Source organism: Paenibacillus sp. HGH0039 (assembly GCF_000411255.1).
Taxonomy (GTDB): domain Bacteria; phylum Bacillota; class Bacilli; order Paenibacillales; family NBRC-103111; genus Paenibacillus_F.
In genome coordinates this window covers 589966-646040 of sequence record NZ_KE150412.1, presented here as the reverse complement: position 1 = coordinate 646040, position 56075 = coordinate 589966, and the positions used below count along the sequence as shown (strand labels likewise).

General features: G+C 54.3%; 60 protein-coding genes (2 of these 60 only partly in view). 43 read left to right on the top strand and 17 right to left on the bottom strand.

What is annotated here, in order from left to right:
* The 3 genes from HMPREF1207_RS02570 to HMPREF1207_RS02560 form a co-directional block, all read left to right on the top strand.
* Window positions 1–372, top strand: the final stretch of a protein-coding gene (locus HMPREF1207_RS02570; RefSeq protein ID WP_009672679.1) for a multidrug effflux MFS transporter. Its footprint begins 885 nt before the window's first position; 372 of the gene's 1257 nt are visible here — the last part of the coding sequence; its start codon lies beyond the left edge, outside the window; the stop codon is at window positions 370–372.
* Between the two features lie 175 nt (window positions 373–547).
* Window positions 548–1144 carry a nitroreductase family protein gene (locus HMPREF1207_RS02565; protein ID WP_009672786.1) on the top strand — a complete coding sequence of 199 codons (597 nt, stop codon included), beginning with the start codon at window positions 548–550 and terminating at the stop codon, window positions 1142–1144.
* 209 nt (window positions 1145–1353) lie between these two features.
* Window positions 1354–2637 carry an N-acetylmuramoyl-L-alanine amidase gene (locus HMPREF1207_RS02560; RefSeq protein WP_009672913.1) on the top strand — a complete coding sequence of 428 codons (1284 nt, stop codon included), beginning with the start codon at window positions 1354–1356 and terminating at the stop codon, window positions 2635–2637.
* Between the two features lie 110 nt (window positions 2638–2747).
* On the opposite strand, the gene HMPREF1207_RS02555 is transcribed toward HMPREF1207_RS02560, so the two are convergent.
* The 5 genes from HMPREF1207_RS02555 to HMPREF1207_RS02535 all read right to left on the bottom strand — a co-directional run bounded on the left by HMPREF1207_RS02555 (window position 2748) and on the right by HMPREF1207_RS02535 (window position 7379).
* A complete protein-coding gene (locus HMPREF1207_RS02555) occupies window positions 2748–3857 on the bottom strand; it encodes a GerAB/ArcD/ProY family transporter (protein WP_009672743.1) in 1110 nt (369 codons plus the stop codon).
* A gap of 20 nt (window positions 3858–3877) precedes the next feature.
* Entirely contained in the window at window positions 3878–4090 is a 213-nt protein-coding gene (locus HMPREF1207_RS02550) for a hypothetical protein (RefSeq protein ID WP_009672901.1), read from the bottom strand.
* Window positions 4087–5274, bottom strand: coding sequence for a Ger(x)C family spore germination protein (locus HMPREF1207_RS02545; RefSeq protein ID WP_016423430.1), 1188 nt, complete (start codon window positions 5272–5274; stop codon window positions 4087–4089). The genes HMPREF1207_RS02550 and HMPREF1207_RS02545 overlap by 4 nt, the downstream gene beginning before the upstream one ends.
* A gap of 5 nt (window positions 5275–5279) precedes the next feature.
* Window positions 5280–6902: a spore germination protein gene (locus HMPREF1207_RS02540; protein ID WP_009672897.1), complete on the bottom strand. Its 1623-nt coding sequence runs from the start codon at window positions 6900–6902 to the stop codon at window positions 5280–5282.
* Between the two features lie 138 nt (window positions 6903–7040).
* A complete protein-coding gene (locus tag HMPREF1207_RS02535) occupies window positions 7041–7379 on the bottom strand; it encodes a YrdB family protein (RefSeq protein WP_009672777.1) in 339 nt (112 codons plus the stop codon).
* Window positions 7380–7575: 196 nt separating this feature from the next.
* On the opposite strand from HMPREF1207_RS02535, the gene HMPREF1207_RS02530 reads away from it, so the two are divergent.
* Window positions 7576–8097 (top strand): DNA topology modulation protein, encoded by a 522-nt coding sequence (locus HMPREF1207_RS02530; protein WP_009672885.1) that lies wholly within the window; start codon window positions 7576–7578, stop codon window positions 8095–8097.
* Between the two features lie 116 nt (window positions 8098–8213).
* On the top strand, window positions 8214–8453 hold the full coding sequence (locus HMPREF1207_RS02525; RefSeq protein ID WP_009672755.1) for a hypothetical protein: 240 nt from the start codon (window positions 8214–8216) through the stop codon (window positions 8451–8453).
* A 348-nt stretch (window positions 8454–8801) separates the two neighbouring features.
* Here the strand turns inward: HMPREF1207_RS02525 and HMPREF1207_RS02520 are convergent, their stop codons facing one another.
* Window positions 8802–9641, bottom strand: coding sequence for a helix-turn-helix transcriptional regulator (locus HMPREF1207_RS02520; RefSeq protein WP_009672908.1), 840 nt, complete (start codon window positions 9639–9641; stop codon window positions 8802–8804).
* 122 nt (window positions 9642–9763) lie between these two features.
* On the opposite strand from HMPREF1207_RS02520, the gene fabF reads away from it, so the two are divergent.
* On the top strand, window positions 9764–11002 hold the full coding sequence (fabF, locus tag HMPREF1207_RS02515; protein WP_009672900.1) for a beta-ketoacyl-ACP synthase II: 1239 nt from the start codon (window positions 9764–9766) through the stop codon (window positions 11000–11002).
* A gap of 41 nt (window positions 11003–11043) precedes the next feature.
* On the opposite strand, the gene HMPREF1207_RS02510 is transcribed toward fabF, so the two are convergent.
* Complete coding sequence (locus HMPREF1207_RS02510; RefSeq protein ID WP_009672678.1) at window positions 11044–11937, bottom strand: DUF2268 domain-containing protein; 894 nt, start codon at window positions 11935–11937, stop codon at window positions 11044–11046.
* 421 nt (window positions 11938–12358) lie between these two features.
* Here HMPREF1207_RS02510 and HMPREF1207_RS02505 point away from each other — a divergent pair, with 421 nt between their 5' ends.
* From HMPREF1207_RS02505 to HMPREF1207_RS02485, 5 genes are all read left to right on the top strand, one after another.
* On the top strand, window positions 12359–12721 hold the full coding sequence (locus HMPREF1207_RS02505; RefSeq protein ID WP_009672703.1) for a hypothetical protein: 363 nt from the start codon (window positions 12359–12361) through the stop codon (window positions 12719–12721).
* 13 nt (window positions 12722–12734) lie between these two features.
* On the top strand, window positions 12735–13121 hold the full coding sequence (locus tag HMPREF1207_RS02500; protein ID WP_009672765.1) for a VOC family protein: 387 nt from the start codon (window positions 12735–12737) through the stop codon (window positions 13119–13121).
* A gap of 86 nt (window positions 13122–13207) precedes the next feature.
* Complete coding sequence (locus HMPREF1207_RS02495) at window positions 13208–13465, top strand: DUF4083 family protein (RefSeq protein ID WP_009672822.1); 258 nt, start codon at window positions 13208–13210, stop codon at window positions 13463–13465.
* A gap of 160 nt (window positions 13466–13625) precedes the next feature.
* Window positions 13626–14009, top strand: coding sequence for a (2Fe-2S) ferredoxin domain-containing protein (locus tag HMPREF1207_RS02490; RefSeq protein WP_009672718.1), 384 nt, complete (start codon window positions 13626–13628; stop codon window positions 14007–14009).
* 339 nt (window positions 14010–14348) lie between these two features.
* Window positions 14349–15068, top strand: coding sequence for an AAA family ATPase (locus tag HMPREF1207_RS02485; protein ID WP_016423428.1), 720 nt, complete (start codon window positions 14349–14351; stop codon window positions 15066–15068).
* 92 nt (window positions 15069–15160) lie between these two features.
* Here HMPREF1207_RS02485 and HMPREF1207_RS02480 read toward each other — a convergent pair whose 3' ends face one another.
* A complete protein-coding gene (locus HMPREF1207_RS02480) occupies window positions 15161–16420 on the bottom strand; it encodes a WD40/YVTN/BNR-like repeat-containing protein (RefSeq protein ID WP_009672830.1) in 1260 nt (419 codons plus the stop codon).
* 255 nt (window positions 16421–16675) lie between these two features.
* Here HMPREF1207_RS02480 and HMPREF1207_RS02475 point away from each other — a divergent pair, with 255 nt between their 5' ends.
* From HMPREF1207_RS02475 to HMPREF1207_RS02465, 3 genes are all read left to right on the top strand, one after another.
* Window positions 16676–19120, top strand: a complete 2445-nt coding sequence (locus tag HMPREF1207_RS02475; RefSeq protein ID WP_009672695.1) for a heavy metal translocating P-type ATPase — start codon at window positions 16676–16678, stop codon at window positions 19118–19120.
* Window positions 19121–19434: 314 nt separating this feature from the next.
* The gene (locus HMPREF1207_RS02470) at window positions 19435–22785 is read left to right on the top strand and encodes a DEAD/DEAH box helicase (protein ID WP_016423427.1); all 3351 of its coding nucleotides are present in this window, start codon (window positions 19435–19437) and stop codon (window positions 22783–22785) included.
* A gap of 45 nt (window positions 22786–22830) precedes the next feature.
* Window positions 22831–23619 (top strand): MerR family transcriptional regulator, encoded by a 789-nt coding sequence (locus HMPREF1207_RS02465; RefSeq protein ID WP_009672871.1) that lies wholly within the window; start codon window positions 22831–22833, stop codon window positions 23617–23619.
* Window positions 23620–23764: 145 nt separating this feature from the next.
* On the opposite strand, the gene HMPREF1207_RS02460 is transcribed toward HMPREF1207_RS02465, so the two are convergent.
* Window positions 23765–24973 carry a DUF2812 domain-containing protein gene (locus tag HMPREF1207_RS02460; protein ID WP_016423426.1) on the bottom strand — a complete coding sequence of 403 codons (1209 nt, stop codon included), beginning with the start codon at window positions 24971–24973 and terminating at the stop codon, window positions 23765–23767.
* A complete protein-coding gene (locus HMPREF1207_RS02455) occupies window positions 24954–25307 on the bottom strand; it encodes a PadR family transcriptional regulator (protein ID WP_009672766.1) in 354 nt (117 codons plus the stop codon). Before HMPREF1207_RS02455 ends, HMPREF1207_RS02460 begins: the two co-directional genes overlap by 20 nt.
* 209 nt (window positions 25308–25516) lie before the next feature.
* Here HMPREF1207_RS02455 and HMPREF1207_RS28585 point away from each other — a divergent pair, with 209 nt between their 5' ends.
* Both HMPREF1207_RS28585 and HMPREF1207_RS30515 read left to right on the top strand, forming a co-directional pair.
* A complete protein-coding gene (locus tag HMPREF1207_RS28585; protein ID WP_231392001.1) occupies window positions 25517–25660 on the top strand; it encodes a zinc-binding dehydrogenase in 144 nt (47 codons plus the stop codon).
* A 52-nt stretch (window positions 25661–25712) separates the two neighbouring features.
* Window positions 25713–25844: a hypothetical protein gene (locus HMPREF1207_RS30515; protein WP_009672895.1), complete on the top strand. Its 132-nt coding sequence runs from the start codon at window positions 25713–25715 to the stop codon at window positions 25842–25844.
* A gap of 62 nt (window positions 25845–25906) precedes the next feature.
* On the opposite strand, the gene HMPREF1207_RS02450 is transcribed toward HMPREF1207_RS30515, so the two are convergent.
* Window positions 25907–26509 (bottom strand): nitroreductase family protein, encoded by a 603-nt coding sequence (locus HMPREF1207_RS02450; protein WP_009672797.1) that lies wholly within the window; start codon window positions 26507–26509, stop codon window positions 25907–25909.
* Between the two features lie 330 nt (window positions 26510–26839).
* Between HMPREF1207_RS02450 and HMPREF1207_RS29615 the strand changes: the two genes are divergently transcribed.
* The 6 genes from HMPREF1207_RS29615 to HMPREF1207_RS02420 all read left to right on the top strand — a co-directional run bounded on the left by HMPREF1207_RS29615 (window position 26840) and on the right by HMPREF1207_RS02420 (window position 32598).
* A complete protein-coding gene (locus HMPREF1207_RS29615) occupies window positions 26840–27013 on the top strand; it encodes a hypothetical protein (RefSeq protein WP_016423425.1) in 174 nt (57 codons plus the stop codon).
* A 260-nt stretch (window positions 27014–27273) separates the two neighbouring features.
* A complete protein-coding gene (locus HMPREF1207_RS02440) occupies window positions 27274–27969 on the top strand; it encodes a response regulator transcription factor (protein WP_009672739.1) in 696 nt (231 codons plus the stop codon).
* Entirely contained in the window at window positions 27960–29372 is a 1413-nt protein-coding gene (locus tag HMPREF1207_RS02435; protein ID WP_009672778.1) for a sensor histidine kinase, read from the top strand. Before HMPREF1207_RS02440 ends, HMPREF1207_RS02435 begins: the two co-directional genes overlap by 10 nt.
* Before the next feature lie 132 nt (window positions 29373–29504).
* On the top strand, window positions 29505–30503 hold the full coding sequence (locus HMPREF1207_RS02430; protein ID WP_231392000.1) for a hypothetical protein: 999 nt from the start codon (window positions 29505–29507) through the stop codon (window positions 30501–30503).
* Window positions 30504–30533: 30 nt separating this feature from the next.
* Window positions 30534–31556: a hypothetical protein gene (locus HMPREF1207_RS02425; protein WP_009672686.1), complete on the top strand. Its 1023-nt coding sequence runs from the start codon at window positions 30534–30536 to the stop codon at window positions 31554–31556.
* Between the two features lie 22 nt (window positions 31557–31578).
* Window positions 31579–32598 (top strand): S-layer homology domain-containing protein, encoded by a 1020-nt coding sequence (locus tag HMPREF1207_RS02420; protein ID WP_009672768.1) that lies wholly within the window; start codon window positions 31579–31581, stop codon window positions 32596–32598.
* A gap of 160 nt (window positions 32599–32758) precedes the next feature.
* On the opposite strand, the gene HMPREF1207_RS02415 is transcribed toward HMPREF1207_RS02420, so the two are convergent.
* Window positions 32759–33124: a hypothetical protein gene (locus tag HMPREF1207_RS02415; RefSeq protein WP_009672721.1), complete on the bottom strand. Its 366-nt coding sequence runs from the start codon at window positions 33122–33124 to the stop codon at window positions 32759–32761.
* A gap of 286 nt (window positions 33125–33410) precedes the next feature.
* Between HMPREF1207_RS02415 and HMPREF1207_RS02410 the strand changes: the two genes are divergently transcribed.
* From HMPREF1207_RS02410 to HMPREF1207_RS02400, 3 genes are all read left to right on the top strand, one after another.
* Window positions 33411–34103 carry a response regulator transcription factor gene (locus HMPREF1207_RS02410; RefSeq protein ID WP_036739415.1) on the top strand — a complete coding sequence of 231 codons (693 nt, stop codon included), beginning with the start codon at window positions 33411–33413 and terminating at the stop codon, window positions 34101–34103.
* Window positions 34100–35230 (top strand): HAMP domain-containing sensor histidine kinase, encoded by a 1131-nt coding sequence (locus HMPREF1207_RS02405; RefSeq protein WP_009672914.1) that lies wholly within the window; start codon window positions 34100–34102, stop codon window positions 35228–35230. The genes HMPREF1207_RS02410 and HMPREF1207_RS02405 overlap by 4 nt, the downstream gene beginning before the upstream one ends.
* Window positions 35231–35344: 114 nt before the next feature.
* Window positions 35345–36709 (top strand): cell wall-binding repeat-containing protein, encoded by a 1365-nt coding sequence (locus HMPREF1207_RS02400; protein ID WP_009672776.1) that lies wholly within the window; start codon window positions 35345–35347, stop codon window positions 36707–36709.
* A 109-nt stretch (window positions 36710–36818) separates the two neighbouring features.
* On the opposite strand, the gene HMPREF1207_RS02395 is transcribed toward HMPREF1207_RS02400, so the two are convergent.
* From HMPREF1207_RS02395 to HMPREF1207_RS02385, 3 genes are read right to left on the bottom strand one after another with little or no spacing between them, the layout of a single operon-like run.
* Window positions 36819–37952 carry a Ger(x)C family spore germination protein gene (locus HMPREF1207_RS02395; protein WP_009672800.1) on the bottom strand — a complete coding sequence of 378 codons (1134 nt, stop codon included), beginning with the start codon at window positions 37950–37952 and terminating at the stop codon, window positions 36819–36821.
* A complete protein-coding gene (locus HMPREF1207_RS02390) occupies window positions 37949–39064 on the bottom strand; it encodes a GerAB/ArcD/ProY family transporter (RefSeq protein ID WP_009672821.1) in 1116 nt (371 codons plus the stop codon). The genes HMPREF1207_RS02395 and HMPREF1207_RS02390 overlap by 4 nt, the downstream gene beginning before the upstream one ends.
* Window positions 39065–39073: 9 nt before the next feature.
* Complete coding sequence (locus HMPREF1207_RS02385; RefSeq protein WP_009672811.1) at window positions 39074–40576, bottom strand: spore germination protein; 1503 nt, start codon at window positions 40574–40576, stop codon at window positions 39074–39076.
* A gap of 191 nt (window positions 40577–40767) precedes the next feature.
* Here HMPREF1207_RS02385 and HMPREF1207_RS02380 point away from each other — a divergent pair, with 191 nt between their 5' ends.
* From HMPREF1207_RS02380 to HMPREF1207_RS02320, 13 genes are all read left to right on the top strand, one after another.
* A complete protein-coding gene (locus HMPREF1207_RS02380) occupies window positions 40768–41748 on the top strand; it encodes a formylglycine-generating enzyme family protein (protein ID WP_009672680.1) in 981 nt (326 codons plus the stop codon).
* Between the two features lie 91 nt (window positions 41749–41839).
* A complete protein-coding gene (locus HMPREF1207_RS02375; RefSeq protein ID WP_009672917.1) occupies window positions 41840–42100 on the top strand; it encodes a YqkE family protein in 261 nt (86 codons plus the stop codon).
* Between the two features lie 148 nt (window positions 42101–42248).
* On the top strand, window positions 42249–42578 hold the full coding sequence (locus tag HMPREF1207_RS02370) for an ArsR/SmtB family transcription factor (RefSeq protein ID WP_009672668.1): 330 nt from the start codon (window positions 42249–42251) through the stop codon (window positions 42576–42578).
* Window positions 42579–42755: 177 nt separating this feature from the next.
* Window positions 42756–43127, top strand: a complete 372-nt coding sequence (locus HMPREF1207_RS02365; protein WP_009672672.1) for a MerR family transcriptional regulator — start codon at window positions 42756–42758, stop codon at window positions 43125–43127.
* Entirely contained in the window at window positions 43124–43444 is a 321-nt protein-coding gene (locus HMPREF1207_RS02360) for a thioredoxin family protein (RefSeq protein ID WP_009672849.1), read from the top strand. Before HMPREF1207_RS02365 ends, HMPREF1207_RS02360 begins: the two co-directional genes overlap by 4 nt.
* 109 nt (window positions 43445–43553) lie before the next feature.
* Window positions 43554–43892, top strand: a complete 339-nt coding sequence (locus HMPREF1207_RS02355) for a hypothetical protein (RefSeq protein WP_009672859.1) — start codon at window positions 43554–43556, stop codon at window positions 43890–43892.
* A gap of 268 nt (window positions 43893–44160) precedes the next feature.
* Window positions 44161–45456: an ABC transporter substrate-binding protein gene (locus tag HMPREF1207_RS02350; RefSeq protein ID WP_016423424.1), complete on the top strand. Its 1296-nt coding sequence runs from the start codon at window positions 44161–44163 to the stop codon at window positions 45454–45456.
* Between the two features lie 113 nt (window positions 45457–45569).
* Window positions 45570–46418 (top strand): carbohydrate ABC transporter permease, encoded by an 849-nt coding sequence (locus HMPREF1207_RS02345; RefSeq protein ID WP_009672867.1) that lies wholly within the window; start codon window positions 45570–45572, stop codon window positions 46416–46418.
* Between the two features lie 8 nt (window positions 46419–46426).
* Window positions 46427–47308 carry a carbohydrate ABC transporter permease gene (locus HMPREF1207_RS02340; protein ID WP_009672851.1) on the top strand — a complete coding sequence of 294 codons (882 nt, stop codon included), beginning with the start codon at window positions 46427–46429 and terminating at the stop codon, window positions 47306–47308.
* Window positions 47309–47529: 221 nt separating this feature from the next.
* Window positions 47530–48210, top strand: coding sequence for a Na-translocating system protein MpsC family protein (locus tag HMPREF1207_RS02335; RefSeq protein ID WP_009672878.1), 681 nt, complete (start codon window positions 47530–47532; stop codon window positions 48208–48210).
* A gap of 126 nt (window positions 48211–48336) precedes the next feature.
* The gene (locus HMPREF1207_RS02330) at window positions 48337–49023 is read left to right on the top strand and encodes a response regulator (protein ID WP_016423422.1); all 687 of its coding nucleotides are present in this window, start codon (window positions 48337–48339) and stop codon (window positions 49021–49023) included.
* Window positions 49024–49289: 266 nt separating this feature from the next.
* Window positions 49290–49802: an acyl-CoA thioesterase gene (locus tag HMPREF1207_RS02325; RefSeq protein ID WP_009672792.1), complete on the top strand. Its 513-nt coding sequence runs from the start codon at window positions 49290–49292 to the stop codon at window positions 49800–49802.
* 175 nt (window positions 49803–49977) lie between these two features.
* Window positions 49978–50451: a hypothetical protein gene (locus HMPREF1207_RS02320; RefSeq protein WP_231391999.1), complete on the top strand. Its 474-nt coding sequence runs from the start codon at window positions 49978–49980 to the stop codon at window positions 50449–50451.
* Window positions 50452–50637: 186 nt separating this feature from the next.
* Here HMPREF1207_RS02320 and HMPREF1207_RS02315 read toward each other — a convergent pair whose 3' ends face one another.
* Window positions 50638–51378 carry a YwaF family protein gene (locus HMPREF1207_RS02315; protein ID WP_009672759.1) on the bottom strand — a complete coding sequence of 247 codons (741 nt, stop codon included), beginning with the start codon at window positions 51376–51378 and terminating at the stop codon, window positions 50638–50640.
* 136 nt (window positions 51379–51514) lie between these two features.
* On the opposite strand from HMPREF1207_RS02315, the gene HMPREF1207_RS02310 reads away from it, so the two are divergent.
* On the top strand, window positions 51515–51736 hold the full coding sequence (locus HMPREF1207_RS02310; protein ID WP_009672700.1) for a hypothetical protein: 222 nt from the start codon (window positions 51515–51517) through the stop codon (window positions 51734–51736).
* 264 nt (window positions 51737–52000) lie between these two features.
* Window positions 52001–52468 (top strand): hypothetical protein, encoded by a 468-nt coding sequence (locus HMPREF1207_RS02305; RefSeq protein ID WP_231391998.1) that lies wholly within the window; start codon window positions 52001–52003, stop codon window positions 52466–52468.
* Between the two features lie 46 nt (window positions 52469–52514).
* Here HMPREF1207_RS02305 and HMPREF1207_RS02300 read toward each other — a convergent pair whose 3' ends face one another.
* Window positions 52515–52730 (bottom strand): hypothetical protein, encoded by a 216-nt coding sequence (locus HMPREF1207_RS02300; RefSeq protein WP_009672844.1) that lies wholly within the window; start codon window positions 52728–52730, stop codon window positions 52515–52517.
* A 201-nt stretch (window positions 52731–52931) separates the two neighbouring features.
* On the opposite strand from HMPREF1207_RS02300, the gene HMPREF1207_RS02295 reads away from it, so the two are divergent.
* The 3 genes from HMPREF1207_RS02295 to HMPREF1207_RS30510 all read left to right on the top strand — a co-directional run.
* The gene (locus HMPREF1207_RS02295; protein ID WP_009672757.1) at window positions 52932–53834 is read left to right on the top strand and encodes a hypothetical protein; all 903 of its coding nucleotides are present in this window, start codon (window positions 52932–52934) and stop codon (window positions 53832–53834) included.
* A 124-nt stretch (window positions 53835–53958) separates the two neighbouring features.
* Complete coding sequence (locus tag HMPREF1207_RS02290) at window positions 53959–55578, top strand: glycosyl hydrolase family 18 protein (RefSeq protein ID WP_009672841.1); 1620 nt, start codon at window positions 53959–53961, stop codon at window positions 55576–55578.
* Between the two features lie 38 nt (window positions 55579–55616).
* Window positions 55617–56075 carry the 5' portion of a M15 family metallopeptidase gene (locus tag HMPREF1207_RS30510; protein WP_050803007.1) on the top strand. 120 nt of this gene lie beyond the right edge of the window, so only the first 459 of its 579 coding nucleotides appear in the window; its start codon is at window positions 55617–55619; its stop codon lies off the right edge, out of view.

Sequence of the window (56075 nt, the reverse complement as noted above, 5' to 3'; positions counted from 1 at the left end):
ATCATTGCCGGTCTCGGAGGCGTCACGCTCCTTGCGATGATTCTTGCCGGAGCCGGACTTACGGCCATCCTGATCCCGCTGTTCTTTGTGGTGTCGAGCGTCGGGATCGTGAACACGGCGGGATTTTCCCTGGCGATGCAAAACTACGGGCATTCCGCAGGCAGCGCTTCGGCTTTGCTCGGCCTGCTGTCGTTTATTTTCGGCGGGCTTGTCGCCCCGCTGGTGGGGATCGCGGGGAGCGGCACGGCCGTTCCGATGGGAATCGTTATCGCGGCGGCGGACGTTGGCGCTATCCTCTGTTATTATTTCATGGTCAAGCGTCATGCCGCACGCGGCGGACAGCGGGCCGAATCGGCGGCGGACATACACTGACGATATACAAAAGGTTGAATACTCCTTGCTTCAAACAGTTGAAGCGGGAGATTCAGCCTTTTTTTGTGCCTAAATCAAATCTTTTTGCACCCGCTAAAAAAAAGATGCTTTTTTATTCGAAATAGGTTACACTATAAAAGTAGGCAACTTACAAAAAAGAGGTGGCTAAGAAATCATGGATTTCAATACTGCTGTAAAAAACAGACGCTCGATCTACGCGATCAGCAAAGACGCCGTCGTCTCGGACGAAAAAATTGTAGAACTGGTAAACGAAGCTGTTCAACATACGCCTTCTTCTTTTAACTCCCAAAGCGCGAGACTGGTCGTTCTGCTGAACGAACAGCACGACAAGTTCTGGGATCTTACAACGGAGATTCTGCGCGGCATCGTCGGTGACGGCGAGAAGTTCGAAGCAACCGCCCAGAAAATGACTCTCTTCAAAAACGGCTACGGAACGGTGCTGTTCTTCGAAGATCAAGCGGTCGTGGAAGGGCTGCAGCAGCAATTTGCGGCCTATGCCGATAACTTCCCGATCTGGTCCCACCATTCTTCCGGCATGCTTCAATTCGTCGTGTGGACGAGTCTGGAAGCCGAAGGTTTCGGAGCTACCCTGCAGCACTACAACCCGCTCGTCGACGAAGCGGTGCGCACCGAATGGAACGTGCCCGCCACTTGGAAACTCGTAGCTCAAATGCCTTTCGGCAAGCCTGCCGCAGAAGCCGGCGAAAAACAATTCCAGCCGCTTGAAGACCGCGTGAAAGTGTTTAAATAAGCCTTTCGGCTTCGCCTTAAAGACCTTCTCTTCCCGGAGAAGGTCTTTTTTGTCTGCCTGCCGGGTTCTATTGACTTCTTGGGGGAATTATCTCGCGTGTACAAGGGCATTTGAGCTATATTGGAAGCAGATGGGACATACACACTTACCGCCGGGGGAAAACCGGCATATTCTGTTCTATCCTACATGACGTTGAAGAGGTGAGGAGAATGGCTGTATCCCAGCATCCGATCATGGGCACTTCACTAGCTTCGCTTGATGTCATCACAGCATTCATTCGCAAGGTCAATCCGTCCTTCAACCCGGAAATAGCCAGGCAATTTCTAACCGTGGGAGCCAAATACGGCGTCCGCGGCGATGCCGCCGTCGCCCAGTCCATTCATGAGACGAATTGGTTCAGGTTCGGGGGAGACGTCAAACCCGAGCAGAACAACTTTGCCGGTATCGGAGCGACGGGGGGAGTTCCCGGCAACAGCTTCCCGACGATCAAGGACGGCGTAACGGCGCAAATTCAGCATCTTTTCGCCTATGCGTCCAAAAACTCGCTTCCGGCAGGAGAAGCGGTCGTCGATCCCCGGTTCACGCTCGTCACGCGCGGCATCGCGCCGAACTGGGAGGATCTTGCGGGCCGTTGGGCCGTTCCCGGCTATGACCGGAACAAATACGCCAGCCTGCAGGCCGCTTTGGAAGCGGGGGAAACCTACGGGCACTCCATCCTGAAGCTGTACGACGGCATGACGGCGGCGGATCAGGTTCCGGTGCCGACCGTTAAACCGCTTATCGTGATCGACGCCGGTCACGGCGGCACGGATTCCGGCGCTACGGGCAGCGGCCTGCTGGAGAAGGACTTGACGCTTGCACTGGCGCTCCAGGTCCGGGATCGGCTCGTTAACGAGTATGCGGCTAATGTCAAACTGACACGGAGTACGGACGTTTTCGTCGCCCTGTCCGATCGTGCAAACTTGGCTAACGGCTGGGGAGCGGCTTATTTCGTCTCTATCCATATCAACGCCGGCGGCGGGGAAGGATTCGAATCGTATGTTTATCCGGGCACTTCTAGCGGAGTGACGGGACAGAAGCGCACCATTGTGCACGATACGGTTGTGCATTATTTAAACACGCTGGGAGCCGCCGACCGGGGCAAGAAGGAAGCGGATTTCGCGGTATTGCGGGAAACCGATATGTCTGCGGTGCTGCTTGAAAATCTGTTTATTGATAACGCTACCGACGGCAGTCTGCTTGGAAATTCAGATGTGCTTACAAATCTGGCGAACGCCATAGGAGACGGGGTGGCCAAAGCGATGGGACTGAATCCGGGAATTCAGCCTGAAATACCGGTCTGGAAAACAGAAGGCGTGGATTGGCTTTACGAGAAAGGACTTCTGACCGATCCGGCGTGGAAAGACAAACTTGACGAGCCGCTTCCTTTGTGGGCGGAGGCCGTTGTTCTGAAGCGTTTGTACGATCTTCTCAGCGGAGACGGGACGCAATAACGCAGTGTGAATAGAGGCGGCGAACAGGCCGGTCCGGTGAAAGGGCACGGCCTTTTTTATTGTGCGGAAGCAGCAAAGGGGCCTCTCCGGCCCGGGCCATCTGTCGGCAATTAAGTGGAAGGTTCCCGGACGGGCTGCCGTTTTTTGAAGCGGGACCGGAGCGCGTCGACCAGCAAATATACGACGGGAATCAGCTCCGCCAGCAGCATCATGGGCACCTCGGCCGTACCGGCGAACCGGTCCAGGGTCTCGGAGGAATTCACCATCCAGAGGCAGAGGAAAACGACCGTAACGCCGAATGGCAGGGTGAGCGGCCGAGTATCTTTCATTTTCAGCGTCTGCGTGACGGCGATCACCGAGATATACAGGAAGAGGCTGATTTTGACGAGCAGCGTAAACAACCACATGAGGATGAGGATCGGGTCCATGTTCTGGATAAAATTGCCGAGCTGAATGTACCGCGTCATTTCCAGGTTGGCGTAGGTCAGATTGGCTGCCAGGGAAGGCCCGAAAAGGAGCACCATCGGAATCAGATTCCCCAATGTCAGCACTGCGGCGGTGACGATAGCCCATACCAGCGCCTTCATCGTCCGGCCTGTTTCCTTAAACTTGGGGAAAAACAGCGCGATAAACGTCATTTCTCCGAAAAGGCCCGTAATCATAGCCGTTGCGCTAAAAATGCCGCGTCCGTCAAAGTTGGTGACCAGTGAAACGACCGAATAGGGGACGATATCTTGGCAGGAAGCAACGGCGATAAGTACAACCAGAGCCAGTGCCACGAAAAAAACACCTTGGCCTGAACGGAAAATGTTCGTGACACCCGAGTGGACAAGCCTCGTCGTGCATAGGCCGAGCAGGCCGGCCACGGCCCAGAGGGGAGTGCCCGGGAGGTAAATTTCGACGATAAAATCGGTCAATTGCCTCAGCACAAGCGCGGCCGTAAACAAATAAACGAACGCCATAAACAGGACCAACAAATAATGCAGAGGCCGTCCGATAATTTCCCGGCCATACTCCGCCATGTAGCGTCCGGGTCTGCGGCAGCCTAATTTGTAAGCCAGGTAAGTGAGAACTCCTCCCAGGAGACTGCCGGCAATAACGGGAATCCAGACCGAGTATCCCGCATTCTGGATAAGAGGCGCCGCGAGAAAGCTGACCAGCGTAGAGAGAAGATACTGGGTGAACAGCATATAAGTCTGCAAAGGCGTTATTTTGTCCATGATAGCCTCCTTCAGCGGGTTTAAGACGTCACATGCAAGGAACCGAATATGATTTCGAGCCATTCGACCAACGTTTCTCCGTTCTTCGAATGATGGAGAAGCAGCACGCAGGCGCAAAGGCCGCCGGTTACGCTTAAAGAAACGGAGAAGGTCCGTTTCTTTTTTCCGCAGCGCACCAGGTATCTCCATTGAATGAGCATGACAATCGCGTACGTCACCAGGACCGTAATCATTTCGAAACCTCCTTGTCTTTTTGCGGATCTCCGGTGAACGTTTTCTTGACTACTCCGATCCGCCGGATGATGGCGTCGGACGTGCACTGGATCTTGACTTTTTTGCTGAATAGTTCATTCCACTCTTTATTGATCCGGTTCCATTCCTTCGGATATCTCCATTCCAGATAGCGGTTCAGTTGAAACGCGTCGGTTCCCATTTGCCGAGTCAGCTGGATCGAGTGCTCGACATCCTCCTTGATTTTGTTTTCCACACTTTTCTCCATTTCTTTGAGCTGCTTGTGATCCTTTAAATTAATGTTGGAGTAAGAAGCGACGATATCCAGATCCGTTTTGACATGAATGTTGTAAGTAAGGGCATCTCCCGTCAGCTCGGGCCGGATTCGGGTCGAATTCCGTTCGACGAGCAGGCTGACGACTTTGCCGTCCGTCGGGGAAGGCACCGTAATCTCCCGTGTTTCGGGCTTGCCCTGTATCCACAAAGCTCCTGCGGCGTTTTTGCCCGGCAGTGAGCCGACCATCTTGTCCCCTTTGAATACAGCCGCTCCGTCGGGACCCATCCAATATTCCTCTTTGGATTCGTTCATAATGCCCATTTTACCGAAAACCAGGCGAGTAGCCAGAAAATCTCCCCCCATGTAATGGGCTTTCAAGATATCTTTGAAATTGATGGTCGTCGCTATTTTACGTCTGCCGTAGGCATAGAAAATGTCGGACGGGAAACGTTCCATGGTCAGAGGGAGCTGGATAACTTTATCGACGCTACCGTGCGTCACGAACAAGTTCGCATTAATGTGCACTCTCGGTTCCCGGGCTATCAGATCCAGCAGCGATCCGATACCTTCCTCGGCGTACCGATTTCCGATAATGACGACGCGAGTCTGTCCGAATGTAATTTTCCGCGAGAGATCGTTCTGGATTTTACGGAAGGCGTCGCTCAGATTCGAATCGATCTTGGAAAAGTACGTAAACGGCTCACGCCCCGATTGGGAGGAACCTCCCACTTCACCGGGAATCAACCGGTTCGCCAAGGGCATGCCCAGCACAAGCTCGTATCCGTCATCGGTTTTGTCGACCATCACCATCCTCACGAATGCCCGGTCGTTCAACTCAACCGAGGACCAGCATCCCGCAAGGAGAAGGAGGGAGAGAAGGATTCCCGCTAATCTTGCCGTTATTCGCATGCTCTTCAATCTCCTTCCTCGGCGGGATTTGCCCACTTGCGGCCGTTCGGCTTCTGCCTGTGAAGATTGCGGGAGGACGTAAACTTGGGCCGCGTGATCATGGTCCACCACGGAGCTCTCACGAAAATGTCTTTCATATCCTTCGGAACCATCGGCACGACCGGAGACAGGTAGGGGATGCCGAACGACTTCAGCTCCGTGAGATGGATATAGATGAGGATCATGGCGCAGGCAATGCCCACCAGCCCGAATCCGCCCGCCAGGATCATGATGGGGAAGCGCAGCAGCCGGAACGAGAGCCCGAGATCGTAGTGCGGGATAATAAAAGAGGCGATGCCCGTCAGCGAGACGATAATGACCATCGCCGCCGAGGCGATGCCCGCCTGCACGGCTGCCGTCCCGATAATGAGCGCGCCGATGATGGAGACGGCCTGCCCGACCGATTTCGGGATACGCGTAGCCGCTTCCCTAAGAGCTTCGAAGAAAACTTCCATGATCAGCGCCTCGACAAACGCCGAGAAAGGGACGACCTCTCTGGATGAAGCGATCGTAATCAGCATTCTTTCCGGGATCGTTTCCGGATGAAACGTCGTAACGGCGATATAAAAGGACGGCAGCAGTAAAGAAACGAACAGGAACACGTAACGGATCCAGCGGATCCAGGATCCCGCCCAGAACCGCTGGTAATAATCTTCGGGGGACTGCATCATCATGAACAAGGTTGTGGGCGCCATAATGACAATGGGCGTACCTTCCACAATAACGGCGATTCTGCCTTCGAGAAGGGCGGCGGCGACGACATCGGGGCGTTCCGTATATTGCAGCTGCGGAAAAGGAGAGTACGGATTGTCTTCGATAAATTCCTCCAGATAGCTGGAGCCCATAACCGAATCGATCTCGATATCGGCCAGCCGCCGGGCTGCTTCATCGACCAGCGCCGGACTGCAGACGTCTTCCATGTAGACCGTAATGACCCGTGTGCGGGTCTTCGTGCCGATGATTTGTTCCACGCATTTGAAATTGTGCGTTCGGAGCCGTTTTCGGAGCATGGACAAGTTGTCCTGGATGCTCTCGACAAACGCCTCCCGAGGTCCGCGGATAACGGTTTCACTGTTCGGTTCGTCGATTTGCCTTTTGATGTAGGAGCTTAGCCCGAACGACATCATGCGGGACTCCTGGTCGAGCAGAAGCACAGCGCTGCCTTCCAAAATATCCTGAAGCGCATCTTTCATCGTCAGGAGTGTTTTCTGCCGGTCGGCAGGAAGCATTTTGCAGTCGAAGAGGTTCCCTGCGAGAGATTCTTCTCCTTGTACGAACCGATCGCCTAGAATCACTTTCAGTACACTCTGCTGCAGATCATTCCGGTCCACGGCCCCTTCGATGTAGACAAGGAGGCAGGGCGTATTTTTCCCTGCCGTAAAGGTGTGATAAACGACATCGGAACAATGGGCGAGCAGCGTTTTCAGCCAACCCGTTCTTTCCGCCAGCGAAGCGCCGCCCGGTTCTTCTGCGGCGCCGGCTGCTTTTGCGGAACCGGCGTTCGAAGTACCCGGAGACGGCTGCTGCCGCGGCTGCCGTTTGGGAGGACGGTTTGCAATTTTGGGAAAACCGCGAAGAAAGAATGCCATGGCGTATCCTCTGCCTTTACTCGTGAAGTCTTCTTAGTTTGTCTTCAAGCATTTTCTTTATTCTGGATGAGAAGGAATGAGAAGGAGCAGGGAGCAGCTAGGGAGGGGGGGGAATCGGATAAAGGGGAAGTCCGCTGGTTATTGCGACCAGACAGCCATCAGAAGGCGGTTTACAACCGCTGAGGACAGGAAGAGGACACCAAGGCGCGTATGACCCGCCGCAAACAGAGAGGCCGTTCCCATACCGAAGATAGCCGCTTCCATAAGCAGGTGCCACGGCTGAGGAAGGGAATAACTTGCTTTAGGAGACATGAACAGCCCCCAAACGACAGCGGTCAATAGCGGTGCCCCGGCACCCAGCAGCGTCTTCATCATCCAGCCGTCTCCTTTCGTCATTCCCCAATAGCCGACCGCGACGAGAAGGCAGCATTCCAGCACAAAACGAACTCCCAGGTTAACAGCTAAAACGGCAGCCATACAAACACTCCTTCACAAAAACTAATCTTATTAGTTTTATAATAACTAAGGACGTTAGTTTTGTAAATAGAAAGGAATTTACTTCGTCGGAACTCCAACTTTTTATTGCACTCTGTGATCGAAACTGATAAAATCTTCCGGCTGTCTTAAAAAAACGGAAATAACCGCCTAAAGTGGGGGGGAACAGGAGAACGGAATGAAATTATTACTGATCGGACCCGGCGGTTCGGGAAAATCCACTTTCGCCCGGGAACTCGGCGAGAAGCTGGAGCTGCCTCTTTATCATCTGGACGCGTACTATTGGAAACCCGGATGGGTGCCGACCCCGAATGAAGAATGGGACGAATTCATCGGCAAGCTGATCCGGCAGCCCGCTTGGATTATGGACGGAAATTACGGAAGGACGCTGGATAGGCGTCTGAAGGCTGCGGATGTCGTCATTTTTTTCGATCTGCCTTCCTGGCTGGTCGTCTACCGGGTGTTTAAACGCCGGATTATGTATCACAACCGGACGCGGCCGGATCTTAATGAAGGCTGTCCGGAACAGCTTGATTGGGATTTCGTCAAATGGGTGTGGAACTTCCGGAGGCACAAAAGACCGCAGCTCCTGGAACAGCTGGAGAACTGCGGAGACCATGTCCGTGTCTTCATCGTGAAGAACGGAAAGGACAAGCAAAACATTCTGGAAGAGCTGCTTTCCTTTCGTTCTTTGGTCTGACTCCCCTTATTTTTCGCGGGGAATTTCGGACTCTACGGCCGTTTTCGTGCGGATTTTGTTTGAGTTTTTTCTGTTTGAGGTACTTAAGGTATATCTACCGAAGGAAGGTGAGTCCCATGACGGAACCGAAAAAACCGAGCCATGAATTGGAACGCCAGACTCAGCAAAAGGGCAACCGCGACCATCCGGAGCAGTATCCGACCGGGAATGAAAGCTTGTTCGATCTTCACGAAAGCGAAAAACACGTCGATCCGATTCCCATGGAAGATTTAAATATGGAGCAGAAAGAAGAAAAGGACAAAAGCGCCACGAAGTCCGATTCTTCCAGCCCGGACAAGTATCATTCGGGCTTCTAAAGACGGATTCCGGATGATTCCGGCAATCCGGACCTTACAAGAAAGCCGGTGTCCACTTAACGAAGCGGACACCGGCTTTTTCAGCGCCTGAGACCGGTTGAGGTGGGAACCTGAGGGAACGTGCGGGAAATCCAATGAATCATCTCATCACGGGCGTTCCAGATTCTGCCGAAGTCCCCACCCTTCCCCCCGTCCGCTTCGCACCGCGCCCAGTTTCCTGGCGCATGTGGTTAGGCGCAGGCATGAAGGTGATCAACCGCATCGGCCGGGGGAGCGTTGTCGGCCAATCAAGCGGATGTTACGCCATCCGGTTTTGCCTCGCGCAAGCCGTTTGGCGCATAGGGTCTGTCAGCTCCGGTCCATGAGCTGCATCAGCTTCATTTCCGTCGACGATTCCTGCGCGGGAGTATAAATGCTGCAGCGTAAATCCGTGCTCCCGTGCACCTGCAGGGACGTCAGATCGAACAGCATTTTCCCCGCTTTGGCATGCCGGAACTCGATCAGAACTTCCGGTGCGGAGCTCACCTTGCTTTGTTCCCACAGCCGGTTGAATTCTGGATAGGTGAGCTTCATTTCGGCCAGGAACCCGTTGTACCACTCGTCTTCGAAATACTGGCCGTAATAGGCGCGGAAAATAGCCAGAAAGCCGCTGACGAAATCTTCCCAGTTTACCGCAAGCCGGCGGAATTCCTTACGCGCAAACAGGAGGGAAATCATGTTGCGCTGTTCGGGCGGAATCTTCTCGAAATCGAGGAAAACGCGCGTGGCCGCCTCGTTCCAGCCGACAATCGTACACCTGCGGTCGGAGATGATGGTCGGGCAGTTTTTCAGCTCCTGCAAAATTTTCTGCAGGGAGGGGGAAATTTGCGGCAGCTCCTCCTGGAGCAGGCGAATGCCCGAGCTGGCTTCCAGAGCCAGAGAAGTGAGGTACTTCCGCTCATCTACCGTCAGTTGCAGCGCGGAAGCGATATTTTCCAGCACGGAGGCCGACACTTTAATATCCCGTCCCTGCTCCAGCCACGTATACCAGGTCGTGCTGACCCCCGCGAGCTGGGCGACTTCTTCTCTGCGAAGCCCCGGAGTTCTTCGCCTGGTCCCGGCGGGGAGCCCCATGTTTTGCGGGAGCAGCTTGGCCCGCTGGCTTTTCAGAAAAGCCGACAGAGCCTCCAGCCTTTCTTCCTTGTTCATTCGCTCATCTCCTCGAATCCTTATCGTAGTAGTAATTATACTAGAATAAACTACAACTTGTAATAGGATACATCCGGTGACAAGATGAGGATATGGACAGCTTATATAGAGGAGGATGTACGATGGAACGAGTCGTGATAACAGGGATGGGCATTATTTCACCGCTGGGCAACGGGGTGGCCCCGTTTTGGGAACGTCTGGTGCAGGGGCAATCGGGGATCTCCCGGATCGATACCTTCGATACGACCCGCTACAAATCGAAAATTGCCGGACTTGTGCGAGATTTTGACGGAGAAGCGATATTCGGACGCAAGGAAGCGAGAAAAATGGACCGCTTCTGCCAGTTCGCTCTGGCCGCCGCCGATCAGGCCCTGCTGGATGCGGAGCTGAATCTGGACATGACGGACCGGGAGCGCGTCGGGGTGTACGTCGGCTCCGGCATCGGCGGAATCGGCACCCTGCTGGAGCAGAACCGGGTGCTGCTGGAGCGCGGGCCGGAGAGGGTTAGCCCCACGCTTGTGCCGATGATGATCTCGAACATGGCGGCGGCCATGATCTCGATCCGGCATCAGGCGCTCGGACCGACGATGTCGCCGGTTACGGCCTGCTCCATCGGCAACACCGCCATCGGCGAAGCGTTCCGAACGATCCGCACAGGAGAAGCGGATGTCATTATCGCCGGGGGCTCGGAAGCGGCCGTCAGCGAAATTTCGCTGTCGAGCTTCGGCAACGCCACAGCGGTCTCCACGCGCAACGAGGAACCCGCGAAAGCGAGCCGCCCGTTCGATGCGGGAAGAGACGGCTTTGTGATGGCCGAAGGAGCCGGCATCCTGATTCTGGAGTCGCTGAGCCATGCGCAGCGCCGGAACGCCCGCATCTACGCCGAAGTGACCGGATACGGCGCAAGCTCGGACGCCTACCACATGGTGGCGACTCATCCCGAGGGGAGAGGGGCGCAGCAGGCCATGAAATCGGCCCTGGCGAGCGCGGGAATTACTCCTGGCGAGGTGGACGTCATCAGCGCGCACGCGACGAGTACGGGGGTAGGGGACAAGTCCGAGACGAGCGCGATCAAAAATCTCTTCGGAGAAGACGCTTACCGCATACCCGTCACGGCCAACAAATCGATGACCGGCCACATGCTCGGAGCCGCGGGCGGGGCGGAAGCGATCGCGCTCGTCAAAACTTTGCAGGAAGGCATCATTCCTCCGACGATTAATCTGGAGCAAAGGGACCCGGACTGCGATCTGGATTATGTTCCCGGCACGGCGAGAAAAGCGGAGCTCGAAATCGGTCTCTCGAACTCGTTCGGTTTCGGCGGGCACAATGCGGTCATCGTGCTGCGCAAGTACAGGGAGTAGCCATACCGGGGCCATGGTCGTGTGCTGCCTCTGGAGTCATTTCAGAATAACCCGCAGCTTCCGAGAATTTCTTCGGTACCCAGCAAAGTCGCTTCACCGATGGTCACATCGTTCGCTCCGAGAAAAGCTTGGACGGCGGCATAGCCGACCGAATACCCTGCAAAAGGGGACACGCCCGCAGGAGCAAACCCCTGCTCTCTGGCGTACAAGTCTCCGAACATGTAGCTGCTGACTTCGGCAAACCCTTTGAGGGCCAGGGCGTCTTTGAACACATGGAGCGAGTATTCGAAATCGTCCGGCTCCATGGAGGTGACCCAGGGGCCAAGCAGCTCCTCGCCGAACAGCTCGCGGGCAAACGACTCGGCAAGGCCTTCGATGACGAGATAATCGCCCAGCGTCACATTTCCGTGATCCCAGCCGAAATAGGAAAACCGCAGATTATGATGGAATTCGTGGGCGATGACGGCGGGAAGCCGGGGTAAATTCCATTCGGTCGGATGAAGCATGACCTGGATGTATCCGGGAATGCCTCCGAACCCGCATGTTCCTCCTTGAAGCTCAAGCTTGAGGGGATCGGCGAGATACAGGCCGAACCGGAGCTCGTCCGCGCGGACCCGCAGCTCCGCCTGCTCGGCAAAGCTCATGCAGCGCCGCAGGGCGGACAAGGCTGTCTCCTCCGCCTTCGCCTGCCGGAGTTTCTCCAGCGCCGCCAGGCCGGACTCCGTCTCGCGGACAGAGAGATAGCCGAGCATTCCCGAAGCAGTCAGGACGTCATAGCCTCTGGGCTGCCCTGCTTTGAGCGGAACCCCGATGAGGTTCCACATCGTTTCGAAAGGTTTCATCATCGTATAACGGAAATAATTTTCCCGTTCGCCCTCAGGCAGGTCATACAGGCTGGCATAGTGGTTCAATGTCGGTTCTATGGCAAGTTTCATAAGGGGTAGCCACCTCCTGTCGCCAGTCTAAACGATCACGTAACGTGAGGGTCAAGGGGGAGACGGAAAGAGATCCGGCGTTTAGAGACAGCTCCTGTGAGCTGTCTTTTATTTGTCATATAAAAAGATAAAATCTTACATAGTCTTACATAAAAGGAAAAGGAATAAGATGGAAGTCTGTCGAATACATGGCTAAGGAACAACAGACGTGAGGGCTGGAGGGGATTATGCGGTAAGAAAACTATGGCGAGATAAATAGTTGTAACAGCCAACGATAAACCATATACTGGAAGAGGTTGATTTTTCTTCGGGAGCGAGTCTTATGAAGAAAGGATCTTATTTTGTACTCAGCTGTCTGTTATCGCTGCTTTCCTGCTTCACGGAATATAAAAAGTTCGAGCACTTCGTTTTTTAAGGGGATGTGGGTGCATCCGAAGCGGATAATTTGATAGGCGCATTGTTTGCCATGATTGTGTATCCTCTGTTTGTTGCTGTGATTTACGTGATTATGCATCTCTTACTTTTTGCACTTTCTCTGGTGAAATACAGGGATGTTCCGGTTGAGCCGGGAGCTATTTTGTTTCGGAAAGATTCATGGCTCTTAAACGGAGTCCGCTTTTTCGGATGGATTTTATTGCTTTACATGAACACGCATCCTCAAGGATTCGGTTTGTACACCTGGTGGATGTATCTGGTTTCAAATCTCGTTGGATTGAATTTATTGGTGTGGATCGTGGGAATCATCCGGGAAAGACGCACAGACAGGCATCTGCGCTCACTATAATAAGGAGAAGAAAATGAAGAAATATATTCAGCATCAAGCACCGGTACTGCCCGTTAAAAATGTATTCAAGGCGCTTGAATTTTACCGCGACGTGCTAAAGTTTGACCTGGCTTGGGTTCTGGAAGATACATACGGATCGGTCTACAATGGGAATATCGAGGTTCATTTTACGAAATCGGACAAGGTCGAAGTTCAGACGCTTTATTTTTTTGTCCGAAACGCGGATCAAGTCTATCAATTTTTGAAAACGCAGAAGGTGGATTTCATAGAGGAGATCCAATCCAAGTCTTGGGGAATGAGAGAGTTCGTGATCCGCGATTTGGACGGGCATCGGCTCCGTATCGGGCACGGGGAGCGCAACAAACACGAGATTGAAGTGCTTTCGAGAGAAATCGGCTGAAAGTTGATAGACCGCAAGGCCGGAAGACGCAAGTACGCAAGCGGAAAGATTCAAGACCGATTAAATGAAACGAGGTTGAACAAAAAATGATGGACACGATCGGGTTCGTTTCCTGGGCCAGCATCGTTTACTTGCTTGTTATCTTCGGATTCATCGCTATTTTTATTACCAGCTTATCGATGTTTATCCGGACTAGAGTCAACCGCAGACTGTTCACACTGACCAAGCTGCAAAGAATCGAGGAGAAACTGGACCGTTTGCTGGACATGCAGCCGCAGAACGTGCAGAAGAATCAGGATCGGGAGCGTTTAGTTAACGAGCCTGAGGATGAGCGGCGTTACTGAATCGGATCTCGAATCATAAGGCCGTCTTCTCCTTGCGGGAAGGCGGTTTTTTTGATGGATCCGTTGACAGATCCGCGAAATCTGTGTACGATACGTTTTATCGTAATAGTTACGAATAATTAATTATTTTCCAATTCCTATTTTATAAAAGGAGACCATGATGACAACTTGGAATCTGAACGGCATGAAACATCATCTTTTCTTTTGCAACGGGGGCAGCTGTACCAAAAAAGGAGCGGAAGAAGTCGTCGAGGCGATGCGCGATGAGATCAAGCTGCAGGAAGCGGATGGCCGGATCCATACGACCCGGACGCGCTGTCAGGGCAGATGCGAGGATGCCTGCGTCATTACCGTGTACCCGGAGGGGGTATGGTACAAAGAGGTGACCCCTGAAATCGGGAGGCGCATTGTCCGTGAGCATCTGATCGGCGGAAGCCCAGTGGAAGCACACATCAGCTATACCTATGACGACGAACTCGCGGCCAGACCGGATACGAAAGAAGGCCAGAGCAAGACGAAGCGGAAAGAAGCACAGACGAAGTAAGCGGAAGAAACAGCAGCGATTTGAACGCAGCATCAAGCGCAGGCAGGCGGACACGCTTCTTACTAGCGAACCGTCCGGCATGGCAAGAAATTCGCCGGGCAGTCCTCAGACAGGTCGTCACCGCTGACGCCCTCATCGCTCTCCTTCACGCTATGGAATACCTGAAGAGCCGGTTCTGCACAGCAGAGTCTGGTTTTTTCGGTTTTTTTGACGGGTGGGATTGCAGGGGATTGCGTGCCGGAAGGAGAAGTAGTCTGCAGGCTAAAAAAGCAGCGGATGAGTTTCTGCTTAACCACCGCACCGGCTTCAGATTCATCCGCAACGGAACGGAGCGTTACGATGTACCTGCACGAAGTGATCAAACTGCACGAGAAAATTCGGAATCCGCACGAGTACCCGTTTCATATTCCGGCGATCGACAAGCTCGACCGGCTGAAATTCCATAAAAACGTCACGTTTTTCGTCGGCGAGAACGGCTCCGGCAAATCGACCCTGATGGAAGCGATCGCTTACCAATGCGGGTTCAATACGGCGGGAGGCAGCCGGAACAATCTGTACGAGCTGGATTCGTCGGAGGCAAAGCTGGGCGATTATTTGCGCCTCTCCTGGATGCCGAAGATGAACGAGGGTTTTTTTCTGCGGGCGGAGTCGTTCTATCATTTCGCCAGTCATATCGACGAACTGGCGCGGGAAGACCGCAGGGCTTATGACAGTTACGGCGGCAGGTCGCTTCATGAGCAGTCGCACGGCGAATCTTTTCTGTCCCTGTTCAAGAACCGCTTCGGAAGAAGAGGCATCTATCTGCTCGATGAGCCGGAAGCCGCGTTATCTCCGGCCCGCCAGCTCGTTTTTCTGAGCATGATCCATGAACTGGCCCGGACGTCGCAGCTTATAATCGCCACTCATTCGCCTATTTTGCTGGGTTATCCCCATGCGGACATCTACAATTTCAACGAATCTCCGGTCCGCCTCACTGCGTATGAGGAAACCGACCATTACCGGATTACCCGCCGCTTTCTGGAAAATCGTTCTTTCTATCTCCAGGAACTGCTGGATTGATCGGCGAGTTCAAACCTCAAAAAGCAATCCCGTCCGAAAGGAAGGATTGCTTTTTGAGGTTATGCGATTGCAGCTGCGGGCCACGGGGAAAGCTACAACAAAATCCAATGCTTGCCTGCATCGGACGTCTTAAGCAGCTTCGATTTCTTGCCGTCCTCCGAGCCGAGCAGCAGCCAGCCCGTCTGCGGACCGGCGAATCCGAGCCGGATCACGTTCGGATTATTTTTGAGCGTATCCGTCAAAACCGGATCGGATGAAACCGGGTTCCAGGTTGTGCCGCCATCCGAAGTGGCATGGAGAACTTTATCCTTGAATCCCCAGCCGTGCAAGCTGTCCGCAAAAGTGAGCGCGTTTTGCATGCCGGTTTGCTTAAAGGACCACGTTTGCCCGCCGTCCTTCGTCACATAAGCGTCGCGGCTTTCCGTATTGCCGCTCACCGTCCGTACGGGAATCCAGCCTTTGTCCGGTTCATCCTTGAAAAATACGGGAGCCCCGTCCAGTGTGACCGAAGAATCATTCAACTCCTGCGGGACCTTCATCGGAACGACGTTCCACGTTTTCCCGCTGTCCCGCGTGCGGTACAGGACCGGTTTTTCTTCATGGCCCGCGAGGGCAATCCAGCCGCTGGCGGCGTCCTTGAAAGTCATGCCGGATGCATGTCCCGACAGGGGCAGCGCTCCGGGCACGGGCTTATCCAGGGAAACGCTCGTCAGCGGTTTCCAGACCTTGCCGCCGTTGTCCGTGGCGTACAGCGTTTTCTCCGATTTGCCCATCGCCGCATCGGAAGAGGTGAGCATCCAGCCGTGCAGGGGATCGGCAAAAGAGAGACCGGCGGCATAAGTCGGCTTATCCAGGGTACCTTTGGTCCAGCTCTGCCCGCCGTCGGCCGTAAAAGCGGTCACGGTTTTCCGGCCGTCATCCGCTGCGGCCGTCCATCCGTGCTGCGCGTCGAGGAAGTAGAGGGAGCCGCCCGCCAAAGGCGCTCCGCTTTTGAACGTGTCGTCCCAGGGACTCAGGAGAGTCCAGTTTCGTCCGCCGTCATCGGTGCGGTATAAGCGCAGGGAGCCGTTCGTCTCTCCCCAGGCGAAACCCGCCGCATCCGAGATCAACTGAAAATCGGTCAACCGGGTCTGGATCTGATCCGGCTTAACCGAAGGCACAGGCGCTGCGCTTGCCGGAGCAGCCGTTCCGGAAGCGGGACCCGGGCTTGCGGCGACCGATGCCGCTGTACTGCCGCTGCCGGTCGGATCCCCCGCCGCCGCAGGGCCGATAGAGCTGCAGGCGGTAAGGGATACCGCCGTGAGAACCGCAAGGAAGGCGGTTTTTTTGACGGGAAGTTTCGTCGTGTTCATAGCGATCACTCCGTTTCGATACATGCTGTTCCAACATGCCGTAGTCTGGTTCGTCTTTCGTCTTCTCTTCATTATTACCCTTTCGCGCGGCTTAAGGAGCACATTTCGAAGGATTGTTACTTTTTTGAAATAAATGGAGAAGGCCTCTTGCTAAATATAGGGTAGGGGGGTATACTATAATTAACCGAATGAAGAAGAGGGACTTTTCTCATCTTATAAGACGAAGATTTTCAGAGGCGGAAAGAGGTGTTTCGAATGGCAGCAAACGTGAAAGCGGCCGGAGAAGAGGCGACGAAACAGGCGAATTTGCAAATAGCGGGAATGACCTGCGCGGCTTGTGCCAACCGGATCGAGAAAGGGCTGAATAAAGTCGACGGTGTGCAAACCGCTAATGTGAATTTCGCTCTGGAACGCGCGACCGTCACCTACGATCCTTCCCGGGTGAATACGGCACAATTGGAAGAGAAAATCGGCAAGCTGGGCTACAGCACCGTGAAGGATTCCGTGGATTTTCAGCTGGAGGGAATGACGTGCGCAGCGTGCGCCAACCGGATTGAGAAAGGGCTTGCCAAAATGCCGGGCGTCACATCCGCAACCGTCAACTTCGCGCTCGAAACCGCGCATGTCGAGTACGAGCCGGGCGAGGTTATGCCTGCCGATATGCAGCACAAAGTCGAGAAGCTGGGCTACAAGGCACTTCTCAAGCAGGAACAGGGAGACCCTGCGGTACACCGGCAGGAGGAGCTCAAGCGGCACAAGCGCAAGCTGATTCTCTCGGCGATTCTGTCCCTGCCGCTGCTCTGGTCGATGGTCAGCCACTTTTCCTTTATGTCGTGGGTCTGGCTGCCCGACTTGTTTATGAACCCGTGGTTCCAGCTTGCGATGGCCACCCCGGTGCAGTTTTATATCGGACGTCAGTTCTATACGGGCGCTTACAAAGCCCTGCGCAACAAAAGCGCCAACATGGACGTGCTTGTGTCGCTCGGAACTTCCGCGGCTTATTTCTACAGCCTCTATCTGACCGTAGAGTGGGCAAGGCACGGCGGCAGCGTTCACGACGGGCCGGAGATGTATTACGAAACGAGTGCGGTCCTGATCACGCTCGTTCTGCTCGGCAAATTATTCGAGTCGCTGGCCAAAGGCCGCACCTCGGAAGCGATCAAATCGCTGATGGGGCTGCAGGCCAAAACGGCGCTAGTCATCCGGGACGGGAAAGAAGCGGCGGTGCCGGTCGAAGAAGTGATCGCGGGCGATATCGTCCTGGTCAAACCCGGCGAGAAAATACCGGTGGACGGAGAAGTGCTGGAAGGCAGCTCTTCGGTGGATGAGTCGATGCTGACCGGCGAGAGCCTGCCCGTCGGCAAAAAGGCCGGAGATCCGGTCATCGGGGCGACGCTCAACAAAAACGGCAGTCTGAGAATCCGGGCGACCAAAGTCGGCAAGGATACCGCTTTGGCCCAGATTATTAAAGTGGTCGAGGAAGCCCAAGGCTCCAAAGCACCGATCCAGCGCGTGGCGGACGTCATATCCGGCATTTTCGTACCGATTGTCGTCGGTATTGCGCTCGCGGCGTTTGTGATCTGGTATTTCTGGGTCACGCCGGGCGATTTTGCGGGAGCGCTGGAAAAAGCGATCGCCATACTCGTCATTGCCTGCCCTTGCGCGCTCGGATTGGCGACACCGACGTCGATTATGGCGGGTTCCGGACGGGCGGCGGAGCTCGGGATTCTTTTCAAAGGCGGAGAGCACTTGGAATCCACGCACGGAATCGACGCGATTATTTTGGACAAAACGGGAACCGTCACGAAAGGCAAACCCGAGCTTACGGATGTGTTGACCGCTTCGATGGACGAGAGACGGTTCCTGGAGCTTCTGGGCGCCGCGGAGAAAAATTCGGAGCATCCTCTGGCGGAAGCGATCGTCAGCGGGATTGCGGCACGAGGCGTCTCTGTTCCGGCTTCGTCCGAATTTGAAGCCATTCCCGGCTTCGGAATCCGTGCGGTCGTGGACGGACAGGAAGTTCTGGCGGGAACGCGCAAGCTGATGAGCCGCTACGAGGTGGATGCGGGGCATGCGGGCGAAACAATGGCGCGGCTGGAGCAGGAAGGCAAAACGGCCATGCTCGTTGCGGTCAACCGCAGCTATGCCGGGCTCGTTGCGGTCGCCGATACCGTCAAGGAAACGTCGAAAGAGGCCGTTGCCCGTCTGAAGGGAATGGGCATCGAAGTCATCATGATTACCGGCGACAACGAGCGCACCGCTCAGGCGATCGCCCGCCAGGTCGGGATCGACCAGGTAAGGGCGGAGGTGCTTCCCGAAGGCAAAGCCGAGGAAGTGAAGAAGCTTCAAGCCCAGGGCAAGAAGGTGGCGATGGTCGGCGACGGCATCAATGATGCTCCGGCGCTGGCGCAGGCGGATATCGGCATGGCGATCGGCACTGGCACGGATGTCGCCATGGAGGCGGCGGACGTCACCCTGATGCGCGGCGATCTCAACTCGATCCCGGATGCGATCTATATGAGCCGCAGAACGATGGGCAACATCCGTCAGAACCTGTTCTGGGCGCTCGGTTACAACACGCTCGGCATTCCGGTCGCCGCACTGGGCCTGCTTGCCCCTTGGATCGCCGGAGCCGCCATGGCGCTCAGCTCGGTGTCCGTCGTGCTGAATGCGCTGAGGCTGCAGCGGGTTAAGTTGTAAGTCTCGCGGCCCCCGGTCCGGACGAAAGTACGGCTCCCGTGAGAGCATTGTCCGCCCTTCCGCGGGCTGGCGTGGGCCTTTCCAACGCGCGCGAATCCCAGGCGCTCGCTGCGGCCCTGCGCGCGGCGGTCGGTCGAATCCGCGCTCATACGGGAGCCGGAACAAAAACACTTGTAAAGAGCTTTCCTGAAACCTATGCGGCTTCGGGAAGGCTCTTTCTTTTCTTTCCCGTCCATTCTGGTATCATAAGAGGACACGACGTCCGAACCAGGACGGACAAAAAAGAGATTTTTTTTGCCGGAAAGGAGTACCGGATGAGTTCTGCATTGACACGCAAAGCGATCCAGCTGTTATGCGGCCGGACCGCTTACGATAAAGGAGAGGCGCTGAACCGCTCCGGGAAAGTTGTTTTTACCTACCATGATCCCGTCCTGCAGAGTGTGGAGGCGACCGTGGACGACCGCGAGAGCTATCTCGTAAAAGTGAGCGTGCAGTCCGGAGGCGGCATCAACGCGGAGTGCACCTGCCCGTCGCTTCCTTCTTTCAGACAATCCTGCAAGCATACGGCGGCCGTGCTGCTCAAGCTGCTGGATTCAAGCCGGACGGACAAGGATTTCCCGGGCGCGGCTCTGCTTGAACGTTCGTCTGAAGGCCGGAGCGAAAGCGCAGCCGCACCTTCCGGATTGCCGGAACCCGGCCAAACGGGGGAAGCTCCCCCTTATGACACCGAATTGACCCGCAGCATGCTGGGGCTTTTCGGAGGAAGCAGGCGGCCGGGGAGCACCCGTTTTACGCGGGATGAGAGGGAGATGCTGGATCTGGAAATCGTGATCCGGCCTTTCGCCTACGGGTTTCGTAAAGTCATGTTCGCCGCCGAACTGAAAATCGGGCCGAAAAGAGTATATATCGTACAAAAAATAAGAGATTTCCTGGAGCGGCTCGACCGCAGGGAAGCGTACGAATTTTCCAGAGTGTTCACGTATGAGCCGAATCTTCACGGTTTCCGGCAGGAGCATGATGACGTTCTGCGGCAGCTTATCAAGATTTACCAGAACGAGAGCTTGTACAGGGAAACCGGGTATTCGTCCGCATCCTCCGCGAAGGCATTTCCGGGAGGCGAGCGGATGCTGCTTATTCCGCCGTTTTCGTGGACGACGCTGCAGCCGCTGCTCGCTCGTGCCCCGGGCGTCAAGCTGGAGCTGGCGGAAGGAGTATACGACGGCATACGGGTGTCGGGCGAGCCGCTGCCGCTCCAATTCGATTTTGACCGGTCGGAAACGGACGGCTACCGGATGGACGTGCAGGGCCTGGACCGCATTACGGTGATGGAAACGTACGGAATCGTCCTGCACCAAGGCGAACTGCTGGAGCTTCCGGCTCACCACTGCAAGCGGCTGGCGGAGCTGAAGCGCCTGATGGAGACGGCGCACCGGAACCGCCTGACCATTACACCGGGCCAGATGGAGCCGTTCATGGAGAAAGTGGTTCCCGGACTGATGAAGCTCGGACAGGTCCGGATCGCTCCCTCCGTGTCGGACCGGATTTACCAGACGACGCTCAAGGCGAAGCTGTATCTGGACCGGGTCAGGGACCGGCTGCTGGCGGGTCTGGAATTCCACTACGGCAATGTGGTCCTGAATCCGCTGGAGGAAGCCGGCCGGCAGCGCGGGACCGACTATATTGTGATGCGGGACACCGAGAAAGAGGAAACCATCATCCGCCTCATGGAACAGAACTCGTTCGCGAAGACGGAAGGCGGCTATTTCTGGGACGACGAGGAAGCGGAGTATGATTTCTTGTATCATACGGTTCCCCTGCTCGAGCGGATGCTGGATATATATGCGACCTCCGCCGTAAAAGAAAGGCTGTATACCGGCTTTCCGCCTCAGATTACGGTAGAAGTGGACGAGCGCACCGACTGGCTCGAGTTCAAATTCGAGCTGCTCGGTCTGCCGGAAGCCGAAATCCGGAATCTGATCCGGTCCATGCAGGTCAAAAGAAAGTATCACCGGCTGCCGAACGGCTCTCTTGTTCCTTTGGAAAGCGCCGAGTTCCAGGAGATTATCGCACTGATGAACGAGGCCGGAGCGGGAAAAGGCGACATGACGGATACGGGATTCCGTCTGCCGGTTAACCGCGGATTGCATTTGACGGACGCGCGGGAAAGAGGCAGTTCCGTTAAACTCGGCAAGTCGTTCCGGCGACTGCTGGAAAATATGCGGAATCCGGACAACCTGGATTTCCCGGTGCCGGAGCGGCTCTCTCCCATTCTGAGGGATTACCAGAAATTCGGTTACCAATGGATGAAAACGCTGGCTCATTACCATTTCGGCGGAATTCTGGCGGACGATATGGGGCTCGGCAAAACGATTCAGAGCATTGCCTTTCTCGTGTCCGTGCTGCCGGATATCCGGAAAAAGAAGCTGCCCGCGCTGATCGTTTCCCCGGCATCGCTGGTATACAACTGGCTTCACGAGCTCAAAAAATTCGCGCCGGAAATCCGCGCGGTCATCGCCGACGGGACGAAAACGCAGCGCAGCCGCGCTCTGCGCAAAGGATCGAAGGCGGATGTCATTCTTACTTCGTATCCGCTGCTGAGGCGGGACACGGATCTTTACGCGAAAGAATCGTTTCATACGCTGATCCTTGACGAGGCGCAGATGTTCAAAAACTATACGACCCAGACCGCCCAGTCCGTCAAACAAATCAAGGCGGCCTACCGCTTTGCCCTGACCGGCACGCCGGTAGAAAACAAGCTCGAAGAACTGTGGTCGATCTTCGACGCGGTCTTTCCCGGGCTGTTTCCCGCCCGGCAGGCGTTTAACGAGCTGTCCCGGGAGGCGGTGGCCCGGCGAGCCAGACCGTTTCTGCTGCGCAGGCTCAAAACCGATGTGCTCAAGGAGCTGCCGGATAAAATCGAAACCGTCCAGGCATCGGAGCTGCTGCCGGAGCAGAAGAAGCTGTATACCGCTTTTCTGGCGAAGCTCCGGCATGAGACGCTCAAGCATCTCCACGAGGAAAGCTTCCAGCAGAACCGCATCCGTATTCTCGCCGGCTTGACCCGGCTCCGCCAGATTTGCTGCCATCCCGCTTTGTTCGTCGACGGTTACGAGGGAAGCTCGGCCAAGTTCGAGCAGCTGCTGGAGATCGTAGAGGAATGCCGCAGCGCGGGCAAACGCATGCTGATTTTCTCGCAGTTCACCGAAATGCTCGGCCTCATTTCCCGGGAGCTCGGCTACGAAGGGGTGCCGCATTTTTACCTCGACGGCAAAACGAAGGGAAGCGAGCGGGTAGAGCTTTGCAGCCGTTTTAACGAAGGGGAGAAAGAAGTCTTCCTCATTTCGCTGAAAGCGGGGGGAACCGGACTTAACCTGACGGGAGCGGACACGGTTATTTTGTATGATTTGTGGTGGAATCCGGCTGTCGAGCAGCAGGCTGCGGACCGGGCTTACCGGATGGGCCAGAAGAAAGTGGTGCAGGTAATCCGCCTGGTCAGCCAGGGTACGGTCGAGGAGAAAATGTTCCAGCTTCAGCAGAAAAAGCGCACGCTGATCGAGGAAGTGATCCGGCCGGGGGAAGAATCGGTGTCCACGATGACGGAACAGGAGATTCGCGACATCCTGATGCTGGACGACAAGATGGAAATAGGCGAAAACGGGGATTGACCCTCACGTTACGTGATCGTGTAAAGTTCATAACGAGGTGATGTTGTGGCGTATAAGGTGAAGGAAGTGGCGGATCTGGTGGGCGTGAGCGTACGCACGCTTCATCATTACGACGAAATCGGCCTGCTTGTACCCGACTCGGTCAACGCCGCCGGCTACCGGCTGTATACGGACCGGAATCTGGAACGACTTCAGCAGATTTTGTTTTTCAAAGAAATCGGCTTTGCTCTACAGGAGATCAAGGCGATGCTGGAGAATCCCGATTTTGATCGTAAACGTGCGTTAATCGGACACAAGGAGCTGCTTCTCCGCAAGAAGAAGCGGCTGGAAGACATCATTGAAACCGTGGACAGAACGATTGCTTCTGTCGAGGGAGGTATTCCGATGAGAAAAGAACAATTATTCGAAAGCTTCGACCGCACCCCGCTGGAAGAGCATAAGAAAAAATATGCCGCCGAAGCGCGTGAAAAGTACGGAAGTCAAACGATGGACGCCGTGGAGAAACGCGCAGGTTCCTATACAAAGGAACAGTGGGCGGATATCATGGGGCAGTCCGAGCGGATTTATGCCAAAGCCGCAGCCGCAATGGCGGAAGGCCCGTCAAGCCCGCAGGCTCAGGAAGCGGCAGCCGAACTCCGGCAGTGGATTACGGGCCATTTCTACGACTGTACGCCGGAAATTTTCCGGGGACTCGGCGACTTGTATGTCGCCGATGAACGCTTCACGGCCAACATTGACCGGCACGGGGCCGGATTCTCCGCTTTCCTGAAAGAAGCGATGCATATTTATTGCGACCGGCTGGAGGGAGCGGGGGAAGACCGCGCCAACCGTTAAAATCAAAGAGATCCGGGCCCGGCGGGGTTCGGGTCTCTTTTTTGCCTTGCCGAGGTTCCAGGCGGGAGGCTTGGAAAATACGGGAGCGCCCGGGGGATTCATCCGGTACAATAGGATGGAAGTACATCATCTTGAACTCTTATAATCACAAATCGTACTTGTAACGCTTACTTAATCGCCTGTAATACAGCCAAGTTCTGATTGAAAATGAACCAAAATTTAGAATTAATAGGACAAACAAAGTCATGTTTATAATCTGCATTTTATCCAGATTGTGATCGGACATCCGGTGAATATTAGCCCCTATGATAAAAATATATAAAATTATTAATGGAAGAAACATACAAGAATAGGTGATGGCTATGCGCCTAGCATGTTTTAACTGATGTGATTTATCACTGTAGATTTGCGGCTGTTCCTCGCCCCTTGAATATTCACGGCTCCATAAGGTCCATTTTTGAAAAGATGAGGTGGAAATAAAAGCACTCTTCCATCCGGCATCTCTGTGAAAGTCGAAGTAGCCTTCATCTGCAATAGTTTGATAATCCGCACAATAACTTACTTTACGGGGACTTCCCATTGTAAAATAAAAAACGGTTCCTGTTTTACCGACACGATAAAGATTAAGTCCGTGTTCTTCCATTGCTTCGAGCCACTTTTCAAGCTTATCCGGAGCATACATCCATCCCAATCTTCTCTTAACAATTAGTTGACCTGAACGTCTTAACCGCTTCTCTTCATCCTTGCTTAGCCTTCTTTCAACTTGCTCCCTCCCCAGCAGTTCCTTTCGTTGTATGTTTTCTCCGATCAATTTCTTGTTTGTCTTATTAATTTTAATAACAGAATAAAGGGTAAGTACCCATAGGGCAATTCCAATGCCTATTAAAAAGTAGGTTAAAATCCAAAGAGGACTTTCGACAAAATGACCGGGTACATCTTGGAAAAATATTACCGAACCGAGGATAAGATTAAATATAGCAATGACCGTTAAATAGATTAAAACACTCGCGAAAATGTACAGGATGGTCTTATTATGTTTGACTATACCTTCACGTACGGGGAAGGTCTTAATTTGTTCCAGGGGCTGTTCATTCGCCGTTACATACCACTTTCCACTCTGCGAAACCTTCACCCATCCATCATCCAATAAAGCTCTAGACAGCGAATTGGTTTGAATGTTATTGAACCCGATCCTGTACGTTCTTTTTCTTGGCTTGCCTTGCTGAAAGAAAAAATGCCGTGTTCCTCGATTTATTTTTACTAATTCATGCCCCTTTTCTGTCATAGATGAGAGCCACTCTTCGGTTTTCTGCACATCGTAGCTCCAGAATGGCCTAAATACTTTTGTCATCATAAAAACCCTCCCCGTATTTCAATGCATTCTGGTACAGCTCTTTAAGCCTATCGATCTCAGCAGTGATTAATTTATGTCCAAGCTCAGTCACTTCGTATACCGTTTTTCTTTCCTCGTCGGAAAATACGGTTATAATCCCGTCTTTTTGCATTTTCGTTAAAGTTCCGTATACGGTGCCTGAACCTAATCGAATTCGTGAATTGGAGATTGCTTCCACATGTTTAACGATTCCATATCCGTGACGCGGTTCAGCTAAAGATAGGAGAATATAAAACGCCGTTTCTGTCATGGGTACATACTTTTTCAGCACTTTTTCAGTGTCCAGAATATCCACCTCCCTTGTCTTTGTACCCGTTTGACTATGTCACAGGTATATATGTCGTGTCTCGACTATATCACGACGTGACATAATGCTCAACAATAAAATACAGCCGGAACGTTCAAGACGGCTGACCTCCACGCGAGCTGCCGTTCGGTTCCCGGCTTCAGCCTGGGTACGACCGCAGCAAGCGGCCGCATTTGCTCAAGGAGCCTGCCGAGCGGGTGTTCCGGTTCTTGGCCGAAGGCAAGCTGAACATCGCGATCGGCCGCAGATTTCCGCTTGAGGAAGCGGCAGCCGCTCACGCGCGGGCCCGAAGCAGGCAGAGCACAGGCAACGTGCTGCTCGATGTCCGGGCGCCCCGCTAACGGCCAAATAGCCTCCGTCTGTCCCGAAAGGGGAGACGGAGGCTATTTATTGATGCGGCGGTTCGTTCTTCTGCCGACAGGCGAGAAAGCCGGCAAAGCCGGACGCCCGGAGAAACGCGATGCCGGCCCGAATCGCATGTTCCTGATTGCCCCGGGTAATGCCCGATGCGTCGTCGTCTTTTGAACCCGGCCGTTAGGCCGTTGTTCACAGGTGCGAAGCTTCCCGCCCGAAGCGGGAGGCGGTCGCTACTCGGCCGCGGACTCGGAACCTTCCGTGATCCAGACGGTTTTCTCCTGCACGGGGTTTCTTTTGCCGGCCTGCGGCGCAATCTGCGGGTAGCCCACGTACACGAGGGCGACCATCTCGTCTTGCTCTCGCAAGCCGAAAGCCGCTTTCATCCGGGGATGGTACATGGGATCCCCGGACCGCCAGATGGCGGCAAGCCCCAGCCCGTGCGCCGCCAGCAGCATGTTCTGCACCGCGGAGTGGGCGGCGGCGAACTCCTCCATCCGGTTCACGGCCGGATCCTCGGAGGGAGAGACGGCTACGCCGATGATGACCGGGGCGCGGTACGCCTTGCTGCCCTGCTTGGCCCGCAGTTCCTCCAGCGCTTCGCCGGAAGCGCCGGAGCCTTCGGCCGCGACATCGGCGTAGGCTTCGGCCAGAACGCCGCGTCCGGCTCCCGTCATGACGAAGAAGCGCCACGGCTCCGTGCAGCGGTGGCTAGGCGCCCAGTTGCCCGCTTCCAGCAGCTCCTCGATGATTTCCCGCGGAATCGGCTCGTCTTTCACTCTTCCGATGGATCTCCGGCCGCTGATAGCGTCGGTCAGGTTCATATCCGTAGGCATGGCTGCCACCTTCCTTTTCCATTGATAAATATTCTCAATGATTCAAGCATAGGCGGGGACGACCGAGATGTCAACCGGGGGTTATGTGGGCCTCACCCGTCGAATCTCAGCCGATGGCTGCGGGAACGCAGTCGGGCCGCCCCATGCTGTTATGAGCCAGGCAAACCCGTGTAACTGACCAACGTCATACTGCGACGCCGCGCCGCTTGCCGGAAGCGCCGTAACAGTGTGGAAAGAAGACTCCGCGCCGGGACTCTTTTCCCGAATAGTTTTTTTCCGGGCCAGGAAAACTATAAAGAAAGCTTTTACAAGCGAAGGGAGAATAAAGAGATGAGTGACAAGCATCCTAAAGGCCGCGTGGAATTCAGGCAGCCGCCGGTTAAATTGACGGCCGATCTTCCCGGCGATCCCGAAATGCGCGAGCATTTGGACGAAATGAGAGCAAACGACGGGTACCCGGGGTCCTGCGGAATTATAAATCCGTCTGAAGGACAAGGGGAATAATCCGCTTCCTTTCCTGTCCAAGAAGCCCTGCCACTAAGAACCTTGGCCGCCAGCGGTCACGGTTTTTCTTTTTTTACGCAAGGGTAAGCATGGTTAGTCTGAGGGATCTCCGGCAATTCACGGCATCTGCTCCGGCGGACGGGCAAAGCAATCTTCAGCTGCTTACGGAATGGGGCACGCAAGGTGCATCTTCTTGACGTGCCGGGTCAGCTTGCTCGTGTATAATAGAGAAAAGTTCGGAGCGAAATCGGAGGAACGGCATGGACTATAAAATTCTTGTTGCAGATGATGAGCAGACGATTACGAGTGCAATCGCATACGGCCTCAAACGGGAAGGGTTTGTCGTGGAAACGGCGGCGGACGGGGAAGAGGCTCTGCGCAAAACGGAATCGTTCCGGCCTCATGTACTGGTTATGGACGTCATGATGCCCCGGCTGACGGGTTTTGAAGTGTGCAGAAAACTGGAAAACCGCAAAAACCTCGGCATCCTGCTTCTTACGGTAAAAAACGATATTGTGGATAAAATTCTCGGACTCGAATTGGGCGCAGACGATTATATGACGAAGCCGTTCGACTTAAGGGAGCTGATTGCCCGCGTAAGAGCCTTGTGCAGACGGCTGGATAAAAGCGGAAACGGCGAAGAGCCCGCCGTTCTGACGATCGGGGAGCTGAGCCTGCATCCCGAGCAGCGGCTTGTGAGTTTGAGAGGGGCAGCGCTGACTCTTACTCCCAAGGAATTCGATCTGCTTGCCCTGCTGCTTTCGAATTTAAAAAGGGCTTTTTCGCGCGAAGAATTGCTGGATCTCGTATGGGGAATGGAATACGCCGGTGGAACGCGGACCGTCGATATCCACGTGCAAAGGCTGAGAACCAAGCTCGGCGAACCGTACCAGCACGTGCTCCAGACCGTCTACGGGGTCGGGTATAAAGCCGTCGGGGAAGTACCATGCGGATAAGCTTAAAATGGAAGTTTGCGCTGTTTATCGCCGCGCTGCTTCTCTTTGCCGTCGGCGTGCTCAGCGTGCTCGTGTTGAACGGCGTACACAGGTATCAGAAAGAAGAGATGGAGAAGACGCTGAACCGGCAGGCCGGCATCGCGAACAATCGGATCGGACAGCAGGTTGTGACGGGGACGCGCTTCGATCCTCAAACATTTATGCAGCTGCAGGGACAAAATCTGGCCGTCGAAATCGGTGCGGCGAGCGGCATGAGGTTCCTGCTCTACGATATGACGGGCGCCAGAACGGGAGATTCGCTTCCGATGGCGGAATCCCCGGACGTGAGCGGCGTGATTTCGCATGCCCTGAACAATAAGATCGTCTACCGGGTCCTGGGGGATACCGAGGATTATTTGGCGCCGGCGGGAGGTCCCGACGGACAGATCGGCGTCCTGCATTTTCAGGTGTCGCTGGCGGCCCAGAACGCGTTTTACCGGAATTTGCAAAATTCCTTTCTGATAGCGGGCAGCGGCGTCTTGCTGTTCAGTTTTGTCCTCGGTCTCCTGTATATGAACCGTCAGGCGAAGGCGATCCGGCGGCTGAAAGAAGCGGCCGACGACATCCGGGTCGGGGATTTTATCGACGCTCCGCCCTTCCGGCGCGAAGACGAGCTGGGCTCGCTCAGCGACGGCATTTATGAAATGAGCCGCGCCATACAGGGCAGTTTGCGGACACAACAGCATTTTATCAACAACATCAGCCATGAGCTGAAAACGCCGCTGACCTCCATCCGGGCTTACACGGATCTGCTTCATATGTACGAGGACGATCCCGGATTGGTCCGGGAGGCGCGGGACGTCATCGACAAGGAAGCGGCGCGGCTCTACGAACTGGTGGAGAAAGTGCTGAAGCTGGCGGCGCTGGATAAGTATGAATTCGAACAGCAGCCGGAGAAAATCCAGATCGACTCGCTTCTGGAGGATCTTTCCTCCCGGATGAGAGGGAAAGCGGAGAAGTTCGGCGTGACCGTTTCCCATGCACTTGTTCCCGCGGAACTGTGGGCGGACAGGGAAAGCCTGATTCAGATTTTTCTTAATCTGCTGGACAATGCCATTAAGTACAACGTCGAGAACGGGACCGTTCTGATCCGCAGCCGGATCATGGAGGAAGGCGGAGTCGAGGTCGAGTTCACCGATACCGGAGTCGGCATACCGGAGGACCGCAGAGAACGGATTTTTGAGCCTTTTTATACGGTGAATAGGGACCGGGCCAGAAAGTCGGGAGGCAGCGGCCTCGGGCTGTCGCTCGTCAGGCAGCTTGTAAACAAGCAGCACGGGCAAATCCGGGTTGAACATCCCGCTGAAGGCGGGGTTTCTTTTATCGTGACTTTTCCGGCAGGGGACGATGAAAAGTTTGGCTGAAACATTTACAAGTTCGAAACAAGTTGAAATCTTGCGGAAAACTTTGAGGGTTATATTCTAGGTAGTGCTTGAAAGGAGGACATCATTCTGAAGCTCGGCAGAATCGGTAAGCGGCTGGCCGTATGGGCGGGAATGATGTTCCTGCTTGCAGCCGCCCCGGGATGCGATCGTTCGCCTTCCCCGTCGGTAACCGTCGTGGATCCGCCGGCCGCCGAGACCGGCGGGCACACCGTGCTGGCGGGAATTCAGCGCCTGGATCAGTTCTATGGGATGGGCTGGAGCCCGCAGGGCGAACTTATCGGCATTTCGGGTGCTTCCCTGGTCGGCGCTCCCCTGGAGTTCCGGAATCTTGCGGGAGACAAGATCCGCGATACGGGGATAAAGGGAGCGACAGGGGCGCGGATGGCGCCGGACGGGAAGAATGCCTGGGTGTATCACCGGTATGAGGGAGCCGCGGATTTGTACAATTTGGAAACCGGCCGGATTATACGCACCGGGCCGCAAACCCGGGAGTTCCCGGGAGCGTGGATAGACAACAAGTCGTATCTGGCTGTGCTCACGGAGCCGCAAGGGCGGCTCGTCCGATTCGGCGCCGACGGCGAAATGACACCCGTAGAACACGAGAACGTGGAGTCCGGTATCGTTAAAGCCGCATTAAAAGCCGGCCGGCTGTATGTCCTGAGCGGCGAACGGGAGCTGACCGTCACGGACACGGATGGAGGCGGCGCCCGGGTCTGGACCCGAAGCGGAGTGTCCGACTTCGCGCTGTCTCCGGACGGGAGGCAGATCGCCCTGGTCAGCGGAACCGGACCCGATCAAAACGCGCTCGTATTGGCCGATGCCGTGCGGGGCGGCAGGGAGAAGACGGCAGCGAGGGGACGCCTCCTGCAGCAGCTGTCGTGGTCGCCGGACGGAAGCCGGATCGCCTTCTCCGTATTTAGCCCCGATCAGGGGATGACGGGACTTTACGTGATGAACGCGGACTCGGGCCGGATGATCCCCGTCTCGTATAAGCCTAATTTAAAGAGCGTCATTGACTGGAGTCCTTCGGGCACTTCCTTCATGGTCAGTGAAGTTCTGTCCGGCGACATCACGGACAACATGTTCACGACCATCTATCAGTTAAAATAAGCAGTCAGAAACAGAAAGAGTGAAGAGAGATTGAAAGCGAACCTAGTCAAACAAGCGGCGGTCTGCACCCTGCTGGTCGCATCCCTGCTCGCCGGCTGCGGAGCCCGGGAGCAGAATGTTCAAGTCAAAGAGCCGGCCCGGCAGGACTCTGCCCAGACGGCTTCACCGAGCCCGGGAGCGGCTGCAAGCGGCAATGTCCTCGCCAGGCTCCAGCTGAAAATCTCCCAGGCCAAAGAAGCCAGGGAGGTCACGGCCTTCCTTGACGAGAACATGCCCAAAACGGATAAAGCGACGGCCGTTCAGATGTTTATCGAACTTCAGAAGTTTTACGACACACATCTGCCCGGATTGAACGCCAGCTTTACCGAAATGATGGGCCAGCCCGGAACGGCGGACAAAATGAGGGAAATCGGCTATCCCGCGGATTTCAACAAGATCGTGAACGACGATCCGTTGAAGCAGTGGCTGAAAAACCAGGCGGCCGCCAAGCTCCAGCTTTCGGACAAAGAGGGCAGTTATTTCTGGAAAGTCGACTATGACGCGCTGAACAAGTCGTATGCGCCGTATGTGTCGGACGATCTGAAGGCGTATCTGGCCATCCAGTCGCTTGAAAACAAGACGCCTTTCCGTTCCGACGCCAGCCTGAAAATTTCGCGCGACGAGCTTGGGGAGCGTAATTTGGCGGCGGAAAAGGTTTTGACCGCCTACCCGAAGGGGCCGAAAGCGGAAGAAATCAAGGCTCTCTACAGCGATTATCTGCATGAATATATTCACGGCTATCGTTATGAAGCGATCGAGGAACCGGGCATGAAGCTCATTCCGCTCGTGAAGCAGAGCTATGAGAAACTCGTCAAAAACAACCCGGATACGAAGACGGCCGGTATCGTGAAAGAGTATCTGACGGTCATCAACACGAATAAGGATGTTATTTATAACCCCGGAAAAAAAGGCGAAAGCATCATCGGAGACCCCAAACCCGGCATCGACGCTTTCTGGAAGGGGCTTGACGCCCGTATCGCCGCCGCATTCCCGGATGTGAAAACCGCCAAGTAAAGATAAAAGGATGGGATGAAGGATGAAACAGATAAAAAAATGGACAACCGCACTGACAGCCGGAGGCGTTCTGCTTCTGTCCCTGAACTCAACCACGCAGGCTCACTGGCTGTTTAAAGATATCGATCATGTGGCCTGGGCTCAAGACAGCATCATCAACGCGTACCAGATGAATGTCATCGACGGCATCGCCGATCATGAATTCGCCCCGCAGAGCCAGGTTACCTGGGCACAGTTCATTAAAATGGTCGTAACGACCGACAACCCGGCCTTTACGGCAGGCGGCGCAGGAAGCGGCAGCTGGTGGCAGCCGTACTTTACGGAAGCCCGGCAGACGAAAGGCTTTATTGACGGCAGCGTGAAGAAGGAGAACATGAATAAGCCGATCTCCAGGCTTGAGCTCGCCCGCATCGTCAGCCGCGTGATCGACCCGGCGCTGCGCTCAAAGCCGGTGGATGATAAAACGGCCGCGGACGTCAGCCGGAAGAACGGCATTCTTCAAGGCAGAACCGATACCGACCTGGCGCTGGACCAGAATTTAACCCGTGCCGAGGCAGCCGTCATTATCGACCGTCTCTTCCAGAAGAACGGCAAATACGGCAAACGCCACGATACGCTGCAGGTTAAAGCGGAGAACGGCAAGTTCATCCTGAACGGATTGGCGGTAGGCCCGACGACGGATGAAGTTCACGCGCTGCTCGGTAAGCCGTTCGCAACCGGCAAGGACGAAGCGGACGGCAATCCGGAGGAAATTTATAAAAATTTCGTCGTCACTTACTATGAGGGGAAAGTGAGCCGGATCACGTTTAAAGCCGCGGACAATGACCTTCTGAAAGCTAAAAAAGATTTGAACGGAGCGGCCGTCTTCCAGAATGCGGACACGAGCTTCTATTATTTCCCGGCGTCCGGCGAGCTTCTGACGGCAGCGGACAGCAGCGTTTATGTGCGCAAGGACAGCAACAATTTTCCTTCTTACGTTAAGGGAGGCGAGCTTAAAGCGATGAACGAAGCGGCCAAAGCTTATCAGCGGCAGATCAAATAAGTAAATGCAAGAAGCCGAGCCGCGTTCTCCGCGGCTTTTTTGTCTTTAGAGGGATTTATGGCAAAAATCCCCTATGGGATAAAGATCCACGGGGGATAATAAATCTATCGTTATGACTTATGTAGACATTTAAACGTGATTTTTACTAAATAGTCCTTAACTACTCCCAGTTTCTTAAAAATGCTTTGGCTGTTCCGCCTGTTTCATTCCACAAACGCACTTTATAGCTGCAACCGCTAGACAGTTTAATTGCTTTTGTAATACTTCCGACCCCTTTTATTTCTAAATCGATAGGAGCGCCGCCGCAGCTGGATAGAACGGCCGCTTTAGCGAAATTTTGGCCTCCGCTTTGAGTGGTGAAAAAAGTGAATTTGCCCTCTTTATCTTGACCGGATATGGATCCGGCCGTGTTGTCTTCCCCCGGCTCAGAAATAACTTGTAAACTTTCATTTGCGGCATAAGCAGAGGTTGCGAGAGACATGGCTAAAACTCCGGTCAAAAGAATGGCAGAAAATTTCTTTATCATAATAACACCTCCAAAGTTGGTAAATATAGTCTATCATACTTATCGAAGAATTGGTAGAATATATCTTTTTATTGATATAAAAAGAAAATTATTTTCTATTATTGATTTCATTCGGATTCGCAACTCCCCGAACACGGGTTTATAATCGTATAGGGGTTGCTTAATGCAGGCCTATCCTCTGCCTTCCATGTACAATCTACATCGTTTCTACATATTGTGCTGATAAAGTAAAATAGGGCCCGACCCGGCCCTAATCCGGCAATGCCAAGTAAAGGGGGAACCTGCCCTGAAAACGATTCTGGTCGTGGATGACGAAGACAAAATCAGGGAAGTCATCGTGTCTTATCTGCAAAAAGAAGGCTTTCGTACCGCTGAAGCGGGCAGCGGTCAAGAAGCGCTGCAAACGGTCCGGCAAGGAGGCGTCGACCTGCTCGTTTTGGATCTGATGCTGCCCGATATGGACGGGGAACAGGTATGCAGGGAAATCCGGCGGTCCGATGCGGTACCGGTTCTCATGCTCACGGCCAAAGTTTCCAAGACGAATCAGATTCACGGTCTGTCGCTCGGAGCCGACGATTACTTGACGAAGCCGTTCGATCCGAGAGAGCTTGTGGCACGCGTGAGAGCTATTCTGCGGCGTTCGGACGACAGCCAGCTGCTGGCGGACCGGGTTTCTTTTCGGAACGGGCATCTGGAGATCGACTCGTTGAGGCAGGTTGTTTTTTGCCAAGGGGAACCGGTCAGTCTGACGCCTATCGAATACAAACTTCTGATAGCGCTTGCGCGATATCCCAAAAGAAGCTTTACGAGGGACGAGCTCGTCGATAAAATTATGGGTTTCGCCTACGACGGGGACGTGAGGACCATCGATCAGCATGTGAAGAACATCCGTCAGAAAATCGAAAAGGATCCGAAAAATCCCGTCTATATCCAGACGGTTTACGGAGCGGGATACCGTTTCTCCGGTGAGCTCAAGTGAAGAAGAAGCTGCATGTCCGGCTTGCTGTCATGATCGTCGCGATGGCTACGGGAATTCTGATCATCTCGACGGCGACCATTCTGATCAGCACGCATTATCATATCACGATGTACATGAACCAGGCCGACGGCGGGATGCACGATATGCCCCGGCTCAATACGCATCTGGAACAGGCCATCATGCAGTCGGTGCTCTGGACGTTCCTGGGTTCGATCGTGCTGGCCGCCTGCATGGGGTTCTGCGTAGCGAAACGGGTGTCGGCTCCCCTCGTGGAAATGAAGGCCGTGGCCGAGAAAATGACCGGAGGCCAGCTGGACAGCCGGACCGCCGTGGGCGGAGACGACGAGCTGGCGGAGCTCGGGCAGTCGATCAACGAGCTGGCGGAGCAGCTGCAAAGGCTGGAGAAGATCCGCGTTACGATGACCGAGGATATCGCCCATGAGCTCCGCACGCCTCTGGCGACTTTGAAAAGCCACATGAGAGCGCTGGAGGACGGCATCTGGGAGCCGACACCGGAGCGCATCCATTCGTGCTATGAAGAGATTGTCCGTCTGGCCGATCTCATTAACGAGCTGGAAGAGCTCAACGAACTGGACTCGCCGGTATTCCGGCTCACCCGGTCGAAGGTGCCGCTGAACAACGTGATGGAGAAGGTCAAGGCATTTATGTCCGCCGCTTTCTTGGAAAAACGGATCCGCTTCACCGTCGACGCCCCCCGGAGCGTGTACCTCGATGCAGACCCCGACCGTCTCACGCAAATTCTGGTCAATTTGCTCAGCAACGCCTTGACCTATACGCCTCCTGACGGGGAAGTGGCGCTCAAAGGCAGGCGTGCGGGAGACAAGGTGCTCATTACCGTCAAAGATACCGGCCCGGGTATACGGGAAAGCGATCTGCCGTATATTTTCGAGCGCTTTTACCGCGGAGACAAGTCGCGCAACCGCAGGTCCGGAGGCAGCGGGCTCGGACTTGCCATCGTCAGCAAGCTGGTGCAGGCGCACGGCGGCCGGATTTCGGCGGCCAATGAAGGGGGAGCGGTTTTCCGGGTCACCCTTTCCGCAGCGCAGCCGCCCCTTGCGGCAATAAAGACGCGGATTTTGCAGGAGCCGGATGCCGGAGACGAGTAACGGTTTAAAAAATAAACGTTTGAGGGAGCTTCACCTACACAGGTTCTTCATAATTGATGGGTACACTGATCCATAGAACCAATTGAGAATTTTTGTGAAGGAGGCATCCGTCAAATGAAAAAATGGATAGGAGTCGGGATGATAACCTTGACCGCATCGCTGGCTCTTACGGGCTGCTTAAACGATCCGTCCAAAAATACAGCCGGCGGAGCGGCGACTCAGCCTGTAACGGCGGCGGGCAGAGGGGAAGCCGATTCGAAGGCGCCCTGGATCGCGTCCAAGAACACGACGCGCATCAATTCGAGCGATCCTTACGAGGCGGCGGTGCTCACCTCGCGTACGCTGTGGATGGCCACAAGCGACGACAACCGCCCGGGAGGCGTCGTGCTCGTCAATCCCGAGGAGTGGCAGACCGCCCTCGCGAGTGCCGATCTGATTCATCACCCGAATAACGGGCCGGTTCTTTTCGTTAACAAGGACGGTATTCCGGATGTAACCGTGCGGGAACTGGAACGTCTGAAACCGGCCGGAGTCGAGTCCAACCAGGGCGTGCAGGCCATTCTCGTCGGGAATTTGGACCCTAAAGTGGAAAAACAGGCCAAGGAATTGGGCCTGAAAACGGACAAGATCCCGGCGGATAATCCCGCCGCGGCGGCAAAAGCGATTGATGCTTATTACGGGAAGGTAGCGAAGGAGAATCCGCCTTCCGTTATCGTTGGTTCCAGCGAGAACAAGGAATACACGATGCCGGCCGTCAACTGGATCTCCCATATGCCCGAGCCTCTGCTCTACGTGAGCAAGGATAAGGTTCCCCAAGAGACGATTGACGCTTTAAAAACGCGGGACGGCAAGGCGAACATCTACCTGCTCGGCCCGGACTCCGTCATTTCCGCAGCCGTCGAGAAACAGCTCGGCGAATACGGCAAAGTCGTGCGGATAGCGGGAAAAGACCCCGTCGAGAACAGCATCGCGTTCGCCAAGTACAAGGACCCGGCAACGGGATTCGGCTGGGGAATCACGACGCCGGGCCACAACTTCTCGCTGATCAGCAAGGAGAATCCGGATCTGGCCCTCGCTGCCGCTCCGTTCTCGCATCTCGGCAAGCACGCACCCCTCATCTGGACGGAGAAGGACAAGCTGCCGGATTCCGTCATGGCGTACCTGATGTCCGTGCAGCCGAAGTACGACAAGTCTCCCGTGGAAGGCCCGTTCAACCACGCGTGGCTTACGGGAGACGAGCGTTCGATTTCGGCTGCGGGTCAGGGCGAGATCGACTCGATGCTCGAAATCGTCTCCAAGACAGGCGGAGGACACGGGGGTCACGGGGGCATGTCCGGTATGCCGGCCGCCGGTGACCAATCCGGGACAGCCGGCGGCGATGCCGGTAAAAATTCCGGCACCGGCGGCGCAGCCGGAACAGGCTCGGGTTCCGGTTCCGGGAAGACCGACATGTCGGGCAAGTCTCATGCAGGCCATTAACGGAAGTTGTCCTTCCGCATCCAACGAGAAAGAGAACGCCGTCGGCGTTCTCTTTGTTTTAACGGCGAAATGACAAGGCGCGACCTGACGGGTAAACGTCGCGGCTGTACTATTCCACAACCCCTGTGCGAAGCAGTTCCATGTTCAAATGGACATCGACGGACATGGCGGACATTTTGTCGTACCAATCGCTTTTCGTCAGCGTGCCTCCGCGAAGCGACTGGCGGTAAATCTCCCCGAAGCCGACGGGATCTGTTCTTAAATCGGTCATTTTGGCGAGCACGCTTTCCATTTTCTTTGTGAATTCGTCGGTAACGAGCTTCTCGATCGTGCGCGTCACTTCGGATTCGGTTAAATTGATTCCGGCGGAAATCTCCTCCAGAACAAATTTCAGCTTCATGTTCAGCTCGTAAGCGGGTTTTTCCGGGTCCGTCAGGCGGATTCCCTGCTTGGTATCGACGATCCGGACTACCGTATGAATGTGCTCCCGCCGGTCCGTGTTATTTTCGCTCAAATAAGGGTCCAGCTTCTTCTTGTCGAGCTTAAGTTCGAAGGTGCCGGTCTTGAACCGGTTGCGGATCAGCTTCAGATAAGCCGCGTCGATGTTGGACAGCATTCCGACAACTTTATCGGATCGGAACAGGGCCGCCTTTTCGGATGAGATTGTTTCTCCCTTGCGGACAAAAACGGGAAGAACGGGATCTTTGCCGGCGGAATAATAATCCCGCAGAAATTCATGAAGCGTAGGTGAAATAATCTGTCCTTCCAGCACATTCTGCTTGATCGTGTCGTACAGATACGTTCCGATATTACTGATGCTCCGGTACGGATACTGGAGAAGATCGGCGCTTTTCTCGGTGCTGATGCCCAAATATATTTTTGTGCCGATGGAAGGATCGCGGATCAGGGAATCGACGAGATCGATCAGCCCGTCGCGGGCGATCGCTTCCTCGTACAATACGACGCGCAGCTGGCCCAGCATCAGCTTTTTGGATGATTTGCGGTTCTGGTCCTCCCGCAGTTTTTTGGTCGTATAAGCCTGGTTGGCCAGAATCGTAGCCCGGTGACCGGATTCTTTGTCCAGGGTATACATGACGGATGTGCCGCTGAGGATGCCGCCTTGGCCTTTGTCGAAACCCAGCGCCACCACGAGACCGATTCTTTCAAAGACCCGCCGCTCCACACATCCCGTCGCAGCCAGAACCGTCACAAGGGCCAGCAGGCAAAGCCGTCGAATTTTCACGGGGAGTCACCTCCGTTTGGGGGCTGAACGCCCCGTCTTTTGAAGAACAAGAGCATGCTCAGCAGGAGCGGATACGCAAAAGCCATGTATATGCTTACTTGACCGGATATTTCGTTCAGCCGCCTAATTTCAAGTCTGCTGCTGAAGAACGTGCAAATCACAAACAAAATGACGACGACGAGGTAAAGGGAAGCTTTTTCCTTCAGCGGGCTCATTTTCGGAATGCCGCGGGAGGCGGACCACACATACAGCATCACGTTCGGCAAAATTCCGATGAGATAGAGCGAAACCGTAATATATTCGACTCGCTCGATAAAGGGAAATTCCACGATTTTGAGCAAAGTCAAAGTCGGCCAAATGGTGTGGATAAGCTGTCCTCCGCTGAAATAGACAAGCGCCGTAAACATGTAAACCAGATAAGTAAACATAGTAAACACAATGGCGAAATGGGCGTATCTCGGCGCTTTGTTTGTATCCCGTATAAAAGGTAAAACAAACATCAGCAGTTCAAAACCGACAACCGAGAAGGAGATCTCTTGCGTTCCTTTCAGAAAATCCCGCGGAGAATGATTCATGACGGGGAGCAGATATCCCCAATCCGCGTATTGAAGGGGATAGTAGAACAGCAGCATCTCGAGGGTTATGATCAGAACACTTACAAATCCGATTCCGGCAATCACTCTGATGCCTCCGAGCACACCGTACAAAGCAAGGGCAAGAACCATAAGGGCCAGGAACCAGGGAGGCATGTCCGGAAAAATCCACGTCTGCACAATTTCCGCATAATTCCGGATAATCGTCAAAGCGATGAGGATCAGGTAAGCCACATAGAGGAAGGACAGTGCACCGCCCAGCCATTTTCCGAAAGCTTCTTTCTGAATGCCGTAGAGATCTTGGCCCGGATATTTTTTGAGAAAGGAAAACATGGCGACGATGACAAGATGGCAGAACAGCCCGGCGATCAGGACGGTAACCCATGAATCCTGGCCCACCATTTTATAAATTTTGCGTTGAAAGCTGGCCCCTCCCACACCTACCTGCGCGGTTGTAATGATAAAGAAAAGCAGATAGGCGCGCACTGAAATACGGGGAGAATCCGGATAGCCGTTCATGTCAGTCACCTAGTTTTCTTCTTGGAATTGTTCGAACAAATCTATTTTTTGCCCGTTGTCCGGGGTTTCGGAGGTATTCCCTTTCTCTTTCCGGGCTTGGAAAGAGAAGGTTTTGACAAGGTTGTCCATGAATTTGCCGTAAGGCCGTCTGATAAACAATTCGGTAAATTCGGAGCTGTCAAACGGATAAAACGGCTTCAGGTACGGCGTGCCGAGCGAAGTGAGCCTCAAGAGATGGATAAGCAGAAAAGATACGCCGATGACAATGCCGACCCCGCCCCAGAATCCGGCGATCATGATCATGGGGAAACGGAGAATCCGTATGGCCGTTCCCATCATAAATCCCGGGGAAGTGAAGGAGGCCAGCGCGCCGAGCGCGACAATCATGATGAGCAGGTTGCTGGTGAACCCGGCCTGAACGGCGGCTTGCCCGATGACGATACCGCCTACGATGCCCATCGTCTGACCGACTTTGGTCGGCAGTCTCGCGCCCGCTTCACGCAGAAGCTCGATGATGAATTCAAGCAGCAGGGCCTCGAATAAAGGCGGGAAAGGAACCTTCGCCCTGGAGCTTGAAAGAGGGTCGAGCAGGGCTGACGGGATCATTTCGTAATGAAAGGTGAGCGCGGCCACATAAAGGGGAGTCAGCAGCATGGAGAAGAAGACGGCCAGCATCCTCAATATGAACACGAAAGCGGACATTTGCCAGTGTACGTAACGGTCTTCTTCGGCTTTGAAAAAGTCGATGAACGTGGAAGGAGCGATCATGACACGGGAGCTGCCTCCGACGAGTACGATCACTTTGCCTTCGAGCAGCGAACCGACGGTCCGGTCGGGCCTTTCCGTCAGGAAATACATGGGAAAAATGCTGTCGGGATTGTCTTCGAGCAGCTTGGAGAGCATACCGCAGTCCAGAATGCCGTCCGTCTTGAGATTGGACAGGCGTTTGCGGACCATTGCGACATACGCGTTATTGTTGAGTCCCTCCATGTAGCACATGATCGTTTTGGTTTTTGTCTGATCTCCGGTAATAAACGATTCGGTTTTGAGCAGCGGATCGTTCAGGATGCTGCGGATCAGAGCCATGTTCTGATCGAGCGATTCCGCGAAACTGACCTGCGGCCCGAAAATCTGGCTTTCGTTCTCGGCAGCAGTCAGATTCCTTCCGGGAATCTGATCGGCCTGAAGAATAACCCCGCTTTCATAAAACGACGGATGAACGTAAATCCAGCCTGCGAGCAGCAGGGTAGGGATTTCGCCCCATTCGTCGATTTTTTTGCCCCCGCCCACGGGCAGGTACGAAAGAAGCTCATCCGGACCGAGACCCCCGCCGAGCTCCAGCAGCGGATGGAGAATGTCGCGGTGCAGAATATCTTTGTTAATCAGCTGGTCGAGATAAAATAGCTCGTAAGACTCTCCGGGTATCCCGATGATTTTGCTTTGGATCTGATTAGTACCCTGGGAACAGTACGCTTTGAAATCATCATAACTGCGGATGGTAAAATCAGGCATTAGGCCGACACGTCCTCCCTTGCGGGCTTGGTCCGCTTAGTATGACCGGAATCGGCTCTCTTTACTTACATTTACCGGGAAGAAAGGAAAATAGGCAGGCGGAAATCGTTGTTGCGGGAAGATAAGCCCTCCGGCATGTGATATAGTGGTTAAAAGCGGAAGGCTAGACTTCGACGACGGAGGGGAAATTCATGGAGCCGAAACCGGCAAAAAGCTGCTGCGGGGGCAGCCGAGGGCAGTTCACGGAACTTTCAGGCCTGCCGGATGGGACGCGGACCGCGGTCATGACAGGCATGGAAAAGGCGGATACCGATCCGGCCGAGGGGATGATTCTGCTCCCGGGCGGTTCTTTTGATATGGGAACGGAGGATGGGGAAGGGTTCCCCGCGGACGGCGAGGGACCCGTGCATGAAGTTCATCTGAAGCCCTTCTATGTGGATCCGCATGCGGTCAGCAATGCGCAGTTCCGGGAGTTCGCGCGTCAGACGGGGTATGTGACGGAAGCCGAACGTTTCGGCTGGTCATTCGTCTTTCATTCCTTCGTTTCGCCCGAAACGGCAAGGAACGTCACGCAGGTGCCGTCGCAGACTCCGTGGTGGTACGTGGTCCGGGGAGCAAGCTGGGATCATCCCGAGGGACCGGATTCCGACTTGCGGGACCGCATGGACCATCCCGTCCTACACGTCTCCTGGAACGATGCGGCGGCCTACTGCAAGTGGGCCGGTAAGCGTCTATTGACGGAGGCGGAGTGGGAATACGCGGCCCGCGGCGGCTTGGTGCGGAAGCGTTATCCCTGGGGGGATGAGCTCAAGCCGGGAGGCGGGCACCGCTGCAACATCTGGCAGGGCAAATTCCCGCTCAAAGACAACGGCAGCGACGGTTACCGGGGAACGGCTCCCGTCCATGCCTATCCGCCCAACGGCTACGGGCTTTACAACGTATCGGGCAACGTGTGGGAGTGGTGTTCGGACTGGTTCAGTCCGGCTTATTACGCATGCAGCCCGGCCGACAATCCGCAAGGGCCGGCTTCCGGGGATGCCCGCGTTATGCGCGGAGGCTCCTACCTCTGCCACAAATCCTATTGCAACCGATACCGGACTGCCGCAAGGAGTAAAAACACTCCGGACAGCTCTGCCGGAAATATCGGGTTCCGGTGTGCGGCCGATGCTTGACGCCGGGTTTCATTGTGCCCGTAAGCAGGCCCGGAAAGGCTGGAATACAGCCTGCGAACCTGCTATAATGTGGGAACCGAGGTGATGAGTGATGGGGAAAAAGAACAGACCCGCCCCTGCGCCGCGTGCCGCCGATACGGATAAGCCCGCAACGCTTAAGGACCTGCTTAACCCGCAGGTTATCGAGAAGTTGAAGGCTCAATCCGATCAGATGAAGGCGGACGAAGCGAAGCGCCGCGAGGAAGAGCAGCGGAAAGCGGCGGAGGCCCGCAAGGCCGAGCAGAAACGGCTGGACAACAATTTCGAACATTTGCTTGCCAACAGCGAGATGGATTGGCGCAAATACAAATAAGCAACCCCAGGCAGTCTGCTCCGGCAGGCTGCTTTGTTTTTGCCGGGCCGTATGCTCTGCTTCAAGGGGGCAGGACCGCTGTTGCTCCTCAAGAGGATTCATTATATAATTATGTAAGCATATACACATTCGTAAAGGAGCTTAAAGGGTGGAACAACTGCAAAGCTTGGCCGATACGTTTAAGCTCATGGGAGACAAAACCCGGCTGACGATTCTTGCCCTTCTGCGGGAACGGGAGCTCTGCGTCTGCGATCTGGTGGACGTGACGGGAATGTCCCAGCCGAGTATTTCGCAGCATTTGCGGAAGATGAAGGATGCGGGACTGGTGAGCGAGACGAGAAAGGGACAGTGGATCTACTATTCGCTGGCGGCTGATCAGAAGGACCGGACGCTGGAACTGCTCCGTCAAGTCCCTTCGCTGAGTCACAAAATCGCTGAAATAGAAGAGAAAACGGACGGAAACGGGCGCTGCGGCTGAGCCCTTCAAAAGTCTTGCCTTCGCAAGTAACGGCGGGGGTAACGATTCGTCACGCTTCGTCCCGCAATGGCACGGCCCGGAATAAATTCCGGGCTTTTTTTACTGTTGACACTGACATCCATGTGAGGGTTTATAATAGCCTCAGGAACGAATAAAGGCAGAAAGGAGTTTGCCGGAATGAAAATCGGAGAACTTTCCGCCCGTACCGGAGTCAGTATCCGTTCCCTCCGCTACTATGAGGAACAGGGGCTGCTTTCGCCGGTCCGCGGGGACAACGGATACCGGGAATATGCTTCATTTGCCGTAGAACAGGTGCGGACGATCCAACTGTACCTCGGGCTCGGCCTCAATACCGAGCAAATTTCGGGATTTCTTCACTGCGTGCTGATGAACAATGAAGCCTTCTGTTCCGAAGTGCTTCCGGTTTACAAGCAAAAGCTTTCGGAAATCGAAGAGCAGATCGGGGTACTGCAGAGCATCAAATCGAATCTGGAAGAAAGAATCGATTATATTTTAAACGATAAAACCAAGGAGGAGAAAGTTCAATGAGCCTGACAACCGTCAACGATGCAACGTACCTGGACCATATTTCCGATGGAGGCGTGACCGTTATCGATTTTACCGCAGTGTGGTGCCCGCCTTGCAAAACGCTTCTTCCTATTCTGGAAGAACTGAGTAACGAGTATGCCGGCAAAGTGAATATGCTGAAAGTCGATTGCGACGATTCACCGGAAGCGGCTTCGGCTTTCGGCGTCATGTCGATGCCTACCGTGCTTGTCCTGCATCGGGGCGAGCCGGTGGAGAAGCTTGTCGGCCTGCGGCCCAAATCCGTATACCAATCGGTTTTATCCCGTTATATCGGCTGACGGCTCCCTGCTTCGGCGGTCCGGAGAATGAAAACGAAAGATTTCGTTCAACTTATACAGAATCGGGGTAAAAGAAGAGAGAGCCTCATTACGAGAAGGAGGGTTACCCATGGCTAACGAGCTCCAGCCCGTCACGGACTGGTTAAATGCCAACACGAACAAGGCAATCCGGATCGCCAAAGAAGAACAGGAAGATATCGACCGGGTCGATCTTCAATTGAGTCAGTTTGAATACCGGGAGTATCAGCCCGATGCTCCGGACGACTATACGAACGGCAGCGCTTTACTTCTTTACGGGGAAGGAACGGTCCTTAATAACGGCAGCGAAGAAGCTCTTCCTCAAGGAACCTTTGTTATCCCGCTCGAAGGCCTCTCCGTGGCGGATTTAAGAGAAGACAGCGTCGTTCTGAGAACGGAACGCGCCGTTTATTCGCTGACTCTCCAGTAAGCAGCCGCATGCCAAGCGAATGCGGACGATCGGCAGCCCCCTTTAGGGGGCTGTTTTTTTTGCCCGTGGCCTTATGGACCGAATAAAGATGTATAAATGGGCGCTGCGCTGCGTCTATTAAAAGAAGAACGTTTTTTAAGCATTTGAAGAGGGCAGGGAATATTTCCAATCAATTTGTAAGCGATTTCTTTTAAATCTGGAATGATATTCCGTATTTTAAAGAATGTTGAGGTAAAATTATCCGATTATACTCCGGGGAGGGTTTTTGTTGAAAAGATCTATAAGATGGCTTCCATTGGTTGTCGCCGTACTGCTGCTGTTCACGGCAGCCTGCTCGAAATCCGGAACGGATCCGGGTACGTCCGCATCGCCGGGCGCTTCCGCAGAACAGTCAAGTAAGGGAGATAAGAAGGAAATTACGTTCTGGACGATTGCGTTAAGCCCGACATTCGACGATTACTTGAATGGTGTCATCCAAGATTTTGAAAGTAAAAACCCCGGCGTTACGGTGAAATGGCAGGACATTCCTTTTGAGGCCATAGAACAGAAAACGCTTACATCCGCAGCGTCCGGCTCCTTGGCCGACGTGCTGAACCTGAACACGGATTATTTGAAAAAGCTGGCCGCTCTCGGTGCGGTTGCCAATATGGATGAACTCGCTGCGGACGTGAAAAAGGACTACTTCGAAGGCGTATGGTCGGCCGGCGAGTTTCAGGGAGTCTCGTACGCTCTGCCCTGGTATTTGTCGAACAGCGTCCAGCTTTATAACAAGGAACTTCTTAAAAAAGCGGGCTTTGACGCTCCGCCGAAGACGGAAGAAGAATCGTGGGAAATGTCCAAGGCGATCAAAGAAAAAACGGGCGCCTACGGGAACACCTTGAAAGACATCCACTTATATCTGCCTCAGAACGGGATCAAGCTCGTCAGCGACGATTACAAGAAAGCGGCTTTTAACAACGAAAAGTCGCTTGAAATTTTCAAGAAATTCAAGGAGCGCTATAAAGAGGGGCTTATCCCCGATGAAATTTTGCTGAACCAGGCAAAGCCCCAGGAGTGGTACGCCCAGGAAAAAATCGCGTTCTGGGGAACGGGGCCGCAGCTGTTCCGGCAGGTGAAGGATTTGTCCCCGCAGGTGTACGCCAAATCGGATTCGGCGGGCGCTCTGGTCGGGTCCAGCGGCAAGGTGAACGTGGCCATCATGAATATCGCCGTTTCCGCCAAAAGCAAACATAAAAAAGAAGCCGCCGATTTCGCCAAGTTCCTGACCAACGGCGAGAACCAGCTGAAGTTCGCCCAAATCGTCGCCATTCTGCCCTCCGTTAAGAAAGCGGCGGAAGATCCGTTCTTCACGAAGGGGAAAGATTCAGCGGATCCCGCCGAGAAAGGCTTGTATTACGCGGCCAAACAGCTGGAAATTTCAGAAAACATGTTCCCGCCGGTCGAGAATATTTCGAAAATCAACAAAGCCATCAACGACGAGTTCCAGAAAGTGCTGCTGGAGGATAAAGATCCGGCCAAAGCGCTGGCGGATGCGGAAGCGGCCGTCAACAAGCTGCTTAAATAGGTGAAATTTCACAGCCGGACATCACGATTTTTTTACGGAAGAAGACAAGATCCCGTCACCGGGTTGTACACGTGTACAGCCCGGTGGCTGACGGACTAGGAGGTCTCTTCAAGATGTACAAGACGATTCACGCCTGGGCTTTCCTGGCGCCGGCCGGGATTCTGCTGCTCCTGTTCAGTATTTTCCCTTCCGCGGCGGCTCTTTATCTCAGTTTTACGTCCTATAACGTCTTCGAACCGATGGAATGGGTGGGACTGGCCAACTACCAGACCCTGATGAGGGATTCGGAATTTTGGCGGGCGATGTTCAATACGTTCTATTATTGGATTCTCGTTACGCCCGCGCTGGTTATTCTTCCGGTATTTCTTGCCATCCTGGTTAATCAGGGCCTGACCGGCGTGAAGGTTTTCCGCCTGATTTACTATTTTCCCGCGCTTGTATCGGTTGTCGTCACGGCCTTCTTGTGGGGCTGGATGTTTCAGAGCGAAGGCATTTTCAATTACATGCTGAGCCTGTTCGGAGCGGAGCCGGTGAAGTGGCTGACGAGTAAATATTTCGTGATGCCGAGTCTCGCGATCGTCACCGTCTGGCAGGGTCTCGGCTATTACATGCTGTTTTATCTGGCCGGACTGCAGGCCGTGCCGGAAGATTTGTACGAAGCGGCGGAGCTGGACGGCGCCGGGTTCTGGAGCAAGCATGTCCGCATCACGTTTCCGATGCTGAAGCCGGTTATTTTCTTCGTCTCGGTCGTCTCCACCATGGGCGCCTTCAAAGAGTTTACGCTCATGCTGACCATGACCGAGGGAGGTCCCATCGGGGCTTCGACGACCGTTGTGTATAGGGTGTTCGACGAAGCTTTCAAGCAGCTCGATATGGGCTACGCCAGCGCCATCTCGTTTGTGCTGTTTATCGTCATTCTGCTGTTAACGCTCGTTAACAAGCGTTCGATGGAAGGAGAGTGAGGGACGCGATGCGGTTAAAACCGGCAGCTGTGACGTACGCCCCGGGCCGGCGGACAAGGCGGAAGAGACGCTCGGGAGTCCGGCGCCTTATTTCTTACGTGTGCCTGACTCTGATTGCGGTCGTCATGATTCTTCCTTTTCTGTGGACGCTGTCCACTTCTTTAAAAGGGCAGAACGAGACCATCTACTCGATGCCGCCCCGCTTTATACCCGAGCTGTTTACGCTGGAAAACTACGCGACGGTGTGGAATTCTCTGCCGCTGCCCTTGTACGTATGGAACAGCACCGTACTCGCTTTCTTCGGGGTGCTGCTTCCGGTCGTATTTTGCTCCATGGCGGCATTTCCTTTGGCAAGGATGACTTTCAGAGGGAAGGGAGCCGTCTTCCTGATCATTATCGCGACGATGATGATTCCGGGCGAGGTGACCATGATTCCCGTCTATCTGATTCTGAACAAGCTGCATCTTCTCGGTTCGTATACAGGCGTCATCCTGCCAGCCGCCGTCTCCGCCTTCGGCATTTTTCTGATGAGACAAGGGTTCCTCGGCATCCCCAAAGAAATCGAAGAATCGGCCGTTATCGACGGGGCGGGCGTGATCCGGATCTTCCTGCTGATCATGATGCCGATGGTAAGGCCGATGTTGGCCACGCTTGCCATTCTCAGCTTTATCGGCTCGTGGAACAATTTTTTGTGGCCGTATCTCGTCATTGAGGACGACCGCCTTTATCCGCTCACACTTGGTCTTTACAAGCTCAAAGGCACGTTCGTCACGAATACCAGGCTGATCGCGGCAGGTTCGGTCATTGCTTTACTGCCCATTCTGGCCGTATTTATCAGCTTCCAGAGCTATTTTATAAAAGGCGTCCAATCGGGCGCGGTAAAAGGGTAAGCGCTTTAATGAACGGAATGTGGAGCCGCCGTCCAAGCCGGGCGGCTTTTTCTTTTTTTCATAAAAAGTCCGGAACCGGGCAGGATAAGAATTCCTTTATAAAACGCGCAAATTGTATTATAATTTCTATTGGATCACTGGACATGAACGCCATTGATTTTTGGGCAGACAAATTTAGGATCCTTGGACGTAGACGCCAACGGTTTAAAGGAAGGTTACTTTTGGAGAAGAAGACTGCACTGAGCCAATTATCAAGCCAGACGGGAAAGATGCTCAGGGAACGTTTTGGCAAAGGACCTGAGTCCATTTTTATCTCGTATAATGAATACGGCATTACTCTACATTTCCGAAATTTCGTGAGTGCAGTGGAAATGATTCTGCTGGATAAGCAGAAAGGCGAAGCCGTCCGCGAAACCCGCCAAATGGTCATGGATGTGCTGCTGCCGGACTTGAAGGAATTCATTACTCAGACCGTAGGTATTGCGATTGAGGAAATCTATTATGACTGGGATTTGGAAGACCACTCGGGCATCATGATCGGCCTGACGAATAAATCCCTCGATGCGGATATACAGGAGAAATACGCCGGATACGAGAAAGTTCATCAGCAGGTGAGCGATGTAACGGCACACGTACAAAAAATTCCCGACCGTATATACTCGTTCTGGACGAATCCGAGAACGCTCATTATCGTCAGGGAAGGCTTGCTCATCATGCTGGAAAAAGAGCTGATTAATACGGGGTACGAGAATGCCCTTAGGGTCGCCAAAACTTCCCTCGAAAAGAAGCTCTTACTGCATGATGTAGATATGGAACAAGCGATTGGAAGAACGGTGACCGGTTTGTATCTGGACTGGGATTTCGAGAGGGACAGAAGCGTTCTTGTCTATACATTTAAATAAAATCATACGGACTGAATGCCCAGATATCTTACATACGCTGGTCATGAGCCAAGATCGCGCGGAAGCGCGTTTCTTGGCTCTTGCTTTTTAGTGAATCAAATCGTCAAAAGGAGGAATCCGGAACTCTTGATACACGTACATGGAATTAGAAAGCAAATGCCGTATAATCAGGCAGAGGGCGGCTGTCCGTCCGGGGGAGCGGACGGAAGTTCCTCCGGACCCAGGCCCGAAAAGCCTACACCGCGGGGATATACGTACACGTCGGAACGAAAAATCAGGCTTCCGGAGAAAATAGCCGTTTCGAAGGAGCTGGATCTGACCGGCGCCTATCTGTTATTCCGCTTCTCGGATTCGCCGGGACCGGCTTACCCGGCTCTGTCTCTGCTGCCTTCGGCTCCTTCGAAGAGATATTCCGGGGATGGGGAGGACTTGTCCATCCTAATCGCGGAGGACAATCCGATGAACCGGAAGCTCCTGCAGACCATTCTGAGAAAACGCGGGTTCGAACCCGACATCGCGGAGGACGGGGCCGAGGCGGTCGAAGCTTTTGCGCGTAAAGCATACGATCTTATCTTTATGGATATCGCGATGCCCAACATGGACGGCCTTGAGGCGGCAAGAAGAATCCGCGAGGCGGCTCCCGGTGACACCAGTCCCGTAATCGTGGCCGTGACGGCTTACGCCCGCAAAGAAGACCGGGTGAAGTGCCTGGCGAGCGGGATGCAGGATTATGTCAGCAAGCCTTTCCGGATCGCGGAAATCGAGGACGTGCTGACGAAATGGATCGGTTATATCAAAGGGTACAAAAAATAAGAAAAGAAGCTGGTTTTCGGTTGGCGAAAATCAGCTTCTTTTTGTGTTTAGGTGCCCATGGGCTGCCTGGGCCGCTTCATTTACTTTATATTTGCATCATTTAAAGGAGATTGCTGGATGAAACGGGAGGTTAGCGGAAAAACTTAAAAGGTGCTTTGACAAACCGTTACGGAAATTGTTACACTGGGAGTCCGTCAAAATTCAGGGTTATCCCCGCGGAATAGAACCTTTTACCAAATTCTAACTACGAAAGAAGCGTCTGCATAATGGAAAGCAAATTTGTCAAAGAAACAAGATGTATGAAAGTAGCCCGGGTATTCCCTCCCGATGTAAACAACCACAATACGATGTTCGGCGGTAAGCTGATGTCTTATATCGACGATATTGCCTCCATCTCGGCGTCCAAACTCTGCCGGGTAACGGCTGTTACGGCATCCACGGACTCCGTCGATTTTCTATACCCGATCCGTCCTTCCGATTCGGTCTCCCTCGAGTCTTTCGTCACCTGGACAGGCAGAACGTCCATGGAGGTGTTCGTCAAAGTCATTACGGAAGACCTGGTGACCGGCGTAAGAAAAATCGCGGCGACCGCTTTTCTAACCTTTGTCGGCCTGGACGACGACAACAAGGCGGTTCCGGTTCCGAGAGTCATCCCCGAAACTGAAGAAGAGAACAAGCTTTACGAGACCGCCGAACACCGCGCGGAAATCCGTAAGGTCAGAAGAGAAGCCAGCAAAACGTTTGCAGACTTCCTCTTGACCAAATATCCATGGGAATAAGCGCAAGGCAGGCTGGAAGCTCCAGCAAAAAGACTTCGGCGTCAATTAACCGAAGTCCTTTTTTGTTTCAGCCGGACTGAAAGCGGGTAAAGAAATGGTTTATTTCCTTTCCGGGATTCGATATAATAGCGGGTAAGACTAACGAAGACTATCGAGGAAGGGATTGAAGGATCGATTGGAAAATCGGTTGATTGAAGATCGTGTCGCACGGCTTTTGCACGAATCGAACAGTCAGGTTCAAGTCACGCTGGAGTCGCATTTTCCCGGAGGACGGATGGCCGGCGGAAAGTACAATATGGGCCGTCATCTCATCACCTTATATATAGAAGAAATCAAAGCGCAGTGCATGCAGCTGTACGGATCGCACGACCTGCTGGAGGCGTATGTCGACATCGTCCTTGCCCACGAAATCGGTCATGCCGAGGACGCGGATCTGGACCGCCTGGCGTCCCTGATGGACGCGTCGGACAGCGAGCTGGAGCGCAGTCGGATTGCGCTGCGCATCGAAGAAAACGCCTGGGCTTACGCCCGCGCGCTGCTGCCGGAAACGAGCGGTCCCATGCTCGACGAGATCGTCAGGGAGTCGCTGCAGGCTTATCACGAAGCGATTGACGAACTGGAGCTTGAACTCCAGCCGATCGGAGCTTAATGAAACCCGCCTTACGCGCGTTTAAAAGAGCGTGGAGGCACGCTAAGCTTTGTTGGTTTCCTACAAATAAAAAAACCGGAAGCTTCCGGTTTTCGAACCCGCAGACCCGTTCCATCCGGAACGGAACCTGCGGTTTTTTTGTTGTGCGGATACGAAAGCGGCAGTGGAAAGCTGGCGGTCGGACAACTACCGGACGTGCGGCAGCCGGGGATCTTTAGGCCGGGCGGAGCCAAGAGAGAACGGAACGTACATGAGCAGGAAAATGGCGAAAGCCGCGGCTTCCAGAGACAGTAGGTACCACGGATACGGGCCGAGATAGTCGATCAGGGAAGCCGTTTCGGGCTTGCGTGCCAAGAACATATAGTTGCCCCCGGTCAGGAGGTTAACGGTCCCGACTCCAAGCAGCAGCACATTGAGGTAACCCATGGCCAGGAACACGGATTTGAAGGTCGGGCGGAAGCCCTCTACCCAGATCAGATAAAGAACCCCAAGAATAATAGCGATATGAGCGGCGAAAAATTCAAAAAAACGGAAATGCGGGAAATCGTACCAGAGTACCGGCGTAGCAAGCGCCATAAGCGCCCCGCCGATTCCGGTGAAATAAACCACCTGAAACAGGAGCCTGCTTTTGAAAAGCAGCATAAACACACTGAGATAAAGGGAAATGCTGCAAAGTTCAAGCGGAAGGGTGTACCGGACGTCGTAGATTCCCTCCGCCGCATACCACACGTTCAGACCCGTTTCGCACAACACCAAAATGACGGCGATGGCGATTCGTCCCCGCAGAGCCCGATTCCCCTGAGTGAACCAATTCCTCGAACCATAGAGCGCAAGAACGAGGGCCGCAAAAACCGTTAAAGCCGCCCAGTGCGCTCCCGAAAAAGCGGTAAAGCCCTCCGCTTCGTTTGCGCCGAAAAAGCGCTCCATATCTCAAGCCCCCTCAAAAAACTTGTTTTTTTCATAATATTAACATATTTTCCTGTGTACCGAAGGTTTTTTTGTTAAATCGCTCTTTCAAACTATCCGGGATTGGTTAAGTAAGGAGAGAGGAGGTGTTCATTAGATGATGAGCAAGAATGAAGAAGCCCGCAAGGCCGATTTTTCCAATGAGACTCCTGAGATAACACCCAAGACACCGCCGGAAATCAAACCGAACGATGTGCCGGAAGTGGCTCCGCGAACGGTACCCGAAACACCGCCGGCAGCTCCGCCGGAAATCAAGCCGACGGTTCCTCCGGAGATCAGCCCGCAGAGAAATCCGGAGTTTCCGGATCAAAACCGATAGATTGAGAGAGACGGGGCGGGCAGCTCCGGGCACTGAAAATTTCCGACTTGTCTTTTTCCATTTTCCAACAAAAAATTGGAAAATAATCGCCGAGGGTTTGACAAACATCTCGGCCGACAAGATCTATAATCACATTCATGCGCGTAATCGCACATATCCAAGCGGGTTCCGTCATAGGTATCTTGTAGAGTGTTTTCAAAGAGTAGGTCGTCTATGACAGGCAAACGCTAATTGACATGCACAGAAGGAGAAGATTAATTGTTTATGGAGAGAAGAGAAGAACCCGTGATTTTGTTCCAGGCTTCACTGTCTTTAGTCGTGTCCGCAGCCAATAAATCGCAGGCTGCCGAAACGGCTGCTTTCATCTTAAGCAGGGAGAGCATTGATCTTAGCCCCGTTCAGATGGTCAACGAGCAGGGAGAGAAAGCCGAATTCCGGATGGAGTCCGTTGATGCGGTCGAGTGGACGCGAGTGGAGGATATCCGCGAAGGAGGCCGTTTCAAAGTGTACGGCACGATCAGGCTGAAGCTGAGAGCAGGCAGCCCGGAAGATTACGCGTCCGTGATTCAAGCAGGCTTGACCGGTTATCACCTGCCGCGCTCGGTCATCCACGATCACACGGTATGGGTCATTCCGACAAACTGCGGTCCGGCATTCGCATGTGTGCTGGATGAGAAAGCGTCCTGGAAACCGGCCGTCCAAGAACCCGCCATGCTGGTTGCGGTTGGTTAACGATAAAGACTGTCTCCCCCCCGGGAGACAGTCTTGTTTTATGTCTTTATCTTTTTCTCATTTCGAAAAACTCGCAGCCGAGACGGTCGTGATAAGTCAGTTCGCTGACCCGGGTCTGCACCACAACCATGGAATCGTCGAAGCGGGTAATGACGGCTCCCGTATCGATAATATGATCGTTTTTGAACACGCGGACCGGCGATTGGCGGTCCATGGCTTCTTTAAAATCCTGGTCGGTCGTTAAACGGCGGTTCTGGGACATGGGCAGCTCTCCTTGATCTTTAAGCACGTTCTTGGTTATAGGTCCTTTACCCGTTCTATGTTACCATACATGCCGGAAGGAGTCAGGTCTTTACCGGTAAAAGGGTACCGCCGGGCGCTGGTAGATTGCTGGAAGTTGCCGCCCGCCACCCCCATATCTTCAACGCGGTACGAAAGGTAAAGGAGAAGGGGGATTGGAAGGATGGAAAAAAAACGGTGTTTATTCTGCGATCAAATCGTGCCGATCGGCCGTGAGGACGGGTACGATTTATATACGGGATGCTATTGCTCGCCGGATGGCTCCTACGGACTTCACCGGGACAGCTACGACCCTTACAGTGTTTTGTCTTATCAGACCAAACATCTCATGTTTCCCGTCATATCCGCCTACATCCGGGAGCTTACGGACTGCGGGGAGACGGTTCGCCTTACCATTGACGATCTGGAAGGAATCCGGAACTCGCCCCGTGTCCCGGTTACGATAGAAGACAAAGGCATCCGGCTTCTGCAATTTTTTCACAGGCACAGCGAAGGTCCGGACGAAGCCGTCGTGCTGCAGCAGCTCCCGAAGAGTTACAACTTGACGTATTCGCCCAACCTTCAAGAGCTGATCTATATCATCGAGAAGTTAAAAGAAGAACGGCTGCTCGAACGCATGGGCTCCAGCTTCAAACTGACGGCGCAAGGCTGGAAAACGGCCGAAGAAAGCCTGGGCGGCAAGCGGCTTAAACCGTGCTTCGTCCTGCTTCCCGAAGACGGGGAGACCCGTCTCCAGTGGACGGAGAAAGTGCTGCCCGTCATTGAGCAGTGCGGCTACGAGCCGCGCACGTCGGAGAGAACCGCCAGGGAAAAGGAAGCGGACTACAGCCTCCGAATGATCGCGGACAGCAAGCTCCTCATCGCGGACTTGGGCGCCCAAGGGCCGGAAGTGTTTCTGGCGGGCGGATACGCGCTCGGGCGCAATATCCCTGTCATCTGGACGTCCAGACGGATCGGGGATGAGACGACCGCATCTCCTTCCGAGAAAATCCGGCCTTTCGTCTGGGAGACGGCGGAGGAGCTCGCGTCTATTTTGAAGCAGCGGCTTACGAGCGAAGTGTTTTAAGGAAAGGTTTTAGGGACGGCCATCCGGGAGGATGGCTTTTTTCATGTGCCGTTCGGGAACGGAGACCGTAACTTTTCGTCATTTTCTGCGTCCAATACAAAGTAAACATGGGGGAGGGCACATAATGAAGAATAAAAAATGGATGGCGGCAGCCGTCTTAGGCTGTATGCTGACAGGTTCGGCCACGGCGAACGCCTATGAATCGAGATTGAAACCGTTCGGGGACGTGCCGGAGAGCGCCTGGTCCGCCGAACATATTTATACGCTAGCGGCCGTGCAGGCGCTGGACGGCTATCAGGACGGCGGGTTTCACCCGCTTGCGGCCATGTCCCGCGAAGAATTTATCAAGCTGCTCGTCACGGCGGCGAAAACCGGGTATGACGCGGATCATCCCGTCACCCTTACGGACGTCGGCCGGGAGCGCTGGTCCTATCCGATGATCGGCGCCGCTCTTCAGCGCGGCTGGATCAAAGCGATGGTGGACAGCGGCGGAGCCTTCCATCCGGCAGCACCGATCCGCAGGGAAGAGGTGGCCTACGCGATGGGAAGCCTGCTGCTGGACAAGCTGAGCGAAGCGGAGCGCGCAAGCTGGCTGGAGAGCGGCTGGAAGCGGGAACAGAGCAGTCGGGCGTTCGCGGACGCGGCGGGAGTCGACGAGGCGCTGAAGCCTTACGTCTATTACGCGGTGAACCGCGGAATGCTGGAAGGCAGCGAGAACGGCCTTGAGCCGGACAAGCAGCTCAGCCGCCAGGAAGCGGCTGCGGTCATCAACCGGCTGCTGCATAAGGAAGCCGGGAACAAGCCGCTGGAGGTGACGGGGTTTTATGCCGTGCAGTCGTACAACAGCCTCGGCAAAATGCCTCTCCTGGACCGCGTTGCCCTCGGCTGGTGGCACCTGAATTACGAAGGCGCCGGCTCCGCGAAGCTCGGTTCGGCAGGCGACCCGTTCAAGTTCAACCGGCCGGACGGCTGGGAAGAAGTGACGGCTGCCGCAAGCTCCAGTCACGTTTCCAAAGATCTGATGATTTTTGCCAACAAATCGCACGGCGTGGAAGAGTTTCTGGGGGATGCAGCAGCACGTAAGGCGTTTACGGCAGCGATTGCGGAAACTCTTTCCGATCCGAAGTACGGGTTCACCGGGGTTTCCATCGACTTTGAGGATTTGTACGGAGCGGATAAGAAAGCGGAGTTTGCCGCCTTCCTGAGCGAGGTCAAGGAAGCGGCGAAAGGCAAAACGCTCACCGTAGCGGTTCCTCCGACCTACTATTTCGAAGGTTACGATCTTCCGTCCATAGGTAAGACGGCGGATACGGTCATTCTCATGGCGTACGGTTTTCTGTACAAGCCGGACCGGCTCCCGTCCGCACCTCTTCCGCTAGTGGCCGAAGCCGTGAGGGATACGATTAAAGCGGGCGTCCCAGTGGAGAAGCTGGTTCTCGGCATCAGCAAGAAAACGGACCAGTTTATCGATCAGGGCGGAACGACGACCTACGCCTCGCCGGCGAGTTCGGCCGTGGAAGAGCGTCTGAAGAAACCCGGAGTCCAATCGACCTTATCCGTTCCTTATCTGCTCGGGCATATCCGGTACACGGATGGAGGCGCGCACGAATTGTTTTACGAGGATTCCGACAGTCTGGACCGCAAAATCTGGCTGGCGCGCTATTACGGCTTAAAAGGGGTTTCCCTCTGGTATATGGGCCAGTTTACGGATAGCGATTGGCAGCGGATCGACGCAGTGAAGTGAGAAATGCCGGAGTTTTGAAAAATAGACAGAAGCCGGGAATGTCCGCGAAAAAGCGGCTGTTCAGAGCCGCATTCGCCGTTCTGGCCGCCGTATTGTCCGCGATCATGCTGATTCAGCTCGTGATGACCAAAACGGGCGAGAAAAATCTGGAGAAGCTCGGACTGGACAGCGCCCGGTTGCTGACCGGACTGGACCCGGGAGTCGTCCGGAAAATGGACGAGCTGCTGGCCAAAACGGCGGCTATCGGCATTCAAGTCGTCATTACGGACGATTTCCGCAGCATGGAAGAACAGGACAAGCTGTACAGCCAGGGGCGGACAAGCGAAGGAAAAATTGTGACGCATGCCAAGGCGGGCGAGTCTTATCACAACTACGGCCTGGCAATCGACTTTGCCCTGAAAACGAAATCCGGCAAAATCATTTGGGACATGAACGCCGACTTGAACGGCGACGGCCGCAAAGACTGGTCGCAGGTCGTCGCGATTGCCAAGGAGCTC

Excerpts from the sequence above, each read along its gene's own strand:
- HMPREF1207_RS02490 (WP_009672718.1), top strand. The coding sequence starts at position 13,626 with ATGACAACTTGGAATCTGAACGGCATGAAACATCATCTTTTCTTTTGC.
- HMPREF1207_RS02485 (WP_016423428.1), top strand. The coding sequence starts at position 14,349 with ATGTACCTGCACGAAGTGATCAAACTGCACGAGAAAATTCGGAATCCG.
- HMPREF1207_RS02475 (WP_009672695.1), top strand. The coding sequence starts at position 16,676 with ATGGCAGCAAACGTGAAAGCGGCCGGAGAAGAGGCGACGAAACAGGCG.
- HMPREF1207_RS02375 (WP_009672917.1), top strand. The coding sequence starts at position 41,840 with ATGGGGAAAAAGAACAGACCCGCCCCTGCGCCGCGTGCCGCCGATACG.
- HMPREF1207_RS02440 (WP_009672739.1), top strand. The coding sequence starts at position 27,274 with ATGGACTATAAAATTCTTGTTGCAGATGATGAGCAGACGATTACGAGT.
- HMPREF1207_RS02290 (WP_009672841.1), top strand. The coding sequence starts at position 53,959 with ATGAAGAATAAAAAATGGATGGCGGCAGCCGTCTTAGGCTGTATGCTG.
- HMPREF1207_RS02565 (WP_009672786.1), top strand. The coding sequence starts at position 548 with ATGGATTTCAATACTGCTGTAAAAAACAGACGCTCGATCTACGCGATC.
- HMPREF1207_RS02325 (WP_009672792.1), top strand. The coding sequence starts at position 49,290 with ATGGAAAGCAAATTTGTCAAAGAAACAAGATGTATGAAAGTAGCCCGG.
- HMPREF1207_RS02420 (WP_009672768.1), top strand. The coding sequence starts at position 31,579 with ATGAAACAGATAAAAAAATGGACAACCGCACTGACAGCCGGAGGCGTT.
- HMPREF1207_RS02390 (WP_009672821.1), bottom strand. The coding sequence starts at position 39,064 with ATGAACGGCTATCCGGATTCTCCCCGTATTTCAGTGCGCGCCTATCTG.
- HMPREF1207_RS02295 (WP_009672757.1), top strand. The coding sequence starts at position 52,932 with ATGGAAAAAAAACGGTGTTTATTCTGCGATCAAATCGTGCCGATCGGC.
- HMPREF1207_RS02310 (WP_009672700.1), top strand. The coding sequence starts at position 51,515 with ATGATGAGCAAGAATGAAGAAGCCCGCAAGGCCGATTTTTCCAATGAG.
- HMPREF1207_RS02520 (WP_009672908.1), bottom strand. The coding sequence starts at position 9,641 with ATGAACAAGGAAGAAAGGCTGGAGGCTCTGTCGGCTTTTCTGAAAAGC.
- HMPREF1207_RS02360 (WP_009672849.1), top strand. The coding sequence starts at position 43,124 with ATGAGCCTGACAACCGTCAACGATGCAACGTACCTGGACCATATTTCC.
- HMPREF1207_RS02540 (WP_009672897.1), bottom strand. The coding sequence starts at position 6,902 with ATGGCATTCTTTCTTCGCGGTTTTCCCAAAATTGCAAACCGTCCTCCC.
- HMPREF1207_RS02315 (WP_009672759.1), bottom strand. The coding sequence starts at position 51,378 with ATGGAGCGCTTTTTCGGCGCAAACGAAGCGGAGGGCTTTACCGCTTTT.
- HMPREF1207_RS02415 (WP_009672721.1), bottom strand. The coding sequence starts at position 33,124 with ATGATAAAGAAATTTTCTGCCATTCTTTTGACCGGAGTTTTAGCCATG.
- HMPREF1207_RS02450 (WP_009672797.1), bottom strand. The coding sequence starts at position 26,509 with ATGCCTACGGATATGAACCTGACCGACGCTATCAGCGGCCGGAGATCC.
- HMPREF1207_RS02560 (WP_009672913.1), top strand. The coding sequence starts at position 1,354 with ATGGCTGTATCCCAGCATCCGATCATGGGCACTTCACTAGCTTCGCTT.
- HMPREF1207_RS02535 (WP_009672777.1), bottom strand. The coding sequence starts at position 7,379 with ATGGCTGCCGTTTTAGCTGTTAACCTGGGAGTTCGTTTTGTGCTGGAA.
- HMPREF1207_RS02340 (WP_009672851.1), top strand. The coding sequence starts at position 46,427 with ATGCGGTTAAAACCGGCAGCTGTGACGTACGCCCCGGGCCGGCGGACA.
- HMPREF1207_RS02430 (WP_231392000.1), top strand. The coding sequence starts at position 29,505 with ATGATGTTCCTGCTTGCAGCCGCCCCGGGATGCGATCGTTCGCCTTCC.
- HMPREF1207_RS02400 (WP_009672776.1), top strand. The coding sequence starts at position 35,345 with ATGAAAAAATGGATAGGAGTCGGGATGATAACCTTGACCGCATCGCTG.
- fabF (WP_009672900.1), top strand. The coding sequence starts at position 9,764 with ATGGAACGAGTCGTGATAACAGGGATGGGCATTATTTCACCGCTGGGC.
- HMPREF1207_RS02380 (WP_009672680.1), top strand. The coding sequence starts at position 40,768 with ATGGAGCCGAAACCGGCAAAAAGCTGCTGCGGGGGCAGCCGAGGGCAG.
- HMPREF1207_RS02480 (WP_009672830.1), bottom strand. The coding sequence starts at position 16,420 with ATGAACACGACGAAACTTCCCGTCAAAAAAACCGCCTTCCTTGCGGTT.
- HMPREF1207_RS02385 (WP_009672811.1), bottom strand. The coding sequence starts at position 40,576 with ATGCCTGATTTTACCATCCGCAGTTATGATGATTTCAAAGCGTACTGT.
- HMPREF1207_RS02460 (WP_016423426.1), bottom strand. The coding sequence starts at position 24,973 with ATGATGACAAAAGTATTTAGGCCATTCTGGAGCTACGATGTGCAGAAA.
- HMPREF1207_RS02365 (WP_009672672.1), top strand. The coding sequence starts at position 42,756 with ATGAAAATCGGAGAACTTTCCGCCCGTACCGGAGTCAGTATCCGTTCC.
- HMPREF1207_RS02530 (WP_009672885.1), top strand. The coding sequence starts at position 7,576 with ATGAAATTATTACTGATCGGACCCGGCGGTTCGGGAAAATCCACTTTC.
- HMPREF1207_RS29615 (WP_016423425.1), top strand. The coding sequence starts at position 26,840 with ATGAGTGACAAGCATCCTAAAGGCCGCGTGGAATTCAGGCAGCCGCCG.
- HMPREF1207_RS02345 (WP_009672867.1), top strand. The coding sequence starts at position 45,570 with ATGTACAAGACGATTCACGCCTGGGCTTTCCTGGCGCCGGCCGGGATT.
- HMPREF1207_RS02435 (WP_009672778.1), top strand. The coding sequence starts at position 27,960 with ATGCGGATAAGCTTAAAATGGAAGTTTGCGCTGTTTATCGCCGCGCTG.
- HMPREF1207_RS02495 (WP_009672822.1), top strand. The coding sequence starts at position 13,208 with ATGATGGACACGATCGGGTTCGTTTCCTGGGCCAGCATCGTTTACTTG.
- HMPREF1207_RS02555 (WP_009672743.1), bottom strand. The coding sequence starts at position 3,857 with ATGGACAAAATAACGCCTTTGCAGACTTATATGCTGTTCACCCAGTAT.
- HMPREF1207_RS02305 (WP_231391998.1), top strand. The coding sequence starts at position 52,001 with ATGGAGAGAAGAGAAGAACCCGTGATTTTGTTCCAGGCTTCACTGTCT.
- HMPREF1207_RS02470 (WP_016423427.1), top strand. The coding sequence starts at position 19,435 with ATGAGTTCTGCATTGACACGCAAAGCGATCCAGCTGTTATGCGGCCGG.
- HMPREF1207_RS02510 (WP_009672678.1), bottom strand. The coding sequence starts at position 11,937 with ATGAAACTTGCCATAGAACCGACATTGAACCACTATGCCAGCCTGTAT.
- HMPREF1207_RS02525 (WP_009672755.1), top strand. The coding sequence starts at position 8,214 with ATGACGGAACCGAAAAAACCGAGCCATGAATTGGAACGCCAGACTCAG.
- HMPREF1207_RS30515 (WP_009672895.1), top strand. The coding sequence starts at position 25,713 with ATGCGGCGGTTCGTTCTTCTGCCGACAGGCGAGAAAGCCGGCAAAGCC.
- HMPREF1207_RS02355 (WP_009672859.1), top strand. The coding sequence starts at position 43,554 with ATGGCTAACGAGCTCCAGCCCGTCACGGACTGGTTAAATGCCAACACG.
- HMPREF1207_RS02300 (WP_009672844.1), bottom strand. The coding sequence starts at position 52,730 with ATGTCCCAGAACCGCCGTTTAACGACCGACCAGGATTTTAAAGAAGCC.
- HMPREF1207_RS02550 (WP_009672901.1), bottom strand. The coding sequence starts at position 4,090 with ATGATTACGGTCCTGGTGACGTACGCGATTGTCATGCTCATTCAATGG.
- HMPREF1207_RS02545 (WP_016423430.1), bottom strand. The coding sequence starts at position 5,274 with ATGCGAATAACGGCAAGATTAGCGGGAATCCTTCTCTCCCTCCTTCTC.
- HMPREF1207_RS02500 (WP_009672765.1), top strand. The coding sequence starts at position 12,735 with ATGAAGAAATATATTCAGCATCAAGCACCGGTACTGCCCGTTAAAAAT.